The sequence below is a fragment of the Paracoccaceae bacterium Fryx2 genome (genome assembly GCA_032334235.1).
Lineage (GTDB): Bacteria > Pseudomonadota > Alphaproteobacteria > Rhodobacterales > Rhodobacteraceae > JAVSGI01.
In genome coordinates this window covers 113,219-170,761 of record JAVSGI010000008.1, presented here as the reverse complement: position 1 = coordinate 170,761, position 57,543 = coordinate 113,219, and the positions used below count along the sequence as shown (strand labels likewise).

The window sequence follows — 57,543 nt, the reverse complement described above, 5'->3', positions numbered from 1 at the left end:
TTGAGCTTTCGTCCGTTTACCGTCGCATCAACGAAGGTCGGCCCTGAGACTGGCGTTGTTCGGTTGAAGCCTTCCATGCCTTTGACGGGGGCCACCTGTGCGATGCCTTGGGTGCGGGCCCAAGCATAGACGGCTGCCGTTTCATACCCTGTGTCGATGGCCAGCTTCGCCAGGGGCATGACTGCGCCGTGTACATGAACCCATGTCTGGCTAAGAAGGGCCGTTAGCTTGTCCCAGCAGGCAGGATCATCTGGCCCGCCAGAGATCACGATGTGATCCACGAGCCAGCTTTCCAAACCACGGCCCCAGGCCCAGACATCAACCTCGATGCGGTCCTTCTGCACGTCCGCCCCAGCGGTCAGAAACAATCCCCGCGCTGGGATCTGCGCCACGAACGTCTCGCGCCGATCCGCGAGGCGCTGCCATTCCGGCGCATCGCCACTCTCGACCCATGTTTCGCCCAGCAGGGTGTTGCGCGCCGCGCGCAGCATTTCGTCCGAGCCTTGGGCCGCCAGCCAATCCCGCGCGATCTGCTGCCAGCTCTTCCAGCCCAAAGGCGAATAGAGCGCGGAGATATGGAAGCCGATGGAATGCGGGTCGGACGACACTGCCGTTGCGCGCCATTCGCCGCGCTCCAGCATCTGCGTCTTGTGGTGCTCGGCGATGGGCTTCTCACAACCCTCGCAATGATAGGCGGCGGTGTCGGGTCGCCCTTTGTCCCAGCGCAGGCGCTCAAACTGCAGCCATTGCATCGCCCCGCAACGTGGGCAGGGCACGAAGTAGCGCCGCTGGTCTGATGCCTCGTATTCCCGCTCGATCCGGCTGATGCCCCGGATTGTCGGGGTGGAAACCATGAACACCTTGCGCCGGTGCGAGAATGTCGTGGTCCGGGCTTCGGCCAGCGTGACCGGATCGCCTTCCTCATCGGCCGAGGCCGGATAAGCGTCGACCTCGTCGAGAAAGATATATCGCGCGGGCATTGAGCGCAGGCCGGTGGCAGAGTTCGCCCCGGTCAGCACCAGGATGCCACCTTGAAATTCCTTCGACAGCATCGAGTTTCCCGCATCGCGCGAGCGGGCCGGATTGACCAGCGCACGCAACACTGGACTTTCCGAGATCAAGGGGTCGAGCCGCCCGCGCGAGGTGCGCTTGGCCATCTCGACTGTCGGCAGCACCGCCAGCATCGGGCCCGGCGCGTGGTGGATCACGAAGCCGATCCAGTTGTTGCCAGCCTCCGTCGCGCCAACCTGCGCTGCTTTCATGAAGCTGATCCGTTGCGCCGGATGGCGGGGCGACAGGGCATCCATGATTTCGCGCAAATAGGGCGCCCGCGCGGTACGATACCGCCCCGGCTCGGCCGCGCCGCGCGACGACAGCCAGCGATGCGCATCCGCCCATTCCGATACCGTCAGGTCAGGATCCGGGCGCATGCCTTTGCGCCAGCTGCGCAAGATATCCTCGGCCCCATCAAACCCGAGGTCGAGGTCTGCGGTCAGGTCATCGCTATCCGAGGCTGACCCTGAGATCGGCGAGGGCTTCGAGGTGCTGTCTGACATGGGTTTCCAGCACCCTCTGCAGGATCGCGGCCTCGATTGTCACCGGTTTGGCCGTTTGTTTCTCCACCTCTGCCGCCACTTCGGCGGCCATTAATGCCGCCACCCTGCTGGGCCAGGTGACCCATGTGTCGCGTTCCTGACGCGCCAACCGGAACACCAGCGCTTCGGCGCGGGCCCGGTCCACCAGCGTGCCCTTCTTCTTCTGGATGCCAAGTTGCTTGTCCTGCGCCTGGTAGACGGTCAGCGCCGTACGGGCTTTCAGGTATGACGAGCTGTCGGCGGGGCCGCTGAAGCTGCTATCGCCGCCGCCGGTGCTGCGGCGCTGCTGATCAGGATCAGTCATATCGGCCCGGCGCACATCAGACGCGGCCGCGTTGATCGACCCGTCGCTGTAGACCACCAAGCGGCTGGCCTTGCGTGCCTTCTGGATCGCCCCGCGCGACAGGCCGGTATGAGCGGAATACTCGCGTTCGGACATACCTTCCATGGCGATTTAATTAACCTCAAGATATTGGAATTAAACGAAAATAACGATCTTATTCAGTTGATTACACTCCTCGATAGAGCGATTCATGGTGCAAGGCAAACGGGTGCATCGCACCCCTTAAATGAGGATAGGAGACCACCATGCGCGCACAGGAAAAGATGGGACACAGCTCGATGAGCGACGGATGGCGGGGCCACACCAGCCCCGCACAAGAGCGGGTGAACTGGGTGATGGAGGAAGTCATGTCGGGGCGGATGAGCCAGGCCGACGGGATGGTCGCGATGGCACGCGCCCACGAGATGATGCGCGAGGAAGCCCGCGCGCAGACGACCCACCCTCAGCACCGCTGGGAGGACTGATCATGGCCAAACGCAAAACCACCCCTACACCCGAAGACGTCCGCGAGGCCTTGATCCTTGGGATCGCCCGAAACCGGTTCTTCATTGAAACGCTGGAGACCCGGAACCGCGACCGCCTCGATTTCCACGATGTCGCGGTCTGGGCGATCCACGCGGCACTTGAAGACGCCTTTGAAGCCGGACGCCGCGCAGGCGCTGCTGCAAAACCCCAATCCTGAAAGGACAAGATCATGACCGCCACCACCACCATCCGCATCGACTACGTAACGCTGCCCGTACATTTCGACCGCTCGCGACCGAACGCCGTGGCCGAGGCCATCGAGGCCGCGCTGCGCGAGGATGGGATCACGGCTGAAGCCTCGGATGTGTTCTCGCACATCAAGATCGAGCTGCCGACCGCCCAGCTTGCCGCCGCCAGCGCGGTGCTGGCTGATCTTAAGCTGATCTGAGGGGAACGACCATGAGCACCCGCGCACAGATTGCAATTCAGATTGGTCCCGATGCATGGGCCCATGTTTATTGCCACTACGATGGCTATCCCCGCCACATGCTGCCCGCACTGGCGCGATGGACCCCCGAAGACATCCTCGCCGCCCGCGAGATCCGGCAGGTGCGCGCAGATCAGATCGAGGGGTTTGAGCACCCCCGAGACCCAATCCTGCTGTCGCGCCCGACCTGCCAGTTCTGCCACCTCTACATCTGGCAGGACGGCGCTTGGGCCGAGATCATCCCCGAGCTCTCGGAAAGGTCCCTGCCATGAATCTGCCTCCCAATTGCCTGCCCGAAGGCGAGACTCTCGTAGAACTAGCGCGCCGCGAGTGTGCCATCGGTTTTGAATTGCGCTTTTGCCGCAGCGTCGTTGTCTCGCCCGGTGACCGCGACACCATCACCTGCGACCCGCCCGAGGCGGAGTTTGCCACGCTTTACGCCCTGACCGATCTGGGCGAGGCCATCGCCATCCATGATGTGGAGCTCTCCAACGCAGGGGCGGACGAGGTGGCGGCCGTCGCCCGTGCGCTGTTTGTCGCCATGATCAACGCGCGGCGTGATCCACCCGATGCGGCACAGCGCCACGAGGCCGAACAGGCGGCGCTGACCGATCCCCACCAGATATCATAATTGCAAAGCAATGAAATTGCTTGGATTTAACTACGACAATCGCTGCACTAGAGCGATGGTTGTCACAGGAAAACGATGCAACTCACTGAAGGACGACCAAGCCATGACCATCCGCCGCGCCACCGACAATTCCAAAGCACTCGACGCCTTCATGACCACCAAGTTCCAGATCGACGCAATGCTGGAACGGCTGCAGGCCCTGAGCGACGACCATTTCAACACCCACCCCGACGAGATCAACTGGGGCGACGTTGGCACCCTGAACCACTACGCCAGCCTGCTGCGCCAGATTACCGACAGCGCCTTCAAGGAGGGCGAACATGCCGCTTGATCCCGTCCAACGCCAACAGATCGAACAGGACCCCGTCATGACGAAACTCACCGACACTCAGACCATCATCCTCAGCGCCGGGGCCCAGCGCCCCGACAACCTCGCCCTGCCGCTGCCCAAGGGGCTGCACGGTGCGGCAGCGAAGATGGCCGTCACCAAAATGATCGCACATGGCTGGCTGCAAGAGGTCGACGCCAACTTGCGGCGCGGCGAACCCCTCTGGCGCGAGACCGGCGATGGCCATGGCACCACGCTGGTGGTGACCGACGCGGGGCTCGAGGCCATCGGGATCGAACCGGTGGCCGTCAACTCGGTGACCGACCTGCGCAATGCCAAGCCGGTGCCGGACCCGCAGCCGACCGCAGCGGAGACGCCGAAACTGGTCAATATCCGCGCGGGGACCAAGCAGGCCCAGATCATCGCTCTGCTGCAGCGCCCCGGGGGTGCGGCGATCACCGAGATCGTGGCAGAGACTGGCTGGATGGCTCATTCGGTACGCGGCATGATCTCCGGTGCGCTGAAAAAGAAGCTGGGCCTTCCCATTGCCTCTGAAAAGGTCGATGGCAGAGGCACTGTGTACAAGCTGGACGCGGCCTGACGCCCTGCTTCACCCCACGGGTCACCCGCGCTGTGAACGAGAGCACCGGCGTTCGAACAGGCGGCGAAGAGTGTAGCTGCGAAGCAAGGAGATACCCAAGAAGATCGCGCCGATGGTGAGGTTCTCGCTCAAGCTCGGATGCAGCCCGAACCATGGGAACACCACGATCTGCGTCGCCACCGCCAGCCCGTAGCCCACAGCCACATTGGTAATGGCCTCGATCAGCGACATGCGGCGCGACTGGGTCATATTACCGGTTCCAGAATCTGAAATTTCTCTCGGATGACCTTGGCGGTCTCGGTCGCCTGCAATTTATTGAACACGCGCGCTGCAATGCGGCCCACATTCACGATGATGCAGGCGTTCTCGTTTGGCGGGATCAGCAGCTCCTCGTATTCGGTATGGCGCAGGAACTCACACGGGGCCTCAAAGGTGAGGTGGTCGTCACTCGGGCGGATCAGCCAAAGCACGCCGGCGCAATCATCCGGCGCGTCGATCCGACCCTGCAGAAACGGTGACAGGTGTTCTTGCACCAGCCCGAATGCGACAGACGGACCAAAGCCGAGCTTGCGCAGGTCCTGTGCCGCCGCAACCGCCACAACATCTCTCCAGCTATACCAGCGCGCCTTTCCGGGCTTTGGCGTGTCTTCCGGCCGAAAGTCGTTCCGGGATATGGCTTGGTTCAGGTCCGCGCGTGTGATCGGAATGATCCGTATGAGGTCGGCGTTTCGCCAGATTGGGACGTCGATAATCATTTCTGTCGTGTCTCCCTGCCAATGGTGGTCTCGTTGCGATTTTCCAGCTGTGCCTTTCGCCCCGTCGCCATCTCCCACCGCCGCACTGCGACGTCGCAATAAACCGGGTCCAGTTCCATCGCGAAGCAGCGCCGCCCAGCGCGTTCGGCGGCGACGATCTGGGTGCCGGAGCCGCAGAACGGTTCATAGATCAGGTCGCCCGGATCGCTGAACGCTGTCAGCACAGCCTCGACCAATGCCACGGGGAACACCGCTGGGTGCGATCCGGCAGGGCCCAGTCCACCCTTATGGCGCATAATGCGGAACACGCTATCAGGGATGCGGTGGCTCTGGATCGCGTTGCCGGTTCCGGTTTTGGCGTGGACGGTGCCGTCGACCCCGCGCAGCCCACCGCCGCCCAAGGTTTCGCCCGCGTGCTTCGATGGGACCGTCTTGTGGGGTTTGCGGGGTGCGCGGTTGAAGTGGAAAATGAACTCGTGCGACGGGGCCAGGCGGCCGTTCCAGTCGCCCGGCAAACCGGGGCCCTGATCCCAGACATACCAACCAAATCGCCGCCAGCCAGAGCCGCGCATCCATTCCACCCATCCTTCCCAATAGGGCTGCCATTCGCGGTCTCGGTGCACGAGGCCGAGGTTGACCAGCAGCTGCGCCTCAGCGGTGACCGGGGCGGCAGCAAACACGCCCTGCATCAGCGCATCCCAATCGCCGACCTTTTCCTTGGCCGCGCCGTAATCGCGCTGCTGGGCATAGGGCGGCGAGGTGAACATCAGCGTCGCTCGATCGCCCTGCATCAGCTGGGCCACGGCGGCAGAATCCGTTGCGTCGCCGCAGCAAAGCCGGTGTTTGCCTAGCGCCCAGATGTCGCCCGGCTTGGTGATCGGATCGGCGGGTGGCTCGGGGATGGCATCGGCGGCATCGTCTGAAATCACCGGGTGTTCGTCGGCGTCCGCCAGCAAAGCTTCCAGCTCATCCTCAGGGATGCCAATTAGCCCAAGGTCAAAGTCCTCTGCCAACAGCGCCTGCAATTCTTGCAGTAGCAGGGCCTCGTCCCAGCCGCCCAGCTCGGTTAACTTGTTGTCGGCGATCCGGTAAGCCCGGCGCTGCGCCTTGGTCAGATGGCCCAGAATGATGACCGGTGCCTCGGACAGGCCAAGATGGGCGGCGGCCAGGACACGGCCATGACCCGCGATCAACTCGCCGTCCTCGGCCACAAGGCAGGGCACAGTCCAGCCGAACTCGGCCATGCTGGCAGCGATCTTGGCGACCTGATCGGCATTGTGGGTCTTGGCGTTGCGGGCGTAAGGGTTCAGACGGGCGAGGGGCCAATGTTCAATCTGCCCGGGCAGCAGGGGCGCGTTCATGCCGCCAGCCTCTTCGCCTTCAGGTCGGCGAAGGTCTCGCCCGTCTCGACCAGTACAGCCTTGGCATCGGTGAACTGCTGCCAGCGCTCGATGGCGACATCGACGTAGACCGGGTTCAGCTCGATCCCGAAGCACACCCGCCCGGTGGTTTCCGCCGCGATCAGCGTGGTGCCGGATCCCATGAAGGGTTCATACACCGCCTGACCTGGGTTGGAATTGTTCAGCATCGGGCGGCGCATGCACTCGACCGGCTTCTGGGTGCTGTGGATGGTGGTAGCGTCTTGGTCCTTGTTGGCGATCTTCCATAGCGTGGTCTGCTTGCGGTCGCCAGCCCAGTGGCCCTTGCCGGTCTTCTTGACGGCATACCAGCAGGGTTCATGTTGCCAGTGGTAATCGCCACGGCTGAAAACGAGGCTCTCCTTGGCCCAGATGATCTGCGACCGAACGTTGAAGCCTACCGCCATGAGGCTCTCGGCCACCTCTGCCGCGTGCAGCGCACCGTGCCAGACATAGGCGACATCGCCGGGGAACAGCGCCCAAGCCTCGCGCCAGTCGGCCCGGTCGTCGTTCAGCACAAGGCCGGTGCGCTTGGTCTTCGCCGCGCCCGTCTGGTTGCGCCAGGAGGGATCGTATTCGACTCCATAGGGCGGGTCGGTCACCATCAGCAGGGGGCGAACATCACCGAGCAACCGCCCGACCACATCAGCGGAGGTGCTGTCGCCGCAGATCAACCGGTGTGATCCCAGCTGCCAGAGGTCACCCGCAACCGACACCGGCGTGACCGGCGGTTCGGGAATGTCGTCTTCGCCCTCAACCGGCCCGTCGCCGCCCAGCGCATCTGGATCCCGCAACAGCGCATCCAGATCTTCGTCGGTGATCCCGAGCAGCGACAGGTCGAAATCCTCGGCCAGCAGCCCCGCGATCTCGTCGCGCAGCATCGCCTCGTCCCATTCGCCCAGCTCGGTCAGTTTATTGTCGGCGATCCGGTAAGCCCGACGCTCGGCTTCGTCGAGATGGCTGAGCCGGATCACCGGTACGTCCTTCAACCCGAGCATCGCAGCCGCCAGCACCCGACCATGCCCGGCAATCAGCTCGCCGTCGTCGGCCACCATGCAGGGCACAGTCCAACCAAACTTTGCCATGCTGGCGGCGATCTTGGCGACCTGGTCGGTGCCGTGGATTTTGGCATTGCGGGCATAGGGGCGCAGCCGGTCGAGAGGCCAAGTCTCGATCTGGCTCGGTGCAAAGACCAGGTCCATGGGGCGGTTCTCATTTGGGGCAGGGCGGACGTACCAACGCGCGCGGGCAACATGGCCAGCGACAGGATCGGCATCCGCGATGTGGGGAAAACAAAAACGCCCGCGAGGTTTATCCTCCGGGCGTAATTTCTCAATGATTTATAGGTAGGTCAAGGGGGCTAGAAATGTCAAGTGAAAAAATGACGTGGATTCAATGACTTCTTACGGGGTGGCTTCCGCTGGCTGATGGAGTGGATGCCTCCCTCCCCTACGGCATCGTAATGTGCCAAGCTTTGGACGTTGAAACCAAGCAAATCGAAGGAGGCATCCGTGAAAGAAGTGACCATCATTGGCGTTGATCTTGCAAAGAACGTTTTCCAGCTTCATGGCGCTGCGGCCGATGGTTCGGTCGTGTTCCGCAAGAAGCTTACGCGGGTTCAGTTTCATAAGTTCATGTCGGGTCATCCCGCCTGCCTTGTGGCGATGGAGGCTTGCGGCAGTTCGCATTACTGGGCGCGTGAGGTGGCACAGATGGGCCATGACCCACGTCTGATCGCGCCCCGCTACGTCAAGCCCTTCGTCAAGCGGCACAAGAACGATACCGCCGATGCCGAGGCCATCGTCGAAGCGGCCCTGCGTCCAACCATGCGCTTTGTGGACCCCAAGACGCCAGATCAGCAGGGGGGGGCGGTTTTGTTTCGGACCCGCGCGCAGTTCATTCGTCAGCGCACCGAGGCCATAAACGCGCTGCGGGCGCATCTTTATGAATTCGGCTATATCGCGCCGATCGGGGTTCAGAATGTGAAGCAACTGGTCGAGATCGTAGACGCTGACAACAGCGACCTGCCCGCGCTGGTGCGCTTTTCCTGCCGCGAGTTGATTGAACAGATCTCGCGGCTGACCGAGCGGCTTGCGGTGCTGGACAAGGAAATCTCTCGTCTTTCAGGCGAGGTCGCCCGGCGTCTGCGGACTATGCCGGGCGTCGGGCCGATCACGGCGCTGGCCGTCGAAACCTTCGCGCCGGTCATGGAAAGCTTTCGCTGCGGGCGTGATTTCGCGGCATGGCTTGGTCTGGTGCCATTGCAACGATCAACGGGCGGCAAGCAGATCTTGGGCAAGACATCGAAAATGGGCCAGTGCGATATCCGGCGATTGCTTATTGTCGGCGCGATGGCGGTGGTGGGTTCATCGGTTCGAAGGGGCGCTCCCAAGGGATCATGGTTGGAGAAAATGCTGGCCCGCAAGCCACGCATGCTGGTCGCCATCGCCTTGGCCAACAAGATGGCGCGCGGTCTTTGGGCCATGTTGACGAAAAACGAGGAATACCGGGGGCCGGTGATGGTGGGGTGAAATTGAACCCTGCCGCAACCCGCCGCCCGGGAGTGTGAGGAAGGCAATGACCTGCATGGGCAAATGATCGATCAGATCGGGATCAGGAAAACCAGGGGAAGCCAAAGCGCCAACTTGAGCGCGTCTGAGCTGATTTGGACCTGATCCGCGTATCTCCATACCGGCCCGCGGCATGTGAAAAGCCGCACAGAGAGGCCTGACACATGACCGCACTCGATCACATGCCAAGAAGGTCAAAATTTTCCTTGCACAACGGGAGGCATCCACACATGGCTTCCGGCAGGGTGGCTTCCACAAAGTGGATTCCCTGGATTCCGAAAAGAATCCAGCACGCCAAGATCATGATTCCGCAAGCCTTTGATAATGAGTCGCTTTTTCCAAAATCGAGTGGCAGGTGGATTCCGCCTGGATTCCCCGGTGAAAGTGCCTGTCGCTAGCGAAATGGCGCGCTGCGCCCCCCCGCATACGAACGGGGCCGGGGAGGAACCATGCCAGGGGGGTGGGCGGAAACGAAAGCGCCCGAGAGGGTGACCTCCGGGCGCAAATCTTCGATGGTCAAGATATGAGTCAAGAGGAGCAGGGTTGTCAATGGGTTGCGCGGATGCGGAATGGCCCATGCAGTCAGACGATGAAACGCTCTTCGGCAGCCATGCGCGGCTCGGCATCTTCCCTTGCCCGCGCGCAGGTCTGCCACTAACGTCTCACTATTCAAATCTGCTGCGCTTTCAAGCGTTTCGGGGATGAGTTTTATGTTCAGTAGGGACTTGTGCCGATTCTCTTTTTTGGCGCGGTGAAGGGGAGAGCCGGATGACCACTTTGGAAGACATCAAGAACGGCGCTTCGGTCCGCGGCATTGTTCCCGGACAGCCGGTCGAAGTTGTTTCGGTGGAGTGGATCGGCGATCAAGCCATCAATCTTGTCTATCGGGTTCAAGGCGGTGGCGTGGCCGAAACCACGCTCTACCGCGATGACCAGGCAAGAATCGAGATCGATGCGCGAGGTCGGGCTTGGTCCTTTGATGCTGACGGTGACCTTCTGCGGCTGGTGACCGAAGCAAACCGCATAAAGCTCGCCCATTACTTCGATCCCTATCTGGCAATCCACACGAGCCTAGTTGATCCGTTGCCGCATCAGATTTCGGCCGTTTATGGCGAAATGCTCCCTCGCCAACCCCTGCGCTTTCTTTTGGCCGATGACCCCGGTGCGGGAAAGACGATCATGGCGGGCTTGCTGATCAAGGAATTAATCGCCCGCAGCGATCTTGAGCGGTGCCTTGTTGTCGCGCCGGGCAGCCTGGTCGAACAATGGCAGGACGAGCTCGGCGAAAAGTTCGGTCTGGAATTCGATATCCTTACCCGCGATATGATCGAGAACTCCCGCTCGGGAAATCCGTTCAACGATCGTAACCGCATGATCGCGCGGCTGGATGTATTGGCGCGCAACGATGATCTGCAAGAGAAGCTGGCTCAATCGACAGAATGGGACCTGATCATCTGCGACGAAGCGCACCGCATGTCGGCGACCTATTTCGGCGGCGAGGCCAAATACACCAAGCGGTACCGCCTCGGGCAGCGACTTGGCGAGGCCTGCCGCCATTTCCTATTGATGTCGGCCACCCCGCACAACGGCCATGAGCAGGATTTCCAGCTTTTCATGGCGTTGCTTGATGGCGATCGTTTCGAAGGCCGGTTCCGCGATGGCGTTCACTATGCCGATACTGCCGACATGATGCGCCGCCTGACAAAGGAAGAGCTGCTGCGGTTTGATGGTCGCCCGCTGTTCCCCGAACGTCGCGCCTACACCGTGAAATACGAGCTCTCGCCGGAAGAGGCGGCGCTCTATGCGGCAGTCACCGAATACGTTCGCAATGAGATGAACCGGGTTCAGCGTTTCGCTGCCGAAGATGGCAAGAAGCGCAACAACGTTGGCTTCGCGCTCCAGATCCTGCAACGCCGCCTCGCGTCGTCCCCTGCTGCGATCTATCAGTCCCTGAAACGCCGTCGCGAGCGGTTGGAGTCGGAGCTTGCCGAAGCGCGCATTTCGGCGCGCGGCAAGCGAGTAGGTTTTGACGCCCCTGACGTGTCTGAGGATCTGCTTCAGAACATCGAGGAGTTCGGCCAGGACGAGATCGACGATATCGAGGATCGGATTTCCACGACGGCCACCACAGCGGAAACTGTTGATCAGTTGGCGCTGGAGGTCGAAACGCTGCAAGGGCTGGAAAGGATGGCCCTTGGCGTTATGAGTTCGGGCCAGGACACCAAGTGGTCGCAACTGAACCGGATCCTTGACGACGAACTGATGGTCGATGCCCACGGCAATCGCCGCAAACTGATCATTTTCACTGAACCCAAAGACACCCTGTTCTATCTTCACGATCGTGTTCGGGCACGCCTGGGGCGCGCTGATGCCGTCGAAGTCATCCATGGCGGTGTCAGCCGCGAGGATCGGCGCAAGATTATTGAACGGTTCATGCAGGACCGCGACATGTTGGTGCTGATCGCCAACGATGCCGCGGGTGAGGGCGTGAACCTGCAGCGTGGCCACCTGATGGTGAACTATGACCTGCCGTGGAACCCGAACAAGATCGAACAACGGTTCGGGCGCATCCATAGGATTGGCCAAACCGAGGTGTGCCATCTTTGGAACCTGGTCGCCGCCGATACCCGCGAAGGCGAGGTCTATGGCCGCCTGCTGGAAAAGCTGGAGGTCGCCCGCGAAGCTCTCGGCGGTCGGGTGTATGACGTTTTGGGTGAACTGTTCGAAGGCACCGCTCTGAAGGATCTTCTTTTCGAAGCCATTCAGTACGGCGAGCAGCCTGAAGTCAAAGCACGGTTGTTCCAGGCCGTGGATGGTGCCGTCGATCAGCAGCACCTGCTGGACCTGCTTGCCCGCCGTGCTCTTACGAACGACACGATGCCCGCCGCCAAGGTGCAGGAAATCCGCTTGGACATGGAGCGTGCTGAGGCCCAGCGCCTGCAGCCTCACCATGTCCAGAGCTTCTTCATCGAGGCGTTCAAGCGGCTCGGTGGCCAGCTCAAGCCGCGGGAGGATGGCCGGTGGGAGGTCACCCACGTCCCGGTGAGCATCCGGGAGCGGGATCGTCAGATCGGAACCGGATCGCCGGTTCAGAAGAAATACGAACGCATCTGCTTTGAAAAGTCCAAGGTGAACCAGCAGCCGGTGGCCACCTTCGTTTGTCCGGGTCATCCGCTGTTGGAAGCCGTGATCAGCATCGTTCGCGAGCAATACGACCACCTGATGAAACAGGGCGCGGTCTTGGTCGATGAAACTGACCAAGGCCAGGACATCACCGCGATCTTCTTGCTGGAACACAGCGTCCAGGATGGCAGGCCCACCAGCATCGGCAAACCGCATGTCGTTTCCGAAAAGCTGCAGTTTGCGGCCATCGACAAGGCAGGCAACGCCACCAACGCGGGCATCGCGCCACACTTGAACCTGCGCCCCGCGACGCCTGACGAGAAAAATCTGGTGTCTGACAAACTGAACGAGGACTGGCTGCGCCACGATCTTGAAAAGGCGGCCGTGCGTTTTGCGACGGTCGAACTGGCGCAGACCCATGTGGCCGATGTGAAGGCGCGCCGCCTGCCCGAGATCAAGAAGGTAGAGCGGGAGGTGATGGCCCGCCTGAAAAAAGAGATCAACTATTGGGATAACCGCGCCGCTGAATTGCGTGAGGATGAAAAGGCTGGCAAAAAAACCCGCCTGAACTGGCAGAATGCCGAGCGTCGGGCCGAAGACCTGGCTGATCGGCTGAAGCGCCGGATGGAGCTGCTGGAGAAGGAAAAGTTCATCTCGGCTCAGCCGCCCCGCGTTCGTGGCGGCATGGTGGTCATCCCGCAAGGCTTGCTGAATGCCCGGATGTTGCCCAAGACATCCGCAGGCGTCAGTGCATTTGCCGAAGATCCGGAAGCGCGGCGCGAAAGCGAGTTGAAGGCGATGGAAGCGGTGATGGCGGTCGAACGCGCGCTGGGCAATCAGCCAAGCGATGTGTCGGCGCAGAAGGTCGGCTACGACATCGCCTCCTACGATCCGCGCACCCAGCACTTGCGCTTCATCGAGGTCAAGGGCCGGATCGACGGGGCCGACACGGTGATGCTGACCCGGCAGGAAATCATCACCTCGCTGCACGAGCCGCAGAAATACATTCTGGCCATTGTTCAGATCGAGGGTGGATTCGCCCGCGAACCCCGATATGTAAGGGGGGCGCTGTCAGATCACGAACCCTCGTTTGAACACACGGCGATCCAGTTCCACTTGAAGCGCCTGCTGGAGCGGGCAGAGGTGCCAGCATGAAAAATTGCTATGCAACTGACTCAGAACGTGTCTTCGCTGATCTTTGCAGAGCTAAAGGATACGGCGTGGAGAAGATTCCCGAAGAACCGGCATGTAAAACACCCGACTTCAAAATCGAAATCGACGGTGGCGTCATACTGGTTGAAGTTAAGCAGTTCGAAATCAATGAAGTGAGCCGAGCCATAGAAATTGAGCTTGACCAGACGGGAGTTCACGTTGGGGACGTCGATTTCAGCCATGATGGTGGTCTTGGCCGCAAACTGGGCCAACAAGCCGCCCAACTTCAAGACGCGTCGCAAAAGGGCTTCCCAACATTGGGTGTGATTTATTCCAATCGCGTTTTGGGCCAGACTGACTACCAGGTTAGGCACGTCCTTGAGAGCAGGACCGTCGCCATCGCTGCGCAGATAAGTGCCGTATTGTATGTACGGAACGAGGGTATTCGAGGAGAGACGCCGCCCTTTACGCTGTATTACAATCCGAACGCTACCGTTCCTTTCCCTGCAGGTCTGTTCTGAAAGGAACCACCATGACCCAACGCTATAAGAAGAAACTGATCGAAGTCGCCATTCCACTGGAAGCTATCAATGAGGCATCTATCAAGGAAAAAAGTAATCCCTTTCTCAAGGGGCATCCACGATCGCTACACCAATGGTGGGCGAGGCGCCCATTGCCAGCATGCCGGGCGGTTCTATTCACGCAGTTGGTGGATGATCCCTCTAGCCTGCCCGACCAGTTTCCAACAATGGAGTTGCAAGAAGCGGAGCGTAAGCGTCTGTTTGCCATCATCGAAGACCTGGTGAAATGGGAAAATTCGACCAACGAAGAGGTGCTTGAACGCGCGCGCGTTGAAATTCGGCGCAGCTGCGGTGGAGTGCTACCGCCGATCTATGATCCGTTTTCGGGTGGCGGCTCGATCCCCTTTGAGGCACAGAGGCTGGGTCTCCCCGCATATGGATCCGACCTCAACCCTGTGGCGGTGCTGATCGGCAAGGCGATGATAGAGATACCGCCGAAGTTCAATGATGGGGCTCCAATTCACCCCGGCATCAAAGAGAGGTCATTTTACCAAAATGCTGAAGGCCTGGCCGAAGATGTGAGATACTATGGTGCATGGATGCGCAAGAAGGCGGAAGAACGAATTGGGCATCTCTATCCACAAGTAAACCTATCGAAAGAATATGGCGGTGGTAAGTCTACTGCGCTAGCGTGGATTTGGGCGCGAACAGTACCAAGTCCAGATCCTGCCTTTTCTGATGTAGATGTGCCTTTGATTTCCACTTTTGTGCTTAGTTCGAAGAAGGGGCAAGAAGTTTGGATTGAGCCTAAGATAGACAAGCAAGCAAAGACGATCACTTATCATATTCGTCACGGGGCTACGAAGTCACAGCTCGAGCACGCCGCAATGGGTACCACCGCAGGGAAGCGGCAAGCCTTCCGCTGCATCATCTCGGACGCGGCCCTTACTTATGAATATATAAGGGATTTGGGTAAGTCTAAGAAGATCGGTAGGACTCTTATCGCTGTTGTGGCGGAGATAAAACGAGGGCGTGCTTATTTGGCGCCCTCTTCCGATCACTTTAAAGTGCAAGAATTAGAAGAGCCCAAATGGAGGCCGACGGCACGTCTTCCTGAAAATCCTCGTGACTTTAAGACTCCTAATTACGGCATGGACACCTTTGGCGATCTCTTTACGGAACGTCAATTAGCATCGTTGAATACGCTAAGCGATTTGATTCGCGAAGCAAGGGGTCAAATAGAGATTGATGCGGTAGCATCAGGGTTTTCTGCAGACTGCACCTTTCTAAGATCTGGGGGTAGTGGTGCAAGAGCTTATGCGGAAGCTGTCAGTGTGTATCTGGCTTTTGCTTTAGACAAATTGACTGATTATTGTAACTCCTTATGCAGTTGGAATTCAGTAAATCAGAATATCACACATTTATTTAATAAGCACGCAATACCTATGTTGTGGGATTACGCTGAAATAAACCCTTTCGGATCCATGATGGACTTTGAAAAGGTTTGCATCAGTTCTGTTTCGGGTTTAGCTACGGTTACCCGCGCAGAGGAAGGTAAGATATTTCATCTAGATGCAGTGGATGATTATCCAATCTCTGGACAAGTTGTAATTTCAACTGACCCTCCATACTACGATAACATCGGATATGCAGAATTATCTGACTTTTTTTATGTTTGGTTGCGAAGGAGCCTACAGGACGTTTATCCGTCTGAGTTTGGAAGCATAGTAACTCCAAAATCGACTGAGCTGGTTGCGACTCCCTACCGTCATGGTGGAAAAATAGCAGCAGAAGATTTCTTTCTGGAGGGCATGACACGCGCGCTTGCGGTCATGGCTATGAGGCAGCAGACTGATATCCCCGCGACTATCTATTATGCGTTCAAACAAAGTGAAATCAGCTCGGAAGGGATATCTTCAACTGGGTGGGCCACATTTCTTGGTGCGGTTATTAAGGCTGGATTTGCGATTGTTGGAACTTGGCCGATCCGTACTGAACGGTCCACAAGAATGATCGCCTCGGGCACGAATGCCCTCGCCAACTCGGTCGTCCTCGTCTGCCGCAAGAAGGAAGCCGCCGCCGAAACCATCACTCGCGCCGAGTTCATCCGCGCCCTGAAACGTGAATTGCCCCCGGCGATTGCCGAGCTTCAGGCCGCCAACATCGCCCCGGCCGACATGCCGCAATCGGCCATCGGCCCCGGCATGGGCGTGTTCTCTCGCTATAAGGCCGTGCTGGAATCCGACGACAGCCCGATGAGCGTGAAGGCCGCCTTGCAACTGATCAACCGCGAACTGGGCGAGTATCTTGACGGTATTTTGGGTGAATTTGATGCGGATACGGCTTTTGCCGTGAAATGGTTTGAGTTGAACGGTCTCAAGGCGGGAGATTTTGGGACCGCGAACAGTATCGCTCAGGCTAAAGGGATAGCCGTGGCAAGCGTCAAGCACGCCGGGATTGTGGAAAGCGCGGCGGGCAAAGTGCGCATCCTCAAGCGCAACGAGATGGATGCGGATTGGGAGCCCGCTGCTGATGGCCACCTGACCGTCTGGGAATGCTGCCAGCATCTGGTACGGCTGCACGAGGCGCACGGGATCGGCTATGAAACGGCGGTGATGCTGAAGAAGATCGGCCCCAAGGCCGAGGATGTGCGCGACCTTGCCTATGTGCTGTACAACATCTGCGAAAAGCGCGGCGAGGCGAAAGAGGGCACCGCCTACAACGCCCTGATCGCCGATTGGACCAACCTGACCCGCGAAGCCGCCGCAGCCCCGCTGTCGAAACGCAGCGGGCAGATGAGATTTGAAGTCTAGGGAGATTTGAGCATGGCCAAGAGCACGCGGCAGTCGGTTTTCGAAGGCATGGAGTTCATGCGTGAGGGCTTGCACGCCTATGTCATGCGCTCGCTTGAGGCCGGGCTGGGGGTTGGCTGGCCCAAGACGGTCATCGGTGTGTTTCCTACGTGGCGCGCAGAGAGCAATGGCAAGTTCACGCTCGACACCCAAAAGCTCTTGCAGGTCATGGAGAAGTTCTGGAACGATTGCTTCCGCAACACGCTGGAGCGGACGCACCGGTCAATCGTCAACGAACTGGTCGATGTGCGTAACAAGTTGGCCCATGACGGCAACTTCACCTATGACGACGCCGAACGCGCGCTGGACAGCATGCGGCGGCTGCTGGAGGCGGTGAGTTCCAGCGAGGCGGCGGACAAGATCGCCGCGATGCGTGACACCATCCTGCGGACCAAGTTCGCAGAGCTGCAGCGCAATGAAGAGCGCAAGAAGACGACACGGTCCGAGATCATGGTCGATACCGTGGCCGGGTTGCTACCGTGGCGCGAAGTAGTGGAACCGCACCAGGACGTGGCGACCGGCGAGTTCCAGCAGGCTGAGTTCGCCGCCGATCTGGCAAAGGTGCACAACGGCAGCGCGCCGTCGGAATACAGCAACCCGACCGAATTTTTCGCGCGCACCTATCTGACCGATGGTCTGAGCACCCTGTTGACCGGGGCGGCAAAGCGCTTGTCGGCTGCGGGCGGCGATCCGGTGGTGGAGTTGCAGACCAACTTTGGTGGTGGCAAGACCCACTCGATGCTGGCGCTCTATCACATGGCGGGCGGCACGCCGGTGCAAGACTTGCCGGGACTTGACCAGTTGTTTGAACGCGATGGCCTGACGGTGCCGGTCAAGATCAACCGCGCGGTTCTGGTCGGAACATCGCGCGGACCGCAGGATATCCTGACGGTTGGGGGTGGGCAGAAGATCCGCACGACCTGGGGCGAGATGGCTTGGCAGCTGGGTGGGGCCGAGGCCTTTGCGATGGTGGCAGAGAATGACGCGAGTGGGGTCGCGCCAGGGTCAAACCTGCTGGAATCGCTGTTTAGGAAATGCTCGCCCAGCCTGATCCTGATCGACGAATGGGTGGCATACCTGCGCCAGATCTACAGGGTCGAGGGGCTTGCCTCGGGATCGTTCGATTCCAACCTGTCTTTCGTTCAGTCGCTGACCGAGGCGGTCAAGGCCAGCCCGGGCACGTTGCTGGTGGCATCGCTGCCAGCGTCACAGATCGAGGTGGGTGGCGAAGGTGGCCAAGAGGCACTGGCGCGATTAAAGCAGACCTTCAGCCGGGTTGAGACCGGTTGGCGCCCGGCGTCGCAGGAGGAAAGCTACGAAATCGTGCGCCGCCGCCTGTTCAAGCAGATTCCCGGCGACAAATTCCATCACCGCGACAATACGCTGAAGCAGTTTGTGAAAATGTACCGTGAGAACTCGAATGAGTTTCCACAGGGCTGTGCGGACGAGGACTACCGGCGCAAGCTGGAAAAGGCCTATCCGATCCACCCCGAGCTGTTCGATCAGCTTTACACCAGTTGGGGGTCATTGGAAAAATTCCAGCGCACGCGTGGTGTGCTGCGGCTGATGGCGCAGGTGATCCACGAGTTGTGGATGAACAACGACCCGTCGGTGATGATCATGCCTGGCAGCGTGTCGATCAGCTCAGCTCGGGTCGAGCCAGAACTGCTGCACTATCTCGATGTCACATGGCAGTCGATCATCGCTGGTGATGTCGACGGTTCGAACTCGACGCCCTACAAAATCGACCAGTCAGCGCCGAACTTGAATCGGTATTCTGCCACGCGACGCGTTGCGCGCGCCATCTTCATGGGCACTGCGCCGACCTACCAGCAGGACAACAAGGGCCTTGATGACCGTCAGATCAATCTTGGTGTTGTTCAGCCCGGCGAGCGGCCCGCAATCTTTGGTGACGCTCTCCGCCGCCTCGCCAACAGCGCGCGCTACATGCATGGTGATCTTGGCCGCTATTGGTATTCCCTGTCGGCCAGCTTGAACCGCCTGGCGGCAGACCGGGCGGGTCAGGTCGAGGAACCGCTTGTCCTTTTGGAGATCGACAAGGTGCTGGCGACCTACATCAACGGCCTTGGCGACAGGGGCCATTTTGACACGGTGCAGGTTTCGCCCAGCAGCTCGGCCGATGTTCCGGATGAACCCGGTGGGGTCAGGGCGGTTATTCTTGGTGTCGCGCATCCGCACAACGGACGCGACACATCCGAGGCCATGACGGAAGCCAAGGATATCCTGCTGCAACGTGGGTCGACGCCGCGGGTGTATCGGAACATGCTGGTCTTCCTTGCGGCAGAAGGACGGCAACTCGACAATCTGAAAGAGGCCATGCGATCCGCCCTCGCTTGGTCAGGCATCGTGAAAGACACAGATCGGCTGAACCTGACGCAGCGTGACAGCGCGCTCGCGAAAGCGAAGGTTGTCGAAGCGAACGAAACGGTCAAAACCCGCCTGAAGGAAACGTGGTGCTATCTGCTCTATCCGATGCAGGAAAGCGCGCAGGCTGATGTCGAATGGATTGCGTCAAAGGTGCCAGCGCAGGATGGCCTTCTCTCGCGCGCCAGCAAGAAACTGGCTAGTGATGAGGGTCTGCTCCCTGAGCTAGGCCCAGCGCGGCTGGATCGCGAGTTGCAGAAGTACATCTGGAACGGCAAGGACCACTTGTCGCTGAAGGATCTGTGGGAATACCTGAACCGTTACATCTACTTGCCGAGGGTCAAGGACAAGAACGTGCTGGTCAAAGCTGTCCGTGCCTCGATCGGTGCGATGGTTCCCGGTCCCTTCGCCTATGCCGAGCGGTGGGACGAAAAGAACGAGCGATATATTGGCTTGGCAGTTCAGAACGCCGCCAATGCGCCAATCGTGATTGATTCAGACAGCGTCATCTTGAAGCCGGAGGTCGCTGAACATCATCTGCAGGTGTTGGCTTCCGCCGTGCAGCCCGTTGTACCGGCTGTTGTACCGCCGGTTCCAGAGGGCACCGGGTTGCGCCCTGGACCGGCAGTTGTTCAGCCGGAAAAGAATCCGACAAGGTTCATCGGCACCGTTATGATATCTGCTGATCGACCAGCACACGAAATGCGTCAGATCGTCGAGGCAATTGTCGAACAGCTGACCACATTGCCGGGCAGCGAGGTCACCTTGCGGCTGGAGATTGATGCCGAGGTTCCTTCAGGCCTCGACAGAAGTAAGGTGAGGACCTTGTTGGAAAATGCCAACACGCTGGGATTTATCGACAAAGTTATCAAGTGATGTACGGCGCGGCGGTCACTTGCCGCCGCGTTCCTGCCACGGCCGCACCTTCGGCATCGCCGCCGTCACCTCCACCTCCCGCAGCATGCCGCCTACCACCAGCCCATCCCGCACCCAGTCCAGCGCCAGCCACCAGTCCTCATAGCCGCGCCGGGCGGAGGCAATCTGCTCCGGATACGGCCGCCAGGTGACCGGGCAGGCCAGCACCTCCACGGTCCGCCACTTGCCCCGGGTCCTAACCCGTTCGATGCCAACGATGATGGTGCTGGATCGTTCGCCATGCTGATTTTGCTTGGTCTCCAGAGGCACGCAGCGCGGCACCACGCCGGGCATCCAGTCCGGGGTCATTCCGGCGCGGGCAAATTCGGCGACGCTGATCGCCATACGGATGCCGCCGAGACTGTCAGGAATCCCCGCAACAGTGGCTGCGACGACCTCGGCATCCGCGTGGGTGTAGCTGTCCATCTTGTGATGGCCGCCATCGACTTTGCAGCCCAGCGCTGCTTGCTGAAGGAGGACGTATTCAAGGCCGAAGCCGAAACCTTCCTCGACCACATCCTTCGGCGGGGGCAGTTCCAGTTGAGCCTGTTCCACCCGGAACGCCCATTCCAGCATCGCCTGCACGCCCAGCGCGCGTTTTGTCCTGGTACCACGAGCATGCCCGATCCGCCCCTGCATGCTCATGGCTGCAATCCTTCAAAGAGCGTCATCTGCGCTGGACCTTCCGGCCCATCCGCCGGGCGCCAAATCCAGGGGCCCGAGGCCGTGGGCAGCCGCGAGAGCGCGCCACGCATGTGCCGCTGCCAGTGGATGAACTCCGTTTCCGAGCAGGCGCAGAGCGCGTGCCCGATGGGCCAGCCCATCAGCCATCCGACGAAGAGCGGGTTCAGCCGCCGCCGTGCCCGGGCTTTCAGGATCCGCCGCGATACGACCCGCCCATGCGAGGCAATCATCGAAGCCCACAGCGGGCGCGAGATCGGGGCGTGTGGCGAGGGCCGCTGCCCATCCGGCGCGGTCGCCAGGACCGGGCGGGTGAAGCCCTGTTCCGCCCGGTAATGCAGGATGTCCATCCGGCTCTTGCCATCGGCGCGGATGATGCTGGCTTCGCTCGATCCCTTCCAGTTCTGTGCGGCTGGTGTCGGCCACTGGATTGCTTGTGCGCTCAGCTTCGGCTCGCCCCGGCTGTTGATCTTGCCGCGCAGCCTGTCCATCTGGTCGTCCGCCACCGGCGTTTGCCATTGTGCCGCCTGCGCTGGCAGGGGTGGTGTTCCGCCCGAGCCATAGCTCTGCCCCGGCCCACCCTTCGCGCCATCCGTGGCCTTCGGCGTCGACCAGTTGGTGATGCCCAGCGCCAGTGCTTCTGCCTTGCGGGTGAAGTCGCTGTTCCCGGCCGGGTTGTAGCGATCGGTGCCGGGGTGCAGACTCATCGGTGTGGGCCAGGATGAAGATCCGGAGCCGCTGGTGCGGCGCGCCGACTTCTGCCGCCGAGAAGAGGCCTGCCGTAGGCGTGTAGCCCAGTCCCCAAAGCTCTCGCAGTACGGCTTCAAGGCCGAGCTTGACATGGCCTGAGACGTTTTCGAGGAAAACCCATTCGGGTCGGCACTCTCCGATGACGCGGGCGACCTCGGGCCACAGGTGGCGGGGATCGTCGGCACCGCCGCGCTTTCCGGCTGCGCTGAAGGGCTGACAGGGATATCCAGCCAGCACCGTGTCAAAGGCACCGTGGAAGATGCTGGCATTGAAGCTACGCAGGTCATCCCAGATCGGTGCCGGGGCGAAATACCCTGCGCGCTGGGCCGCGATGAGCACAGACCTTGGCCAGTCCTCCCACTCGACGAAGGCGCGGGTGTGATAGCCTGGCTCTGCGAGCATGAGGCCCATATCCAAGCCTCCGCCGCCTGCGCAGAGGGACAATCCGTGCCGGGGACGTGACACCATGCCATTCACCGCACCCCCCGCATCCGGAGACGTTCCGGCGTGACGAGGCCCCGCCAGAGCATGGCATCGCGCATGGTGTTGCTGATGGCGCTGACCGGCAGAAAACCGTCGGCGTTCACGAGGTTGGCGTAGAACGCGGGCAGGTCGATGATCGGCTTTACCGCTGGCGCTGGATCGGATCTGCGCTTGCGACGCTTGCGCCCGGCATCCTCGGTCTTGCGCTGGGCTGCACGCTGCATGGCGCGGTCCAGCGCCTTTGGGCCATCGGGAGGCTCGGGATGATCCTTGCGTGTGCCCTTCGCCGCCGCCACGATCTCTGCTTCGGTCAGCCCCAACTCGGTGCGCCAGCGCTGGACGTGCAGCCGAGGCGGCCCACCTTGCCACCAGCCGGGCAGCGCGGCGGGGTCGAGGCCCAGCGCCAAGATCACTTCTGCGAAAAACCGATCAAAATCGGAATCTCGCGCTTGCGCGTCCTCCTCCTCCTCCTTTACAGGTTTACTTAAAGGTTCTCTTACAAGGTTAGTCTCCGGATTCCGGAGATGGCTTTGGGCAAAATCCGGAGATGGCTTTGCCGAAAATCCGGAGATGGCTCCATGTCCGGAATCCGGAGATGGGTCGCAGCCTTGTTCTTCCTCCGTTCCCCCAAAGCCGTCTCCGGTTTCCGGAGTTGGCTCTTGTGGGAAGCCGTCCTCGAACCCCAGGATGTAGCGTGTGGCCAAGCGCTTGTGGGTGCGCGGATCTTCGGCGCGCACCCGGTGGATCAGCCGCAGTTCCTGCAGCTTGGCGAGGTGGTCGTTCAGCGCCGAGATCGACATTTCCGCATCGTCGGCCAGCCGTGCCTGCGTCGGGAAGCAGCCGAAATCCGGATTGTGCCGATCGCAGAGAAACCAGAGCACGATCTTGGTGGCAGGTTTCAACCCGCGTTGCTGGATGGCCCAGACGGTTGCCTTGTGGCTCATGGCGCGACCCGCCGCGCTGGGCGGACCCGGCTGGTGAAGCCGTTGTCCGCCAGCGCGCCCAGCGCGTCATCGACCGAGCGCACCTGCGCCCAGCCAAAGCCCTGCGCGCAGACCGTGTCGCGAAACACCTCCTGCGATTTGCGCAACCGCCCCGTCTCGCTTTTGACCTCAAGGAACAGCACGCGGCCGCCGGAAATCACGATCAGGTCGGCGAAGCCCGCATGGACGCCCATGCCGACCAGGATCGACTGGCGGATTTGGCCGCGCCGATCCCCGGCGGCGATTTCGTTGGCGGCGTGGTGAACGATGGCATCGCGGGGCAGAGCGAACCGCAGAGCCAGCACGATGGCGCGCTGGGCATCGGCCTCAGGGGTGCTGCGCCGGTTCATGCCGCACCGCCGTTCGGGAAGGCCGCGGCAGCGATGACATGCAATGGGTGCCGATCGATCAGGCGCAACACCTCAATGGCATCAGCGCATTCATCGGCATCGTCGGTTTGCCCGGCTACCACGCGGGCTGCCAGGATAACCAACGATTCAGGGTGTTGCGAGAGATCGTCAAGAATGCCGCGCGCTTCGGCCAGGCGGGCTTGCATCCAGTCACCGGTGGCGGGCTGCGCAACAAGCGGGTGAGATCGTGGCTGGTTCATTTCCGTCCTCGCCGTGTCCGGGCCGGGCGGCTTTGTTCCTGCGCACTGATCCAGTCCTGGACTGAGGTGCGGCGATAGAGGACCTTCCGCCCGATCCGGGTGCAGGGCGGCCCAAGTTGCCGTGCCTCCCAGCGCGCCAAGGTGTCGCTTGCGAGCCCAAGTTCACCAGCCAGTTGCTCGCGGCTGATCCAGTCGGCCAGAAGGTTTAGAGGCTGTTCCTGCAAGGCAGGGGCAGTCTTTTGCATTTCGATCTCCCATCGAGATCCCGGCGAAGGCCGGGGACGGGCAGAGGAAAGCAGACACACAGGACCGGAACCTAGGCGGAGACCGGAATTGAAGCGCCGGATTCAATTCCGGTCCTTGTTTCATTGAGATTTAGGCATGACCTCCGGAATGCGGAATGGGACAGCCGCCCATCTCCATTCCGCCGTTTCCGGTGCTGATGGCCAGAAATTTCCGCCCGGCAGGGGTGGTGGTCGATGCGGGTCAGGTTTGGACCGCATCAATCGGACAAAGGCATGCGCAAAGCGTCTGCGCCCATGATTCGGTGCAGGATCACCCTGCGTCGCAGCCGTCAGGGCAGTGCCGGATAATCACGACACCGGTGAACATCGATCATCGTGCATAGTTCGGGCAGCGGCCACATTGGCCAAGCGCGTGATGTCAAGAGTTTACCAGAAAAATAATTTGTTCATGTTTTACCCTCAGTCCAAAATTCACGGGGATGGCTAGTTCTAATGCTGCCGAAGGGCGAGTAGCGTCACTATTATCAGCTCAAGGCGATTCTTTCAGTCAGGGTTTCAAGGCACTGGGGCACGTGGCACCCGGTTCTTGAGGCATGACCGAAGACGACACCTTGAGGCGTCTTTTGGACTGAATGCTTGAGGACAAGTGACTGTTTAGGAACGCATTCCCGCAATACCCGGCGCTGACAAGGGTGTTGCCAATTATTGAGAGGACGCACATCCCATGACCCTGCCACCAAGAGCCTTCTTTTCCCTGAACGAATTTTGCGACCGCCTGGACTGTTCCCATGCCGATGTTGCCGCGTGGTCGATTGTAGGCCTATTCTCTATTTTCACCGGCATCTCCCCGGTGCTCTGCAGCCTGCAGCCCGTGGCAGGGATCGTCGCGGTCAACGCCGCCGATATGATGAAGATGTTCCGCCGCCATGGGCATTGCGACGAGGAATGCCGGGTGATCCGCATTCGGCCGGAGGGCAGTATCGAATGGCTTCACATCACTGATCCAGCGGGGGGCGTCGTCATCAAACTGGCTGACTTGCTGCTGATGGCCGACGACGTGCGGAAGTTCGATGATGACCCCGACCGGCGCCTTCGCCCGGCACCCCCTTCAGGTGCTGCGTCGCGCTACGACTGGGACGGGGCAATCATCATGCTGTTTTGCAGGTTCAACGACCGTGGAATACCCGCGACGCAGGTGGAACTGATCACTGAGGTGCAGGACTGGTTTGCGCAGAACTCGCCCACGGGCGAGATTCCGGAGGAGAGCACCACTCGCAAAAAGATCGCGCCGATCTGGCGGGCGCTGCGGGAAACCGCTTGAACTGTGAAGGGCGCGGATCAGTGTGGGGCGGGTTGTCCCGCCTCACGCTGTTTTTTTCTCTTGGTCGGCGTCATGCACCAGTTGCGGGCGGGGCCGGAAAATGTTGGCAACGGCATTCACCCCGTCGCGCAGCGGGGAATCCATCAGGTGGGCATAGCGCTGGGTCGTCTGCATTTGCGTGTGGCCCAGCAGCTTGCCGATCATCTCAAGCGAGGCCCCGCCGCTGACCAACAGCGATGCAAAGGTGTGCCGCAGATCGTGGATCCGCACCTCTGGCAGTTCGGCCTCCTTCTGGATCGCCGCCCAGAACCGGCGGATTTCCTTCACCGGCTGGCCGGGCGTGTCGCCGGGAAACAGCCAAGGGTTGCCACGCGGCACCAGCAGCCCGCGTTGCCGCACGATGGCCCCGACGTCGCCCGAAATGGGAATGCGGTGGATCTTGCGCTGCTTGGTGGTTGCGGCGGGTTTCGACCAGCTGCCAAGGTCCAGATTGAACTGTTCAAACCGCGCCTGGCGTACCTCCCCCGACCGCGCGCCGGTCAGCATGCAGAGCCGGATGATCCCGGCCGCGCGCTGGTCCTTCGCCGCATCCAGCGCCTTGGCCAGTCGGGCGATCTCCTCCGGCGACAGGAACCGCTCGCGCTCATTCTCTATCCGGCGGCGAAACGCAGCGGCAGGATTGTCATCGCGCCAGCCCCAGCCGATGGCCAGCGTGAACATCTTGCGCAGCACCTCACCGACCCGGTTGGCGCGCACCGGCGTGGGCTTAACCCCCTGCAGCTTTCGCGCCCGGTTGTTGGGCTTGGCCTTGGAAGGTCGGGCGCGGCCAGCGGCGATCTTGGTCAGCAGCTTTTCCACGTCATATTTGGTGATCTCGGTCACCAGCTTCCTGGCCCAATCGGGTGCCACCAGCTTGTTCATGATGGTGTGTTGGTCGGAGGCGTTCAGCGGGGCCAGGTGCGGCGTGTGTTCAGCCAGATAGCGGGTAATCATGTCGCTGACCCTCGGCGCCTCACGCGCCGATTCCTTCTGGCTGAGAGGATCGATCCCCTCGTCGATGTCGCGCCGCAACTCCTTGGCACGTTCGCGGGCGGCGACCGTGTTCCATTCCGGCCAGCGCCCGATGGTCATCCGCCGCTGCCGCCCGCCAACCCGGTAGTCGAGCGTGAAGGCCCGGTTGCCGGAGGGGTAGATGGTGATAGAGAACCCGCGCACATCAGTGTCGAAAATCTGGTAGTCCCGCCCCAAGTTGGCGGCCTCGCGGACGTTTTTCTCGTTCAGTTTCAGCCTGTTGACCATGGATCGCACTCCTTCGCTCATCCGACACAGGCGTAGATTCGCGCCCATATCAAGCTAAGCATGGCGGCAGGGGCGGAATGCAGGCGGAGAGCGGAATTGGGGAGGGGAGGGGCGTTCCGGTTATAGCAAACCTTGTCTTGAAGGTGGAACGTTAAGACTCTGCGAGGGGCCCCGTGAATGTGGCATGTGAGCTTGAACCCGAAGTTTTCGTCCATCCCAGGCCAGTTAAATTTCATTGTGCCCATTGAAGGTTTCGTGTAGGTCATTACGTATTGCGTAACGAAAATGGGTTAATGGCTTGGACATCGACTTCAAGAACACCAAACTCGCGAAGCTGATGAACTCTGAAACGGCTCTCAAGCGGGAGTTTGGTGACCGCGTGGCGAAGACCATCCAGATGCGGCTGCAACTTCTAAAGAACGCGCCTAGCTTGGCAGACGTGCCTACAACTCCGCCGCCCCGGCGGCATCAACTGTCTCAGAACAGGGATGAGCAGTTTGCGGTGGACCTTGTCCAACCCTACCGTCTTATCTTTGAGGTAAACCAAGATCCGATCCCGCGCAAAGAAGACAACGGAGTAGACGTGACCAAGGTGACAGCGGTCAAGGTCCTCGAAGTGGCCGACTATCACTGACGGAGAGATGAAATGGCAATGGCAATAAATACTTACAATCCAGACTATGCAGTGCCGCCGGGCTGGCTGTTGGAGGAGCACCTTGAGGTGAGTGGGATTTCGCATGCGGAATTTGCTCGTCGATGCGGCAGATCAGCCAAGATGATCAGCGAAATCATCGCGGGGAAGGCTCCGGTTGAGCCTGAGACAGCACTTCAGTTCGAGAAAGTGCTGGGTGTTTCGGCGCGCATTTGGCTTGGCATCGAAACCGATTATCAGCTTCACATGGCGCGAAAGGCTGAAGATGAAGAAGCTGCGTGCCAGCAGGATTGGCTGAAGGCATTCCCTCTGAAAGAGCTTGTTTCGCGAGGGTGTTTCAAAAAGCCAGCATCGTCAGCAGACGCCGTCTCGAAGGTGCTGTCCTTTTTCCGGGTGGGGACGGTTGATGCTTGGCTGGTTAAATATGCCTCTGCGAACGTGGCTTACCGGCATTCGCCAACTTTCAAGAGCAGTGATGCATGCCTTGCGACCTGGCTGCGGATGGGGGGGGTGACAGCCGATCAGCAGGAGTGCGCAGATTACAACGAAGCGAAGTTCAAGAGCGCTGTTCATGAAGTTCGTGGGTTGACGCGCGAGCCTGTAGGCGAGGCGCTGACCCGGACGAAGCAGCTTTGCAATGAGGCAGGTGTTGTCCTGGCGCTGGTCAAGCCTTTGCCCAAGACCGCATTGAGCGGCGCTGCTTGGTGGCACTCTCCTCGCAAAGCTGTTGTACAGTTGAGCGCGCGGCACAAGACAGATGACCATCTTTGGTTCAGCTTTTTCCACGAGGCGGCGCACATCATCTTGCACAGCAAGAAGGATGTGTTCGTCGACGCTACCAACGGTGATGGGGAAAAACTGGAAACGCAGGCCAACGAATGGGCCTCGAATGCACTGGTGCCAAGTGCAGCATGGCGACAATTCATTGTGACACAGCCGCGAAGTGAAGCTTCGGTTCGAGCATTTGCCAACGAGCAAGGCATCGCCCCGGGTATCGTTGTTGGAATGCTGCAACACGAGCGCGTTGTGCACTGGTCACATCTCAACAATTTGAAGGTACGTCTGAAATGGGTGGACGCGTAGAACGTCAAGTTGTGAAATGGCGTTGAGTTCGGCGAAGGCAAGGATTTTTGGGCCTTTCCGGTTGGCCGTTCCCGACTAGGATCGATTAAAAGCGATCATGCTCGCCCCCTTTCACCTCAACGCCACCTCAACCCACGTATGCAGTTTTGCGCCGTTGCAACCCGCTGCAATTCTTCGAAATCCGTCGATTGCCGCCGAACGACGACCACAAGGTTTTTCGATTTCAAAGGCTTGTCGGCTAAGCTACTGAATTGAAAGGATTAGTGAAAGTCCGGGCCCATAGGCTCATAACCTGAAGGTCACAGGTTCAAATCCTGTCCCCGCAACCAAATTACTTTTAGATATCAATGCCCTACGCCCCGACTCACCGCGGGGCTTTTGTATGACCAAATCCCAGGTCAACAATAGGTCAACAAAACGAGGCAAGTTGCGACAGCGGGCAAGTGCAACCGATGATCCATCAGTCATCGGGACCACCAAAAAGCGAAGCGAGATCGATAGCCTCGGGAACGCGCCGTGCAATAAACAACCCGGTGATCCTCGCAGAAGGAAAGCGACGCCTCAAAACGTTGGACATGGCGCGAAATCGGCAGCCCGTCACGAGCAGGTCATCGACTATGCCGATCCACTGTGGCGCGTTTATCGTAAGCGCCTCATCGACTGCGTACACCTTTGCGTGTTTCGCTTGATGGTGGGCATCGATTTCACGGGATCATGGGCAGTCATTTCGCGTGAAGCTGGGCACTGATTTCGCGGGATCGCGGGCAGGTCTGGTCGGCAAATTGAGGATAGTTGCGCCTTCAGGAATGAAGGGGTGGCTTGATGCCGACAGGACGATTGAACATGCGCCGGATACGAGATGTTTTGCGATTGAAGCTTGGGCAAGGCCTGAGCGAGCGGTCCATTGCCGCTTCCCTCGGTCTGAGCAAGGGGAGCGTCGGAAGCTACACCCAACGGGCGCGTCATGCCGGGCTCACGTGGCCCTTGCCGGAGGGGATCGATGACGACAGCCTTGAACTTCTTTTGTTTCCAGCCCCGCCCACGGTGCCGGACGCGGAGCGGCTTGTGCCCGACTGGGCGGAGATTGACCGCGAGTTGCGCCGCCCTGGGGTGACGCGGATGCTGCTCTGGGAAGAATACCGTGCCGCGCACCCCGGGGGTTTTGCCTATACTTGGTTTTGCACGCATTACGAGGCTTGGAAGGGTCGGGTGCGCCCGACGATGCGCCAGACACATGTGGGCGGCGAGAAGGTGTTCGTCGACTTTGCCGGCGACACCATCGACGTGATCGACCCCACGACCGGCGAAGCGCGGGCCATGAAGCTGTTCGTGGCGGCAATGGGGGCATCGAATCACACCTATGCCGAGGCGGTGGCATCGGAGGGGTTGGAAGATTGGATCCTCGCGCATATCCGGATGTTCGCCTTTCTGGGCGGCGTGCCAAAGGCGGTGGTTCCGGACAATCTGAAGTCCGCCGTGATCAAGGCAGACCGGTTTGATCCGGGGCTGAACCGGACCTATGCCGAGATGGCGGCGCATTATGGCACCGCCGTTCTGCCCGCCCGGCCGCGCAAACCCCGGGACAAGGCGAAGGTGGAAGTGGCTGTCCAAGTGGCACAACGCTGGATTCTGGCGCGGCTGCGGAACCACCGGTTCTTCTCATTGGCCGAGTTGAACGTGGCGATCCGGCGGCTGCTGGACGAGTTGAACATGCGCGTGATGCGCGGCTATGGCGCCAGCCGCGCCGATCTGTTTGCCACTTTGGATCGGCCCAATCTTCAGCCCCTACCGCCCGAACCTTATGTCTTCGCCCGCTGGAAGCGCGCCCGCGTGGCACCCGACTATCACGTTGAGGTCGACAGCTCATGGTATTCCGTGCCCTTCGCGCTGATCAAACAAGAGGTCGATGTTCGCACAAGCGGCCAGACGGTCGAGATATTCCATCGTGGTCAGAGGGTTGCGAGCCACGTGCGCACCCCGGGGCGGCGCAGCCATGTCACCGTGGCCGACCATATGCCATCGGCCCATCGTCGCTTTGCCGAATGGACCCCGGCCAGAATGCTGGCGCAGGCAACCAAGACCGGCCCCGCCGTCGCCGCCTTTTGCGAGATGGTGATGGCTGACCGCCCCCATCCTGAACAGGGGTTCCGCACCTGCCTGGGTGTGCTGGCCTTGGTCAAAACCTATGGGCCGGAGCGCGTTGATGCGGCCTGCCAGCGGGGTGTGACCATCCGGGCCCGCACCGTCACCTCCATTCGTTCGATCCTCAAGACCGGCCTCGATCGCGCCTTCCTGGAAGGCTCCGAAGAGGTCGCCCCCCTCCAGCACGCCAACATTCGTGGCGGCAGCTATTACCATTGAGAAAGGACTAAAATGCTGACCCATCCCACCCACGACCGACTGTTGGCGCTCGGCCTGACCGGCATTGCATCGGCGCTCGAAGAACAACGCAGGTCAACCGCCTTCGACGCCCTCTCGTTCGAAGAGCGTCTCGGCCTGCTGGTCGACCGCGAGGCTGCAGAGCGCGACACCAAGAAACTGGCCTCCCGGCTCAAGTTTGCGGCTCTGCGCCAAGATGCCAGCGTCGAGGATCTGGACCTGCGCAGCCCACGTGGTCTTGACCGCAGTGTCATGGCGCATCTTGCCGATGGCGGCTGGATCGCCCGGCACGAGAACCTGCTGATAACCGGGCCGACCGGTTTGGGCAAAAGCTGGATCGCCTGCGCCCTTGGCCACAAGGCGTGCCGGGATGGGCGGCCCGTCCTCTATCAACGTGCGCCGCGCATGTTCGAGGCCCTTGCTCTGGCCCGTGGCGATGGCCGCCATGAACGCATCCTCAAAACCATCGCCCGCATGGATGTGCTGATCATTGACGATTGGGGCCTCGCCGTCCTCACCGCCCCGGAGCGCCGTGACCTGCTGGAAATCCTCGAAGACCGCCACGGCCGCGCTTCCACCATCGTCACAAGCCAACTCCCCGTTGACCAGTGGCACGAAGCCATCGGCGACCCAACGCTCGCAGATGCCATCCTCGACCGCCTCGTTCACAACGCACACCGCCTCACCCTCTCAGGTGAAAGCCTGCGCAGGCGCTCCGCCGTCACAAAAAAGCTTGACCAAATCGTTCAAGCCTGACTCCATGAAAGCGTCGGCCAGCCTGCCCACGATCCCGTGAAATGACTGCCCAGAATGGCGCGAAACGCGTGCCCACGATCGCGCGAAATCAGCGCCCATTCTCCGCGAAATCCGCACACCTTTTCCCATTCGACGGGTGGGGGCCGGTTGGCGCTCTCGTGGGCAGCTGGCATGGGCATCGTTTGAACAACAAGCTCCCGAACATCCGGGACCAAGCCTGCCGGTGCACGCAAGGCGCGCAGCATGTCCATCATCCTGTCATCGTATTCGGCATCAGTTTTGAGCTTTGAGGGCGGAACCGGAACGAGGGTGATCGCTCCGAAAGCCTCCCCAATGTTCGCCGAGAAAGCGTTGGCAACCGCATTGATCTCGCGGACTTTGAATTTCCAGCTTGGCGTGCCCCTGTACTTAACGGGTCGCTTGAAATTGGTCATCACCCCATTAGTGGCGCTGTGGGAAAACCCTTTACGAGCTGAATAGTCACCAAAAAACAGACATTCATCCCCTGACTCGAGATGGTGATGATCGCCGCGCGTAAGCTCGTCGATCTTAGTGAGTCGTGACGGGAACGAGGTGTCGCCGGATGTCGTCATAATCGGTGACACGGATTGCCCCGCGCTCCTCGAATGTGTGGGGCCACTTAAGGTCCAGTCTGCGGAAATTGTTCTCCAAAATGAAAACCTTCCGCCCTTGTTTCAGTGCATGGCGCGCTTGGATGAGAGTTCCGGAGGTTTCGCCTGCCTCGACAATTATTGTCGCGTCGGTGAGCGCCGACATCGTAATGTTGCGCTCCGGAAAGAAGAAATTATTCAATGTTGGGTTCTTCTGGTTGCTGTAGCGCTTGACCGGCACTTGACTAATCAGCAGATGATTATCCGCGATTTCGCGCTGCAATTTCGCATTCACCGCTGGATATGCCTTCGACAGAGGTGTTCCGAGAACAGCGATCGTCCGACCCCCGTCTTCAATTGCAGCCGTATGCGCCGCCGTATCCACACCTGCGGCCAGGCCCGACACAATAGTGAAATCGTCTTCGAGCAATGATCGGACAAGCTTGCGGGTCCGAGCCAAACCCTCCGGTGAGGGCTTGCGGGTACCGACGACCGCGACGGACCTTGGTGAGTTCACCAGATCCCACCAGCCCTGAAAATACAAAAGTTCTATCGGGTGATCGGCGATCCGCAGGCGCTCTGGGTAGTCTCCCGCACCATGAACGCGAACGCCATAGCTCTTGACCCCCGCCTCCTTCAGTTTGGCATGCACATCGTTTGCATAAGATGATGCGCGCGAATGTGCGACAAAATCTGATGGAAGGGCGCCCGCCTGCCTAGAAAAAAGGTCTGCAATCGTTTTGAAGCTCGCGCTCTGCTCGTCCCAAAGGGACTCATACGCGCCAAGCTCCAAAAAGGGCGAGACCGCACGTTCAGCAAAATCTTGAGACAGCAGCTGTAGTTGCAAGATCGTTCCTCCCTCTGTCACTTTTTGATCGCCCGGTTTGGAACAAATACAGAACAAACGGGCCTTTTACAAGTTTGAACACGCCACGCGTCCGTTGGCAACATCCCGCGAGATGCCGTCCTCGAGCCTAGAATGCGGTTTGCACATCGGCACCGGCTCCAAGTTGAGGTATCGAAGCTCGGTTCTGATGGAAACGGTCCAGTGATTGTTCTGTTCCCATCGGCCCAAATCATCGAATGTGCGCTGAGACGAGGCGGCCATCGCCGCCTTAGTCCCGGTTCAACTGAAGACGGTGTTTTCGAGCGCTTAGCGCGAGCGCTTTTCGGCGACGGACCATACTGCCGAGCCGATGGTCAGCAGCGCGCCGATCAGTGGCTCGACCTCGGAGGCTTGGACGTAGCCTTTGGCAACGAGCGCAGTGCCCGCAACGGTCAGAACTTGGCGGATCAGCGCAAGAAGTGCAGGTTTCAGCATGGTGTTCTCCAGTTCAGATTTCATTGGTTGTTGCGAGGAATTCGCCCGGCTTCATGGTCGGCAAGCGCTGCAAGCGGGGCGGGTAGGTCGTGGGCTAGCGCGCGCCGAGAAGGCGGGACTTGACGATCCGCGCGATGGGAACGGCGTCGGATTGGTTGCCGCCCAGCACGTAGAAATACTTGTCGTCCTGGCCGATCGCAAAACCGAAATGGCCGCCTGAGCCACGTTCGAAGATCAGCACAGCGCCGATAATTGGCCGCACCTCGCGGCCAAAGAGCAACCAATTCCGGGCCCAGTAGGGGTTGGTGCCCAGCGCGCCCAGCAGAGGCTCATCGGGTAATTGCCAATGAGCTTACCGACAATGACCTCTTCACCGGTGCAGGTGTGATCGCTGGCGCAATCGTAGGTGGCAACATCGCGTCTCGCTCAAGCACCTACGAATCGCAAGCCTGGACTGTGCGCCTGAACAATGGCGGCATCGTCACAGTTATCCAACAGTCCGACTCCTTACGTGTCGGCATGCGGGTTAAAGTCGTTCAGGGTGGGGACGGTGTTTACCTACAGCGTATACGCTAAGGTGCATCTAATTGCTGTAGGTCGAACCGCCCGCCGACGGGATCCTTGTGCCCAAGTGGGGCATCGCCCGCAGTCTGATCTGCATCAAGGCAGGGAGGATTGGCCTGGCCTATACGGCAAGTTGCGCCAAAGTCTGGACGCTGGGCAGTCGGTCGTACCCGGCACGTTGGGAATTGGAATGCGGAATGGGTAGTCAAGTTGTACCGCCTAAACCGTCGGGATCATCTGACAGGTCAAGGCTTTTGTGGCCGCTGGTCATCATGGCGGCTGGCTTCCTGTATTTCTTCTTGCAGCTGCCGCCCGAAGCGACAGCGCCGACGGAAGTGTCCTATAGCGAAATCAAGACATTGATCCGCAATGGTGAGGTGGGCGCGGTCGTTCTTGAGGATGCGGCCATCGTCGCCACGCTGCGCCCCCAGACAACGGAAAACAGCAAGCGGGTGCGGGCCATAACCCCTCAGCAGCCCGATCCGGCGCTCTTGCCGCTCTTGGAAAACAAGGGCGTCATCATAACGGCTGAGGCGCCCCGGGTGCCGTCAGTGCTGATCTCGCTCCTGCCGTGGATCTTGATCCTTGCATTCTACTTTTGGCTGAGCAGGCGGATGACTGGCGGCGGCATCAGCGGCGGCCTGCCCGGAGGGATCGGGGATTTTCTGGGCGGACGGTCGGCCAAACCCACGAAGCCCACCCGCAAGGTAACCTTTGCCGATGTGGCAGGCCAGGACGAGGCCAAGCGCGAGGTGTCGGAACTTGTCGAATTCCTGCGCGATCCAGACCGATTTTCTAAGGTCGGCGCCACGGTGCCGCATGGTGTGCTGCTGATGGGGCCGCCCGGCACAGGCAAGACGTTGCTCGCCCGCGCGCTGGCGGGCGAGGCGGACGTGCCGTTTTTTCCACCTCGGGGTCCGAGTTCATCGAAGTGTTCGTCGGCGTCGGCGCGGGCCGGGTACGCAAGATGTTCGAAGAAGCCCGCAAGCAATCGCCATCCATCATCTTCATCGACGAATTGGATAGCATCGGTCGCACGCGTGGCACCGGCCTTGGCGGCGGCCATGACGAGCGTGAACAAACGCTGAACCAGATCCTGGCGGAGCTTGACGGCTTCAGCCCGCGCGAGGCGGTGGTGGTGTTGGCCGCCACCAACCGCCCCGATGTGCTGGACCCTGCCCTGCTGCGCCCCGGTCGCTTCGACAGGCATGTAACGCTGGAATTGCCGGACAAGACCGCGCGGCGGGCGATCTTGGATGTGCATGTCAAAGATCTGCCGCTGCGCCATGATGTCGATCTGGATCAGGTGGCCGCGGGCACACCAGGCTTTTCCGGGGCCGATTTGAAGAACCTCTTGAACGAGGCGGCTATCACGGCTGCCAGACGGTCAGCGGCGGACATCACCCCCGCCGATCTGGATGAGGCGCGCGACAAGGTGATGATGGGCACCGTGCGCACGCTGGCGATCCAGCCGGACGAAAAGCACCGGCTGGCAGTGCATGAGGCCGGGCATACCGCCGCCACCTTCTACAATCCCGAGGCTGATTCGATCTACAAGGTCACCATCATTCCGCGCGGGCGCAGTCTGGGCAGCACCCATATGCTGCCCGAACATGACCGCCACACCCTGCCCGAGCCCTATCTTCGGGTGCAGCTGACCACGCTTCTGGCCGGGCGGGCTGCGGAAAAGCTGTTGCTCGGGTCGGTCAGTTCCGGGGCTGATGATGATATCCGCCGCGCCACGGTGCTGGCGCGATCGATGGTGGCGCGCTGGGGCATGGACCCTGACATTGGCCCGGTCGATTTGCGCGACAGCGAGGATCACCCATTCCTTGGCCAGCAGATCGCCCAGCCGCGCAGCTTTTCGGACCAGACGGCAGCGCGCGTGGATCAGGCGGTTATCACCTTGCTGCATGCGGCCGAAACGGAGGCACTGCAGATCATCGATGCGCACCGCGACCAGATCACGCAACTCGTCACCCGGCTGGAGGCCGAAGAGACCCTTGATCTGGAGGCCATCCGCGCCTGTCTTGCGCCCGGAACCAAGATCACGCCCTTCGTCAAACGTCGGAAGTCACAGCACTCTCTGGAAGAGAAGCCCCAATGACCCGTGTCCCGAATACGCAGAAGACCGTTGCGTTGCGGGCCCGCCACTTTCCGCTCAAGGTTTCTGCCGCCCCACAGGACCACCCGCACCAGAACATCGATCACGAGGCCCGCAGTGTAAGTCGCCCAACTGAGCGGGGGGTGTTTGCACCCCTGTCTTCATAGAGGCTTGGATCAACCGGGTGCAAGCACATGGCAGGCTAGCCCGGTCGTCAGCGGGGACCATGCGGAACATTGCCACGGATCGTATGTGCGACCTGCGCCCGGCGAACTCCGAGCGCATCCGTTTTCTGACCCGTGACACGGTCGACGTTATCTCACCATCGAATGTCCGTCCCACCCCTCCTCCTGCGGCATCTCGGAGGGCGTCGTATCGGGCGCCTCGTCGGGCGGCATGCTTGGGATTTCGGGTGAAGATGGTTCAGGCAATTCGGGGGCTTCGGGCGGCATCTCCACTGGTGAGGCGGGCGGTTCTTCAGTCGGCACTTGGCGCGGCGGCACCGCTGACATGCGACGCGTGGGTTGGATCAGCGCCAAGGGTGCGCATGTGCGCACGGATGGTGCCCGGCCGATCTGGAACGGTAAACTCCTGCCCGGCTTGAAAAAGCTCATCTCCACAGTCCTCCAATGCGTTTCATTCATCAACCGCATCCCACACCTTAGTCCTCAACGGGTGGAAATATGATTTCATAGAAGACTACCATGGGTCTTGCTGGATGCAGCATTTCATTTTCTTCGCGAGGCGCCGCACCATCAGTTCACCGTCGATTCTCTGAGATCTCTGGTGGAAATGGCGGAAAGGGGGGAACGCTGGGTAATGCATGGACACGAGTCCGACGCCTCCATTAGCTCACGCGGCGTTCTCAAGACCGAGGCCAATCCGTGGTTGAAATCTAGCAACGCCACCATAAACCGGGGCCTTCGCTGGCCATCCCCGGCACACCGCACGCGCAGCGCCAAAAAGTCCACCAAGTGCTTGGCGCCCCCTGATCCAGATCAATGCAACAGACTGCGCCAAGTGATCTCTTGTTCAGCACGGGCGCAGGGCCACTGCAGTCCGTGAGTGCTTCATAAAAGGGGGTATGCGATGAACTGGGATCAGATCGAAGGCAAGTGGAAGCAGCTGCAAGGCAAGGTTCTTGAGCAGTGGGGCAAGCTGTGTAGCGCGTCAACCAGCATGTCCGTGACCGTCAACCACGTTGGCCGGTTTTAGGCCGCTGGGTTGGCGTATCTGGAATTGTTTTTCGCTCAGCCTTCTCCTTTGTCCTTGTTGTCGGCGATGGTTGTCGTTGGCGGTCTGCTCAGCGCCTCTTTGTTGGAGGCGGCCGCGCGCTGGCGGAAGCTTTCGGCATTCATCTCCAGGATCGCTGCGTGATGAACCAGCCGGTCGATGGCGGCGACAGTCATTGCCTTGTCGGGGAAGATCTGGTCCCAGCCGCTAAAGGGTTGGTTAGCGGCGATCGCGATGCTGCGGTATTCGTAGCGCCGGGCGATCAGCTCGAAGAGCACGCCTGTCTCGGCCTGATCCTTGTGGGCGTAGGTGATGTCGTCGAGGATGATCAGGTCGAACTTGTCGAGCTTGGCGAGCGCGGCTTCGAGCACCAGATCGCGGCGGGCGGCCTGAAGTCGCTGCACCAGATCGCTGGTGCGGGTATAGAACACGCGGTGTCCCCGCTCGATCAGGGCATGGCCTATCGCGCAGAGAATGTGCGTTTTGCCCGTGCCGGAATTGCCGATGGCGATCAGGTTGCCGCCACCCTCCAGCCAGTCGCCGACCGCCAAGGCCTCGATCCGGGCGCGCGGCAGGGTTGGCAGCGCCTTGAAGTCGAAGGTCGCCAGCGTCTTGCCAGCCGGTAGCTGTGCCTCGTTCATGTGGCGCTGAATGCGGCGCATGTCGCGCTCGGCCAGTTCGTATTCCGCGAGGACAGCCAGAAAGCGGGCAGCGGGCCAGCCTTCGGTGTCGGCACGGGTGGCGATGTCGGCCCAAAGCTTGTGGAAGCTGGGCAGGCGCAGCGCGGTCAGCATGCCTGGCAGCGTGTGGATGTCGATCTCGCGGGAGGTCATGCGCAGGCTCCCAGAAGGGCATCGAAGCTGTCGAGCGAGGGATGGGCGACGGCAACATCTCTCGGCAGCGCCGTTTGCCGCGGGTTCAGGCAGGATGCCAGAGGTCCGGGATCGGGCACCCGGCCCGCGTCCAATTCTGCTGCCAGCAGATGTGCCAGTTCCGCCTCGCAGGCCCGGTCGTGGGCGATGAACAGCAGGTCGACCATGCGGCGGCAGGCGTCGCGGCGGGGCAGATCGCGCTGCAGCACCTTCCAGGCCTCAGCGTATTCGGTTCGCGGGAACAGGCTGTCGCGGTAGATCGAACTCCACAGGGCTTGCGGTTTGCGCCGCAGCGCATGGATGACGTGATGGTAGTTGATGACATGCACGCGATGGCCATCGCCGCGACCTCGCGCCCTTGTATGGCTGACGACCAGGGTGCTGCCGAGAAAGGCCTCAAGGCGATCGTCGTAAAGGTGGACCCGCAAGCGCTGCCCGATCAGCTGCGACGGGGCGCTGTAGAAGATGCTCTTGACCAGAAAGCCGCTGGTGCGGGTGACCGGAACCACGGTCTCTGTAAAGTCGGTGGTGCGCCGGCGCGGCAGGGGCTTCAGATGCGCCCGTTCCACCTGCGTGGCCGCCGCCCGCTGCCGGTTGCGCCGTGCCACCAGAATGTCGATGAAGCGGCGGTAGTCCTCAATGCTGGCGAAGTCGCGGCTGCCGCGCAGGATCAGCGCCTGTTCGATGGCCTTCTTCAGGTGCCGGTTCTGGGATTCCACCGCGCCGTTCTCATGAGCTTCCCCGCGGTTGTTGCGACTGGCCTCCATGCCGTAATGGCCGACGAAGGCATTGTAGCGCGTGGTGATATCCTGGCGCTGGTCAGCCGTCAGGTTGCGGAAAGCGGCCGAGAGGCTGTCGGTGCGATGCTCCTGTGGTGCCCCGCCGAGCGACCAGAGCGCCTGCTGCAGGTTCTCGGCCAGGGCCGTGAAGCTCTCCCCGCCCAGGACCACCCCGACATGCTCCCACCGGCTGTAGACCATGACGAAGTGGTAGAGCAGATGCGGGAATAGCTGGCCCGCGATCGTCACCTCCAGCTCCTCGGCATGAGTGAAGTCGGACTGGGCCATGCGGCCCGGCTCCGGCGTCTGGCGGAAGATGATGTCGCGCTCGGGCCCGTTCAACGCCCGCCACTGCCGCACCCGCCGTTCCAGGGTGCGCCGGATCCGGTCATCGGGGAAGGCCAGCGGATGCAGGCCCTGAAGGTGGCGCAGCAGGGTGACGGCCTGCAAGGCGCTGTCCCTCTCCAGCAAGGGAAGGATGTCGCCCTCCCAAAAGCCTTCGAGGGGATCGGCCACCGTGCGCCCGTGAACGATCTTGCGGTTCGAGGGCAGCGTCGGATTGGCATCGAACCGTCGGGCCGTGCGCTCACTGAACCCGGCGCGGGCGGCCGACGTGCGCTGACTGTGCTTCTGGAGGTCGGACATGTATAATCTCAATTGCTGGTCGTTGATGGGTTTGTAGGCCAACCCGGATCCTCCGTTTGACGGCAGAGGAACCCGGCTTACCAACCCGCAGCGACCAGCACCTTCCCCGAAATCAATCAGGCCGGTGCGGCTGCCCTCCAGACGGGCATGCCCGTCTTCCGTTCAGCCCCACCGGCCAAGGTGGTTGTCGGCACCGGCCAAGATGGTTGTCGCTGAACAAAGCTGACCCACGATGATCTGGATCAGATCGCGGGGAAGCGGGACCAGCTTGTCGGCAAGATCCAGGAAAAATATGGCCTGGCCAAAGAAGCCGCAGAGCGTCAGGTCGATGACTGGACAAAGCATTCCTGACAACGCGCTTTCAGTTTCCCGGCGCTGTGCCGTTGCCTGCTGCCGTCATCGGATCGGGGACGGCTCAGTTCTCGTCTGACGGCTGCTGTCTTGGAGCCCCGCTTGGTAATTTCACTGAAGCCATCGTGCCTCTGGCACTAACCGCATGGAGTTCTCGATGAACAATCTGATCTGGCTCGTCGGCGCCGTCGTGATCATCCTTTTCATATTGGGCTTCCTTGGCCTGAGGTAATAGCGCGGGTGCCTTGGCGTTTCTACGCCTCGCGCTCTGCGGGCAGTCGAATTTGACTGATCTTCCACCCCGAATAGTGGGTTTTCGGGGTTCGCGTGTTGGTTTGCGCTTGCCGACTTGCGGCCCCATACATTTTCAACACTTGAAAGGAGACAGCGGATGAACTGGTGCCAGATTGAAAGCAAATGGGCTGAGATGACGCGGCGAGTTCAGCCCCAACGGGGCTCTGTTGCACAAATCCCGTGAGGGATTCATCTTGTGAATCCAGCGTGGTAGCTGGACGGCATGAGCAGACCCATACCCCCCGCCTACAAGACCAGGAACTGGCCCGCCTATAACGAAGTGCGTGTTTCGCTTGATGGTGGGCATCGATTTCACGGGATCATGGGCAGTCATTTCGCGTGAAGCTGGGCACTGATTTCGCGGGATCGCGGGCAGGTCTGGTCGGCAAATTGAGGATAGTTGCGCCTTCAGGAATGAAGGGGTGGCTTGATGCCGACAGGACGATTGAACATGCGCCGGATACGAGATGTTTTGCGATTGAAGCTTGGGCAAGGCCTGAGCGAGCGGTCCATTGCCGCTTCCCTCGGTCTGAGCAAGGGGAGCGTCGGAAGCTACACCCAACGGGCGCGTCATGCCGGGCTCACGTGGCCCTTGCCGGAGGGGATCGATGACGACAGCCTTGAACTTCTTTTGTTTCCAGCCCCGCCCACGGTGCCGGACGCGGAGCGGCTTGTGCCCGACTGGGCGGAGATTGACCGCGAGTTGCGCCGCCCTGGGGTGACGCGGATGCTGCTCTGGGAAGAATACCGTGCCGCGCACCCCGGGGGTTTTGCCTATACTTGGTTTTGCACGCATTACGAGGCTTGGAAGGGTCGGGTGCGCCCGACGATGCGCCAGACACATGTGGGCGGCGAGAAGGTGTTCGTTGACTTTGCCGGCGACACCATCGACGTGATCGACCCCACGACCGGCGAAGCGCGGGCCATGAAGCTGTTCGTGGCGGCAATGGGGGCATCGAATCACACCTATGCCGAGGCGGTGGCATCGGAGGGGTTGGAAGATTGGATCCTCGCGCATATCCGGATGTTCGCCTTTCTGGGCGGCGTGCCAAAGGCGGTGGTTCCGGACAATCTGAAGTCCGCCGTGATCAAGGCAGACCGGTTTGATCCGGGGCTGAACCGGACCTATGCCGAGATGGCGGCGCATTATGGCACCGCCGTTCTGCCCGCCCGGCCGCGCAAACCCCGGGACAAGGCGAAGGTGGAAGTGGCTGTCCAAGTGGCACAACGCTGGATTCTGGCGCGGCTGCGGAACCACCGGTTCTTCTCATTGGCCGAGTTGAACGTGGCGATCCGGCGGCTGCTGGACGAGTTGAACATGCGCGTGATGCGCGGCTATGGCGCCAGCCGCGCCGATCTGTTTGCCACTTTGGATCGGCCCAATCTTCAGCCCCTACCGCCCGAACCTTATGTCTTCGCCCGCTGGAAGCGCGCCCGCGTGGCACCCGACTATCACGTTGAGGTCGACAGCTCATGGTATTCCGTGCCCTTCGCGCTGATCAAACAAGAGGTCGATGTTCGCACAAGCGGCCAGACGGTCGAGATATTCCATCGTGGTCAGAGGGTTGCGAGCCACGTGCGCACCCCGGGGCGGCGCAGCCATGTCACCGTGGCCGACCATATGCCATCGGCCCATCGTCGCTTTGCCGAATGGACCCCGGCCAGAATGCTGGCGCAGGCAACCAAGACCGGCCCCGCCGTCGCCGCCTTTTGCGAGATGGTGATGGCTGACCGCCCCCATCCTGAACAGGGGTTCCGCACCTGCCTGGGTGTGCTGGCCTTGGTCAAAACCTATGGGCCGGAGCGCGTTGATGCGGCCTGCCAGCGGGGTGTGACCATCCGGGCCCGCACCGTCACCTCCATTCGTTCGATCCTCAAGACCGGCCTCGATCGCGCCTTCCTGGAAGGCTCCGAAGAGGTCGCCCCCCTCCAGCACGCCAACATTCGTGGCGGCAGCTATTACCATTGAGAAAGGACTAAAATGCTGACCCATCCCACCCACGACCGACTGTTGGCGCTCGGCCTGACCGGCATTGCATCGGCGCTCGAAGAACAACGCAGGTCAACCGCCTTCGACGCCCTCTCGTTCGAAGAGCGTCTCGGCCTGCTGGTCGACCGCGAGGCTGCAGAGCGCGACACCAAGAAACTGGCCTCCCGGCTCAAGTTTGCGGCTCTGCGCCAAGATGCCAGCGTCGAGGATCTGGACCTGCGCAGCCCACGTGGTCTTGACCGCAGTGTCATGGCGCATCTTGCCGATGGCGGCTGGATCGCCCGGCACGAGAACCTGCTGATAACCGGGCCGACCGGTTTGGGCAAAAGCTGGATCGCCTGCGCCCTTGGCCACAAGGCGTGCCGGGATGGGCGGCCCGTCCTCTATCAACGTGCGCCGCGCATGTTCGAGGCCCTTGCTCTGGCCCGTGGCGATGGCCGCCATGAACGCATCCTCAAAACCATCGCCCGCATGGATGTGCTGATCATTGACGATTGGGGCCTCGCCGTCCTCACCGCCCCGGAGCGCCGTGACCTGCTGGAAATCCTCGAAGACCGCCACGGCCGCGCTTCCACCATCGTCACAAGCCAACTCCCCGTTGACCAGTGGCACGAAGCCATCGGCGACCCAACGCTCGCAGATGCCATCCTCGACCGCCTCGTTCACAACGCACACCGCCTCACCCTCTCAGGTGAAAGCCTGCGCAGGCGCTCCGCCGTCACAAAAAAGCTTGACCAAATCGTTCAAGCCTGACTCCATGAAAGCGTCGGCCAGCCTGCCCACGATCCCGTGAAATGACTGCCCAGAATGGCGCGAAACGCGTGCCCACGATCGCGCGAAATCAGCGCCCATTCTCCGCGAAATCCGCAAACGAAGCGCTGAAGCGCCGCGGCTCGCTGACGATCTGGTTTGATACCGCCATGATCTGGGAGGCTGCGCCGACAGGTAAGCGCGGCCGACAGCCTGACTATAGCGATGCCGCGATCCAGACCTGCCTGACCATCAAGGTGTTGTTTGGCATGGCGCTCAGACAGACGACTGGCTTCGTCGAAAGCCTGCTGGGGCTCATCGATTTGGATTGGGCTGTGCCCAATTTCAGCACGCTGAGCCGTCGCCAGAAGACCCTGAAGGTCAACATCCCCCACCGCGGCTCGCAAGGCCCGCTGCATCTTCTGATCGATAGCACCGGGATCAAGGTTGAAGGCGAAGGTGAATGGAATGCGCGCAAGCACGGCGGCACCAAACGTCGGGTCTGGCGCAAGATTCACATCGGGATAGACGAGAAAACACTGGAAATCCGCGCAGCCGAGTTCACCACCAGCGATGTCGGTGACGCGCCGATGCTGCCCGAACTGCTCGACCAGATCCCGCCCGATCAGGAGATCGCCAGCGTCACCGCTGATGGCGCCTTCGACACACGCAAGTGTCACGACGCCATCGCCGCCCGCGGTGCGGCCGCCATCATTCCGCCCCGCAAGAACGCCAAGCCATGGAAGCCCGACACCCCCGGGGCAATCGCCCGCAACGAAGCCCTACGCGCGTCGAAACGCTTCGGCCGAACCATCTGGCGACGATGGAGCGGTTATCACCGCCGAAGCCGCGTCGAGACGAAGATGCACTGCGTCAAATTGCTGGGTCAGCGCCTCATGGCGCGGGACTTTGACCGTCAGGTCGCCGAGTTTCAGGTCCGTGTAGCCGTGCTGAACGGCTTCACGGCGCTCGGTATACCCGTCACTGAAGCCGTGGGATGAGTCTGTCCAGGGAAAGGGGAGATCTGTCTGTCACCCGATTTGTGCAACAGAGCCCTCTGACCCACGACCTGTTTCTGGTTCACGGCGAGGCGGCGGCGATCGACGCCTTGGCCGCGAGGCTGGAGGGTGTCGTCGATCCGTCCCACATCCAGCGCCCGGTCCTTGACGAAAGCTTTGAGTTGACGGCGCAGGGGTTGCGCCGGTTGTCCATTTCCACACCGCCCCGGTTGGCAGCGGAAAAGGTCGCGCGGCTGGATTGGCACAACGATCTGTCGGACTTGTTCCTCAGCATCAACGAATCCGTGGGTGCTGCGACCGACGAACGGTCCCGCGACGTTCTGATCCGCCGCCTGCGCCGGGCGTTGGCCGGGGACGAGGAAAAGCCGCGGGCCGGTGAGGATCGCATGCGCCACAGGCGGTAACGCCTGCCCGCGTGCTGCGGACGAAAGCCGCTCTCAGTTCGGCGAATCCTGCGACCCTGAGGCGCGGGCCAAAGGCTGTGCGGAGGGCTTGGTGCGGAAGAACCAAGCCTTCGCCAGTTCTGTAGCAACAAGATATCCGATCAGGATCAGCACGATTCCTGCCAACTGACCACCCGTCAGCGGCACAAAGCCAAAGACGGCGCTCAGGCCACCAAGGTAGGGGATGGCGAAGGTCACCACCAGAACAGTCAGGGTTGACCAGAGCAGCAAGCGGCTGGGTCGGCTGCGGAATGCGGGTCTATGTGTTCGGAGAACCAGCACGACCACAAGCTCAGTCAGGAGCGAGATCACGAACCATGAAGTCTGGAACGTCGCCTCATCGGCGTGAAACACCCACAGCAGCAGCCCAAAGGTGATCAGATCGAAGACTGAACTGATCAGCCCGAAGACGATCATGAATTTCCGGATTTCCTTGATGTTCCAACGTTGTGGCTGCGTCAATCGCTCTGGGTCCACCGAGTCGCTGGAGATTGCAATCGACGGCAAATCCGAAAGAAAGTTGTTCAGCAGGATCTGCTTGGCCGCCAGCGGCAGGAACGGCAACAACGGTGTCGCCAGTGCCATACTAATCATGTTGCCAAAGTTCGCACTGGTGGTGATCGAGATGTATTTCAGCGTGTTGGCAAAGGTGCGCCGCCCGTCCTCGACGCCCGCGTGCAGCACATCAAGATCGCGGGTCAGCAAGATAATGTCTGCGCTTTCGCGGGCGACGTCCACCGCTTCGGCCACCGAGATTCCGACATCGGCGGCATGCAGGGCGGGCGCGTCGTTGATGCCGTCGCCCAGATAGCCCACTGAATGGCCCACACGTTGCAGGGCGCGCACGACGCGCTCTTTTTGCTGCGGGTCAATCTCGACGAAGAGGTCGGTCCGCGGCGCCAGATGCCACAGCGCCTCGTCCCGCATCGCGGCAATCTCTTCGCCGGTCAGCATCGCCTTTGCGTTCAACCCAACGGCCTGCGCGACATGTGCTGTGACATAGCGGTTGTCGCCGCTGATCACCTTGATCGCGATGCCCAAGCGCGCCAGATCGGCGATGGCCTTGGCCGCATCGGGTTTTGGCGGGTCGAGAAACACCAGAAAGCCGCGAAAGGTCATGTTGGCTTCGTCGTCGCGGTCATAATCGGCCTTTGCGGTGAAGCTGCGGGTCGCAAGGGCAAGCACGCGCAGGCCATCCGCACTTTTGGCTTGGAACGTCGCCTCCAACGCCGCGCGCCGCGCCGCGTCCATTGGCATGTCGGTGCCGCCGACTTCCACCGCAGTGCAGGTCGCGAGCACCTCGGCAAAGGCGCCCTTGGTGACCATGAGATGCTGCTCGACACCGTCTGGGGCCACGACGATGGTCAACCTGCGGCGCACAAAATCATACGGGATTTCGTCGATCTTGGCATATCCTGCGGTGGATAGCCCAGCCGTCTGGCCCGCTTCGAAGATCGCCGCATCCAGCGGGTTCTCGATGCCCGTCTCAAACGCCGCATTCAGATAGGCCAATTGCCGCAGTGCATCCGAAGCCACATTCGCGCCGTCCAGAACCTCGCGCAGCACGATCTTGCCCTCGGTCAAGGTGCCGGTCTAGTCGGTGCAAAGGATGTTCATGCTGCCAAGGTTTTCGATGGCATCCAGACGCCGCACGATGACGCCGCGCTTGCTCATCGCGCGGGCCCCGGCAGAAAGGGTCACACTGATGATGGCGGGCAAGAGTTCGGGTGAAAGGCCAACCGCCAAAGCCACGGCGAACAGCATGGATTCGACAACCGGCCGGTGCAGCAGCAGGTTTACCGTCAGCACAAAGATGACGATCACCACCATCACCCGGATCAGCAGATAGCCGAACTGGCGCACACCGCGGGCGAAATCGGTCTCTGGCTGACGTGCGCGCAGGCGGGCGGCAATGGCCCCAAACTCGGTCTTCCGGCCCGTGTTGACGGCGAGCACCCTTGCCGAGCCGCTTCGCACAGACGCACCCATGAAAACGGTGTTGGTGCGCCCGGTCAAGGCTGCGTCGGCGGGCACCCGTCCTGCCCGTTTCTCAACTGGAAAGGACTCGCCGGTCATGCTCGCTTCGCTGACAAGGAAATCCTGCGCCTCGATCACCCGACCATCCACCGGAATCAGATTGCCCGCGGACAGCAAGATCAGATCACCCGGCACGATCTGGGCGACAGGCACCAACTGTTCCATCCCATCGCGGAGTACGCGCGCCGTCAGCGCAAGGCGTTTTTTCAATTCCTCAACTGCAGTGGAGGCCCGATATTCCTGGAAAAAGCTCAACAGCGCACTGCCAACCACGATGGCAAGAATGATTCCGGCATCTACCCATTGCTGCAGCGCAAGTGAAATGGCGGCGGCAAAGGCCAGGATCAGGACAAGCGGGCTTTCGAACTGCCGCAGCAAAAGGCGCAGCGCACTCAAGCGCGCGGCCTCCTCAACGCTGTTGGGGCCGACCGTGGCCAGAATCCTGGTCGCCACGTCAGCCCCCAGACCGACCGGGCCTGATCCGAGCGACTTCATCAAGGCACCCTGATCTGCGCTCCAATACGGAAGATCCCCTTTGGCCGAATTCATCCATGCCGCCGATCTTCCAGCCAGGCTTGCACCCCAAATACGGCCACGCACTGCCAGCGTGGTGGCTGGGACCTATCAATCTCTGAATGACGGTGAAGGCGCAGCATGATTTCTCCGATCTTTGTCGCAATGCGTTACCTTTGAACAGCAACATAGAACAATTCTCGGACCGCAGACTATCCGAGATCAAGAGCCTGCGTGCGCGGCGGCGCATGAGATGAAACAACGGCTAGAGGCTGCCGGTTTGACTGCTTTTCTCAAGTCCTCTGGCGGCAAGGTGCGGATTTCGCGGAGAATGGGCGCTGATTTCGCGCGATCGTGGGCACGCGTTTCGCGCCATTCTGGGCAGTCATTTCACGGGATCGTGGGCAGGCTGGCCGACGCTTTCATGGAGTCAGGCTTGAACGATTTGGTCAAGCTTTTTTGTGACGGCGGAGCGCCTGCGCAGGCTTTCACCTGAGAGGGTGAGGCGGTGTGCGTTGTGAACGAGGCGGTCGAGGATGGCATCTGCGAGCGTTGGGTCGCCGATGGCTTCGTGCCACTGGTCAACGGGGAGTTGGCTTGTGACGATGGTGGAAGCGCGGCCGTGGCGGTCTTCGAGGATTTCCAGCAGGTCACGGCGCTCCGGGGCGGTGAGGACGGCGAGGCCCCAATCGTCAATGATCAGCACATCCATGCGGGCGATGGTTTTGAGGATGCGTTCATGGCGGCCATCGCCACGGGCCAGAGCAAGGGCCTCGAACATGCGCGGCGCACGTTGATAGAGGACGGGCCGCCCATCCCGGCACGCCTTGTGGCCAAGGGCGCAGGCGATCCAGCTTTTGCCCAAACCGGTCGGCCCGGTTATCAGCAGGTTCTCGTGCCGGGCGATCCAGCCGCCATCGGCAAGATGCGCCATGACACTGCGGTCAAGACCACGTGGGCTGCGCAGGTCCAGATCCTCGACGCTGGCATCTTGGCGCAGAGCCGCAAACTTGAGCCGGGAGGCCAGTTTCTTGGTGTCGCGCTCTGCAGCCTCGCGGTCGACCAGCAGGCCGAGACGCTCTTCGAACGAGAGGGCGTCGAAGGCGGTTGACCTGCGTTGTTCTTCGAGCGCCGATGCAATGCCGGTCAGGCCGAGCGCCAACAGTCGGTCGTGGGTGGGATGGGTCAGCATTTTAGTCCTTTCTCAATGGTAATAGCTGCCGCCACGAATGTTGGCGTGCTGGAGGGGGGCGACCTCTTCGGAGCCTTCCAGGAAGGCGCGATCGAGGCCGGTCTTGAGGATCGAACGAATGGAGGTGACGGTGCGGGCCCGGATGGTCACACCCCGCTGGCAGGCCGCATCAACGCGCTCCGGCCCATAGGTTTTGACCAAGGCCAGCACACCCAGGCAGGTGCGGAACCCCTGTTCAGGATGGGGGCGGTCAGCCATCACCATCTCGCAAAAGGCGGCGACGGCGGGGCCGGTCTTGGTTGCCTGCGCCAGCATTCTGGCCGGGGTCCATTCGGCAAAGCGACGATGGGCCGATGGCATATGGTCGGCCACGGTGACATGGCTGCGCCGCCCCGGGGTGCGCACGTGGCTCGCAACCCTCTGACCACGATGGAATATCTCGACCGTCTGGCCGCTTGTGCGAACATCGACCTCTTGTTTGATCAGCGCGAAGGGCACGGAATACCATGAGCTGTCGACCTCAACGTGATAGTCGGGTGCCACGCGGGCGCGCTTCCAGCGGGCGAAGACATAAGGTTCGGGCGGTAGGGGCTGAAGATTGGGCCGATCCAAAGTGGCAAACAGATCGGCGCGGCTGGCGCCATAGCCGCGCATCACGCGCATGTTCAACTCGTCCAGCAGCCGCCGGATCGCCACGTTCAACTCGGCCAATGAGAAGAACCGGTGGTTCCGCAGCCGCGCCAGAATCCAGCGTTGTGCCACTTGGACAGCCACTTCCACCTTCGCCTTGTCCCGGGGTTTGCGCGGCCGGGCGGGCAGAACGGCGGTGCCATAATGCGCCGCCATCTCGGCATAGGTCCGGTTCAGCCCCGGATCAAACCGGTCTGCCTTGATCACGGCGGACTTCAGATTGTCCGGAACCACCGCCTTTGGCACGCCGCCCAGAAAGGCGAACATCCGGATATGCGCGAGGATCCAATCTTCCAACCCCTCCGATGCCACCGCCTCGGCATAGGTGTGATTCGATGCCCCCATTGCCGCCACGAACAGCTTCATGGCCCGCGCTTCGCCGGTCGTGGGGTCGATCACGTCGATGGTGTCGCCGGCAAAGTCGACGAACACCTTCTCGCCGCCCACATGTGTCTGGCGCATCGTCGGGCGCACCCGACCCTTCCAAGCCTCGTAATGCGTGCAAAACCAAGTATAGGCAAAACCCCCGGGGTGCGCGGCACGGTATTCTTCCCAGAGCAGCATCCGCGTCACCCCAGGGCGGCGCAACTCGCGGTCAATCTCCGCCCAGTCGGGCACAAGCCGCTCCGCGTCCGGCACCGTGGGCGGGGCTGGAAACAAAAGAAGTTCAAGGCTGTCGTCATCGATCCCCTCCGGCAAGGGCCACGTGAGCCCGGCATGACGCGCCCGTTGGGTGTAGCTTCCGACGCTCCCCTTGCTCAGACCGAGGGAAGCGGCAATGGACCGCTCGCTCAGGCCTTGCCCAAGCTTCAATCGCAAAACATCTCGTATCCGGCGCATGTTCAATCGTCCTGTCGGCATCAAGCCACCCCTTCATTCCTGAAGGCGCAACTATCCTCAATTTGCCGACCAGACCTGCCCGCGATCCCGCGAAATCAGTGCCCAGCTTCACGCGAAATGACTGCCCATGATCCCGTGAAATCGATGCCCACCATCAAGCGAAACACGCAAGCAAGGGGCTGCATGTGGTGGCGCCGCTGACACCAAAATCCACCTAGTCGAGTGTTAAGGTTTTCACCAAAGCGACGGCGGTGGCGATGGCTGCCGACACCCCCGAAAGTTATGTCGCCACTGTCGTCAAGGCACGGCGAAAGGGAAAGATTCTGATCGATTATCTGCACAATCAGTGCAGTGCGACTGCTGTGGCGCCCTATTCATCGCGTGTCCGGCCCGGTGCGGTGGTATCGGGACCCTTGTTGTGGGACGGACTTAGCCCCGATATCAGACCTGGCCATTTCACAATATTGAACATGTTGGACCGCCTGAGCGCTACAGACCCTTGGCAGGATTTCCACGCGGCCGCTGTGCCGTTGATGACCAAGGCTTAATCGCCCTTCTCGGATGCGATGCTTTTCTTTAATGCGTCCAGAATGCTGACGAGATTGCCCGCTGCGGGTTTTGCCGTCTTCGCATTGACCGGGCGCTTTCGACCCTTCTTTTACGCGGATATAATCTTCAACAACCGGTGCTGAACCTCGTCCTGAACCATTTTGGCATCCCTTGGCTTGGTTCGCTCGTCGCTCAACTGGCACACAGGCGCCATAAAGATGGCGGCGGATTTGTCGTCGGAAATGCCGTCGAAATACTTAGCGGGATCGCGAACCTCGTCCCCTTAGCGCAAAGACCACACGACGATTCCTGCACCACGCGGCTCCAGCATGACCGCGCGCTCGCGCTGCGCCAGCACGAGCCGCGAAATGCCGACAGTTTTGGTGGCCGCCATCGCCTCGCGAATTACTGCAAACGCCTCTGCCCCAACGCTATCGCCGGGCAGCAAGAAATGCGCCTTGTCGCGCCAGATCCAACCGATGCGATCACGGTCAACGAATGTTTGGATATCTATAGTGCGTGTACTGTCCAGTGCGACCGAGTCCAGGTCCTCATCCTCGAGCAGGACATAGTCACCCTCGCCCCGGGCAAAGCCACGCGCCTCATCATCTTTCTTGACTACGTTTCCCGTTACCGAATCTACATAGCGGCTGACCACGCGGTGTCCGGTCTCGCGGTTCAGTGTGTGAAATTTCAGCTTCTCGCCGTCTGTCGTCGCAGGCGTCATTGTCACCGCACAGGTGACGAGCGACAGTTTGAGATAACCCTTCCAGTATACCTGTGTGGCCATGGCACCCTCCGATCACAAAAGGAAACGTCAGAAAAGCTCCTTCGTTCCCAAATGTCTGTGCCAGTCGAGCCTGCATTCAGAAGGCGGTGTCCTGGTCGCCCTGCGGGACACCGGGCAAACCCGGAATTGATCAGTCAGGGCGAAACCAAATGAGCTTTGAAGCGTTTATAGTCAGAAGCAGGCAGCATGCTTGTCAATCAGACGAGACGAGATGAGGAACACGGCGGTTTTTCTGATTTCCCGCTGTGGCCAACGCAATGGCAGTCGAGCCTCTTAATCGCCAGCATCCTGCCTGCTTCGCCCCCTCAAATTCTGATGACAGGACTGTGCTTAAACTCAGCTGGGACGTTATGGTGTGAACCGTTGCTATTTCTGTCGCGGGTCGGTCAGGTCCGCACCTGCTTCGATCATGGTCCCGCTCCGCATGGCTACGACGGCCTGCGCCAGAATGCGGGCGGCATTGCGCACTTCCTCCTGAACATGGGTATCAAGGTCGAGCGCCGCGTGGCTGGTCGCGTAGGGTTCCCAATAGCCGATGTAACGGTCGATCTCGGCGCTGGCCCCGGCAGGCACCAGCTTCATGAATTTCAGCCAATCCGACAGCGACCGCCGCACGTTTTCCACGCCCGCCACATCGCCGTGGACAACGACCGAAAAGGCGCGGCCCGCCAGATGGCGCGGATAATCCCAGCCCGCAAGTTCGATCGCCTTCGCCAACTCTGCGTCCTTGCCATCGGTCAGGGTCGGGTCCGGGTTGCCACCGTCGGCGCAGACCAGCCGGTCCATCATTAGCTTGACCGGTGAAGTGACCTGATACCAGTTCACCGGCGTTACGATCATCACACCGTGTGCTGCCACCCAAAGCGGATAGATGTCGTTCATCCAGTCCTGCGTCTGGCCAAGCGCGTGGTTGGGGTAACATGAACAGGGCCAGTGGCACAAAGGCGCTGCGGTCGAAAAGCAGGCTTTGCAGGGGTGGATCTTGCGGCCGTATTCCGAGGCAAGGCGCGAAAGATCGAGGATATCGACCGCCAGTGAGAACTCCTTTTCGATCACGGTTTTTGCCAGCTCGATCAGGCGGAAGCTTTTCGACATCTCGCCGGGACAAGTGTGTTCACTACGGGACGAGCCGTTGATCAGCAGGATGCGTGGCGTTCCGTCCTTGGCGTCATGCTGAACCTGTGCAGCATCAATGGCGTTTCGTGCAGCGTTCCAATCGACAGAGAGATCGTAGTCGGGGTTTTTGAACCCGACCCCGGCCTTTTCGGTGATCGGGGCCTTGCGCGACCCATGGTAGGCGTCCCAGGCAATATCGGCGATCTTGTCGATCTCGGCCTGAAGGGCATCAAACGCAGGGTCGGTGAACTGTTCGCCATAACGCCGCTTGAAATCATGCTTCGAAAGCTGTGTGCCTGGCATGCCTTTGCGGGGCGTAAGATCCTTGGCTGAGGCAGGAGATTTGACCATGGTTCAATTCCTTTTCCTTGTGCTTTAGCCGACAATATTGACCTTCGAGCTCACGGATTTGCGCCCAGAACCGCGGAACCATTCGGCACCACCCGCCACACCTTATTGCCAACATCGTCGGCAACCAGCAGGGCACCCGTTGCGTCGATGACGACGCCCACCGGCCTTCCCATCGCTTTGCCTTCGGTGTTCACAAACCCGGTCAGGATATCTTGCGGATCACCTGACGGCTCGCCGTCGGTAAAAGGGACAAAGATCACTTTGTAACCCGACGGCGGCTCTCGGTTCCACGACCCATGCTGTCCGACAAACGCACCGTTATGATAGCTTTCCGGAAACAAGGAACCCGTGTTGAAGGTGAGGCCCAGCGAGCCGGTATGCGCACCGAGGGCGTAGTTCGGGACGAGCGCACTTTGCACCAGATCGGGACGCGGGGGCGTAGCGCGCACGTCTACGTGCTGACCATAGTAACTATAGGGCCAACCGTAAAACCCGCCGTCCTGCACCGAGGTCATGTAGTCGGGCACCAAATCACTGCCGATCTCGTCGCGTTCATTAACCGCAACCCACAAGGCACCACTGTCGGGCTGCCAGGCCAACCCGTTGGGATTGCGCAGGCCGGACGCGAACACCCGCGTCTGCCGTGTGGCGAGGTCGATTTCCAACACCGTGGCACGATTTTCTTCGACCTCAATCCCGTTTTCGGCGACGTTGCTGTTCGATCCGACCGTTGCATAAAGTTTGGTTCCATCGGCGCTGGCGATCACATCCTTGGTCCAATGGTGGTTGATTGGCCCTGCTGGCAGGTGGGCGATCAATTCGCCTTCGGCGGTGATGGAGATTTCACCAGTCTGGTACGGAAACGCCACGATCGCATCCGTATTCGCGACATACAGCGTGTTGCCGACCAAGGTCATGCCAAACGGAGAATTGAGCCGTTTAAGAAAGGTTTCCCGCACCTCGGCCACGCCATCGCCGTCAGCGTCGCGGACAAGCGTGATCTGGTTCGCACTGGGCACCCCGGCGCCCGCGCGCGACATGACCAGCCCCATCACCCAGCCTTTGAGGCTGAAGGATGCATCTGGCTTCGGTGGCGCGTTGCTTTCGGCTACCAAGACGTCGCCGTTAGGCAAAACGTAAAGCCAGCGTGGATGGTCAAATCCACCGGCATATTCGTTTACGCGCAGGCCCTCTGTGGCCACCGGGATCGCATCCAATGGCCAACCGATCGCCGGTGCGATGTTCACCGTCGGGATCAGGCGGGGATCGGGCGCTGGCAGCTCTGGCTTCGGGCCGTAACCTGCCGTGACGGCAGTCGTTGCCTGTTCGCGGGACGCAACGAACACAACGGCTGGGATCAAAACGGCAAGCGCGGGGATGACCAGCAAGATTTTCTTCATGGGTCTGCCTTGCGGTTGAATGAGGCGGCTGATGTGACGGAAAATGCGGGCGCTTGATTTTCAAGCGCCCGCCGCCGCAAAGGACCTTAGCAGTGGCCCCGAGATGCGATCAGTGATGGTGCTCTGGCAGCGCCTTGACCTGATCCTTGGTCCAAGTCGTTGTTGCATGCACGCTGCCGTCTTCATCGCGCATAAAGTGCAAGTCGCTCGTGGTCATCGACACGGGCTTGGCACCTATGCCAAGAAAGCCACCAACATCAACGATTACGGACGTCGCAGCACCCATCCCGTGGACATGCGAAACGGTGCCGATCTTTGCGTCGTGTGCGCCGTAAACAACGGCATCAATCAGGTTGGCTTCGTTCAGTTCAGCTGCGTCGAGCGCTACGTGGTTTGAATGGTCCATCTGGTAAATCTCCTGTTTTGCGGATCTGAGCAGGCTGGCTCTCGGTATCAACGCGTGGCTTTGGGTAGGGTTCCGCAATCAGCAAGGCCGCTGCCGTATTGGCCAGTGACAAGCCGCGATCAGCACCTTTCCGCCGACCTCGCCGATTTGAACACCCCCAATTCACGACGGCGCATGTCCGAACTGGCGAGCGATAGTGGCGAGGAGATCTCTGCTCAGTTGAGGCCCTGAGCTCGGTACACGTCAGACATCATCCCGGTCATCGTGGCCAAAAACGGCCGATTGCCATCACTCAATGGAACTGCGGCCGATAACCTGCGTTCTATGAGTTCTTGCTGTCGACATCTGTCTTGCTTTCAGGACGATGCTAAAATGGCAAATACACTTTTCTGATGATTGTCACCGGGCGCTCAGCCCATAGGTGGTGCGGCGGAAGTGCCGCCTGTCGAAAGCGCTGCAACGGGCACGGTCGAAGTGACGCTCGACACGGAAGCCAAGACGGTGGCTTGGGTCGTCACGACCGAAGGCTTGACCGGTGATGCGACCGCCTCGCACATTCACGGCCCCGCGGCGGCGACGGAATCCGCTGGTCCGGTCATCGACACCATGGCCACGATGGAAGGCAGCGCACCGATCACGGACGGACAGATCACAGATCTGACCGGCGGCATGTATTACTACAATGTCCACACCGAGAAGTTCCCTGACGGTGAAATCCGCGGTCAGTTGATGACCACCAAGTAAGAACGACATCATCCCTTAGCAGGCCGCTGAAATAGTCGCTGGCCCGGAACGGTGTCCTTCAGGGGCTGTCGAAATGGTGCCGGGCAAGGCGGGTTTGTGGCCGTTGCGGGCCGGGATTCGCCTTCACTCGCTGGCTCATGCTGCCAGCAACCGAGGCAGCCGGGCAAGATTGCAGGCCGCCATCGTAAGGGTGAACTGGGCACCCACCCGTTTGACGCCCCGCAGCATTGCCTGCGCCATGGGTCCGACCGTCTTGGCCCATCCGAACGGCTCTTCGATCTTCTTGCGGCGTTTTTGCGAGATTGCGTATCCTGAATGCCGGGTGGTGCGACCATCGATAGCCGAGTGCCGGACTTTTTGCGCCACATGGGGCGTGACGCAGGCCTGTCGCAGATCGTTGACGAAGTCGGCGCAGTCGTAGCCCTTGTCAGCGCCGACCGTCAGCCGCCGCGTCGAGCCTGGCGAATGGCGGTGGATCATGGCAAGGGCGGCGCGACGCTCTGCGTGACCATCCATTGCCCGGCAGGCGCATGCGCAGCATGCTGCCGAGAGGGGGCCTGCGTCATCTCGGTCTGGACGATCAGCCCGTTGCCTTGCGGCGGGTTCCTCGGACCGGTGGCGGAACCCGCCTCATCCATGAGGGTATGGCCGATGAAACAAAGGTTTGCGCCAGTGCCCGGCGACTTCTTGTAGAGCCGCGCCTCAGGATCGGTGACCGAGGCATGGGTTGCGTTCGACCGCTTCTGGCCGCGGAAGTCGACTTCGGTATTGCGATCTCTGGGCTTTTCGGTGGTCATCGGGGCGGTCTCCGGGCTGGGTTGGGCGGGGGCTTCGGCATCGGCGGCAGGCGGCAGGCGGCGGATCATCCGGCCTATCGCCTCCGAGAGGGGCGGCCTCCGGCTTGGGCTGAAAACTCTTCATGGATGGTGAGCCATGGTGTCGCCATCGGTTCGAGACCCATGGCGAACGCCTTGACCAGCGTGCCGTCGACCGAGAAGTGCTCATCCGACAAGAGCGGCGCCACCTCGCGGTGGGCGAGGATCGCCGCCAGGACTTTGCGGGCCATGTCGGTGGTCAGCAGCCGGTCGCGGTTCTTCGTGAAAACCGTCGGCCTTCGGCCCGGCGCTTCGCGCGTTCAGGGCTGAAATCTGTCCACTGGACAGATTTCCGGGCGCCCTTCACCCCACACCGCGTCATCAATGCCCAGCCCAACGAACCAACGGAACATCAAGTTATACTGCATCTGTTCCATCAACTGCCGTTCGGATCGCACCGAAAACAGGATCTGGATCAGGCTGGCGCGCAGCAGGCGCTCGGGCGGGATCGACGGCCGCCCATCGGCAGAATAAAGCACGTCAAAGTCGCCATCGAGGCTGGCAAGCGCATCGTTGACGATCTGCCGGATCTTGCGCAACGGATGCCGAGACGGAATGCGCTCCTCAAGATCGACATAGCTGAAAAGCGAACCGCTCGTCTCGTCCGTGCCCCGCATCGTATTTCCCCGTCAAACCACTTGGAAAGGGAGTCACGTTCTGTATCCGGCGTCCAGGGTTGGGTTTTTCAGCATCCTGTTAGTCCCCATTGCGCCGGTCTGGTTAAACAGACCGGCGCACCTGCTTGCGATGCGTCCGTTCCTCGTGGCTGTATCAGGGGACATTTGACCGATGACTAATTTCGAACGTGGTCGACGCGGTTTGTAAAAAACGTTCGGATTGGTTGAACAAATCGGTGCGGTGTCGACACGGCGCACCGCTCGGTACGCCGCGCTTTTGTGATGTCAGGCGAGGGAGACTTTGGCCACGTTGCCCGCATAATCTTCCTTCGGATCGGACCCGAACAGAACCTTGAGCCCGGCGAGCAGGCTCGATCCGTCCAGCCAGATTTCGGCATCCTTCGGATCAAAGCGCATCAAACACAGATCGGGGTCGTCCTTGCCGCCTTCGTACCAAGCCGCGATGAAGCCGTTCCAGAGCCTGTCTATCACGGCGCGGTCGTTGGATATGACCATCCGACCGCTGACCGAAGCCCAGACGTCGTGCCCTTTGGCAACGAAGTTGAAGTAAGACGGCTGTTCGGTCGTCAGCGCCTTTGCCAGCGTGCTGTCCTTTGAGGTAAAAAACCAGATCGGCCCCTGATCTGCGTCAGCATCGATCTGTGCGGTCATCGGGCGTGGGGTGACGTCGTGCACTCCGGAGACGCCGAGCATCACGGTCATATCTGATCGCAGCGCTTTCCAGAACTTGTCTTCAATGTCTTGGGTATCGGGCATAAGAATCTCCTTTGAGGATGCACGAACGTAACGCCGCAATCCCAGGGGAAGTTCCATCGAGCCCGACCACGCAGAGGTCACTCTTGTCGCCAATGGCGCAAGATTCAATGGCTCATTGAACCGGCGGACCTTCGAGTTTCTCAGCGTCGCGGATGGGCAGGACAACGCATGGGTTGCACCAGCCGTTTGACCTGATGTTTTGTTGCTTCCGGTGCGGCGCGCGCTGGAGCTGCGGTAAAATCCGACAATTTGAAGCCCGTCAGCGAATGCCCTGATCGCCGCTTGAA

Annotated in this window: 53 protein-coding genes and 3 pseudogenes (1 of these 56 running past the window's edge); 27 read left to right on the top strand and 29 right to left on the bottom strand. The window is 60.7% G+C overall.

Annotated features, from left to right (window positions below; all coding sequences use genetic code 11):
- Positions 1–1,556 carry the 5' portion of a phage terminase large subunit family protein gene (locus RNZ50_26830; GenBank protein ID MDT8858573.1) on the bottom strand. It extends 472 nt beyond the left edge of the window, so only the first 1,556 of its 2,028 coding nucleotides appear in the window; its start codon is at positions 1,554–1,556; its stop codon lies off the left edge, out of view.
- Entirely contained in the window at positions 1,504–2,043 is a 540-nt protein-coding gene (locus RNZ50_26825) for a hypothetical protein (GenBank protein ID MDT8858572.1), read from the bottom strand. The genes RNZ50_26830 and RNZ50_26825 overlap by 53 nt, the downstream gene beginning before the upstream one ends.
- A gap of 140 nt (positions 2,044–2,183) precedes the next feature.
- Between RNZ50_26825 and RNZ50_26820 the strand changes: the two genes are divergently transcribed.
- The 7 genes from RNZ50_26820 (at position 2,184) to RNZ50_26790 (ending at position 4,450) form a co-directional block, all read left to right on the top strand.
- A complete protein-coding gene (locus RNZ50_26820) occupies positions 2,184–2,402 on the top strand; it encodes a hypothetical protein (protein MDT8858571.1) in 219 nt (72 codons plus the stop codon).
- Positions 2,403–2,404: 2 nt separating this feature from the next.
- On the top strand, positions 2,405–2,620 hold the full coding sequence (locus RNZ50_26815) for a hypothetical protein (protein MDT8858570.1): 216 nt from the start codon (positions 2,405–2,407) through the stop codon (positions 2,618–2,620).
- A 12-nt stretch (positions 2,621–2,632) separates the two neighbouring features.
- Positions 2,633–2,851, top strand: coding sequence for a hypothetical protein (locus tag RNZ50_26810; GenBank protein MDT8858569.1), 219 nt, complete (start codon positions 2,633–2,635; stop codon positions 2,849–2,851).
- A gap of 11 nt (positions 2,852–2,862) precedes the next feature.
- A complete protein-coding gene (locus RNZ50_26805; protein MDT8858568.1) occupies positions 2,863–3,162 on the top strand; it encodes a hypothetical protein in 300 nt (99 codons plus the stop codon).
- The gene (locus RNZ50_26800) at positions 3,159–3,521 is read left to right on the top strand and encodes a hypothetical protein (protein ID MDT8858567.1); all 363 of its coding nucleotides are present in this window, start codon (positions 3,159–3,161) and stop codon (positions 3,519–3,521) included. Before RNZ50_26805 ends, RNZ50_26800 begins: the two co-directional genes overlap by 4 nt.
- A 103-nt stretch (positions 3,522–3,624) precedes the next feature.
- Positions 3,625–3,852 (top strand): hypothetical protein, encoded by a 228-nt coding sequence (locus RNZ50_26795; GenBank protein MDT8858566.1) that lies wholly within the window; start codon positions 3,625–3,627, stop codon positions 3,850–3,852.
- Positions 3,853–3,889: 37 nt separating this feature from the next.
- On the top strand, positions 3,890–4,450 hold the full coding sequence (locus RNZ50_26790) for a DUF3489 domain-containing protein (GenBank protein ID MDT8858565.1): 561 nt from the start codon (positions 3,890–3,892) through the stop codon (positions 4,448–4,450).
- Positions 4,451–4,471: 21 nt separating this feature from the next.
- Here RNZ50_26790 and RNZ50_26785 read toward each other — a convergent pair whose 3' ends face one another.
- From RNZ50_26785 to RNZ50_26770, 4 genes are read right to left on the bottom strand one after another with little or no spacing between them, the layout of a single operon-like run.
- Positions 4,472–4,699, bottom strand: a complete 228-nt coding sequence (locus RNZ50_26785; GenBank protein MDT8858564.1) for a hypothetical protein — start codon at positions 4,697–4,699, stop codon at positions 4,472–4,474.
- Complete coding sequence (locus tag RNZ50_26780; protein MDT8858563.1) at positions 4,696–5,205, bottom strand: hypothetical protein; 510 nt, start codon at positions 5,203–5,205, stop codon at positions 4,696–4,698. Before RNZ50_26780 ends, RNZ50_26785 begins: the two co-directional genes overlap by 4 nt.
- A complete protein-coding gene (locus RNZ50_26775) occupies positions 5,202–6,566 on the bottom strand; it encodes a site-specific DNA-methyltransferase (GenBank protein MDT8858562.1) in 1,365 nt (454 codons plus the stop codon). The genes RNZ50_26780 and RNZ50_26775 overlap by 4 nt, the downstream gene beginning before the upstream one ends.
- The gene (locus tag RNZ50_26770) at positions 6,563–7,825 is read right to left on the bottom strand and encodes a site-specific DNA-methyltransferase (GenBank protein ID MDT8858561.1); all 1,263 of its coding nucleotides are present in this window, start codon (positions 7,823–7,825) and stop codon (positions 6,563–6,565) included. The genes RNZ50_26775 and RNZ50_26770 overlap by 4 nt, the downstream gene beginning before the upstream one ends.
- Before the next feature lie 309 nt (positions 7,826–8,134).
- Between RNZ50_26770 and RNZ50_26765 the strand changes: the two genes are divergently transcribed.
- The 5 genes from RNZ50_26765 to RNZ50_26745 all read left to right on the top strand — a co-directional run bounded on the left by RNZ50_26765 (position 8,135) and on the right by RNZ50_26745 (position 20,102).
- The gene (locus tag RNZ50_26765; GenBank protein ID MDT8858560.1) at positions 8,135–9,154 is read left to right on the top strand and encodes an IS110 family transposase; all 1,020 of its coding nucleotides are present in this window, start codon (positions 8,135–8,137) and stop codon (positions 9,152–9,154) included.
- 807 nt (positions 9,155–9,961) lie between these two features.
- Positions 9,962–13,471, top strand: coding sequence for a helicase-related protein (locus tag RNZ50_26760; GenBank protein MDT8858559.1), 3,510 nt, complete (start codon positions 9,962–9,964; stop codon positions 13,469–13,471).
- A gap of 65 nt (positions 13,472–13,536) precedes the next feature.
- Positions 13,537–13,989, top strand: a complete 453-nt coding sequence (locus tag RNZ50_26755) for a hypothetical protein (protein ID MDT8858558.1) — start codon at positions 13,537–13,539, stop codon at positions 13,987–13,989.
- Between the two features lie 11 nt (positions 13,990–14,000).
- Complete coding sequence (locus RNZ50_26750; GenBank protein ID MDT8858557.1) at positions 14,001–16,802, top strand: DUF1156 domain-containing protein; 2,802 nt, start codon at positions 14,001–14,003, stop codon at positions 16,800–16,802.
- A gap of 12 nt (positions 16,803–16,814) precedes the next feature.
- Positions 16,815–20,102, top strand: coding sequence for a DUF499 domain-containing protein (locus RNZ50_26745; protein ID MDT8858556.1), 3,288 nt, complete (start codon positions 16,815–16,817; stop codon positions 20,100–20,102).
- 15 nt (positions 20,103–20,117) lie between these two features.
- On the opposite strand, the gene RNZ50_26740 is transcribed toward RNZ50_26745, so the two are convergent.
- From RNZ50_26740 to RNZ50_26715, 6 genes are all read right to left on the bottom strand, one after another.
- Positions 20,118–20,786: a hypothetical protein gene (locus RNZ50_26740; GenBank protein MDT8858555.1), complete on the bottom strand. Its 669-nt coding sequence runs from the start codon at positions 20,784–20,786 to the stop codon at positions 20,118–20,120.
- On the bottom strand, positions 20,783–21,529 hold the full coding sequence (locus RNZ50_26735; GenBank protein MDT8858554.1) for a DNA methyltransferase: 747 nt from the start codon (positions 21,527–21,529) through the stop codon (positions 20,783–20,785). Before RNZ50_26735 ends, RNZ50_26740 begins: the two co-directional genes overlap by 4 nt.
- A gap of 516 nt (positions 21,530–22,045) precedes the next feature.
- Complete coding sequence (locus RNZ50_26730; protein ID MDT8858553.1) at positions 22,046–22,999, bottom strand: helix-turn-helix domain-containing protein; 954 nt, start codon at positions 22,997–22,999, stop codon at positions 22,046–22,048.
- On the bottom strand, positions 22,996–23,388 hold the full coding sequence (locus RNZ50_26725; GenBank protein ID MDT8858552.1) for a VRR-NUC domain-containing protein: 393 nt from the start codon (positions 23,386–23,388) through the stop codon (positions 22,996–22,998). Before RNZ50_26725 ends, RNZ50_26730 begins: the two co-directional genes overlap by 4 nt.
- Positions 23,385–23,648 (bottom strand): hypothetical protein, encoded by a 264-nt coding sequence (locus RNZ50_26720; protein ID MDT8858551.1) that lies wholly within the window; start codon positions 23,646–23,648, stop codon positions 23,385–23,387. The genes RNZ50_26725 and RNZ50_26720 overlap by 4 nt, the downstream gene beginning before the upstream one ends.
- Complete coding sequence (locus RNZ50_26715; GenBank protein ID MDT8858550.1) at positions 23,645–23,893, bottom strand: DNA-binding protein; 249 nt, start codon at positions 23,891–23,893, stop codon at positions 23,645–23,647. The genes RNZ50_26720 and RNZ50_26715 overlap by 4 nt, the downstream gene beginning before the upstream one ends.
- Before the next feature lie 724 nt (positions 23,894–24,617).
- Between RNZ50_26715 and RNZ50_26710 the strand changes: the two genes are divergently transcribed.
- A complete protein-coding gene (locus RNZ50_26710; protein ID MDT8858549.1) occupies positions 24,618–25,214 on the top strand; it encodes a hypothetical protein in 597 nt (198 codons plus the stop codon).
- 42 nt (positions 25,215–25,256) lie between these two features.
- On the opposite strand, the gene RNZ50_26705 is transcribed toward RNZ50_26710, so the two are convergent.
- Positions 25,257–26,513: a site-specific integrase gene (locus RNZ50_26705; GenBank protein MDT8858548.1), complete on the bottom strand. Its 1,257-nt coding sequence runs from the start codon at positions 26,511–26,513 to the stop codon at positions 25,257–25,259.
- 298 nt (positions 26,514–26,811) lie between these two features.
- Between RNZ50_26705 and RNZ50_26700 the strand changes: the two genes are divergently transcribed.
- The 5 genes from RNZ50_26700 to istB (RNZ50_26680) all read left to right on the top strand — a co-directional run bounded on the left by RNZ50_26700 (position 26,812) and on the right by istB (RNZ50_26680) (position 31,383).
- Positions 26,812–27,147, top strand: a complete 336-nt coding sequence (locus RNZ50_26700) for a hypothetical protein (protein ID MDT8858547.1) — start codon at positions 26,812–26,814, stop codon at positions 27,145–27,147.
- Positions 27,148–27,159: 12 nt separating this feature from the next.
- Positions 27,160–28,248: a HigA family addiction module antitoxin gene (locus tag RNZ50_26695; protein MDT8858546.1), complete on the top strand. Its 1,089-nt coding sequence runs from the start codon at positions 27,160–27,162 to the stop codon at positions 28,246–28,248.
- Positions 28,249–28,630: 382 nt separating this feature from the next.
- Entirely contained in the window at positions 28,631–28,996 is a 366-nt protein-coding gene (locus tag RNZ50_26690; protein MDT8858545.1) for a hypothetical protein, read from the top strand.
- Between the two features lie 74 nt (positions 28,997–29,070).
- A complete protein-coding gene (gene istA, locus RNZ50_26685; protein MDT8858544.1) occupies positions 29,071–30,609 on the top strand; it encodes an IS21 family transposase in 1,539 nt (512 codons plus the stop codon).
- 12 nt (positions 30,610–30,621) lie between these two features.
- Positions 30,622–31,383 (top strand): IS21-like element helper ATPase IstB, encoded by a 762-nt coding sequence (istB, locus tag RNZ50_26680; protein MDT8858543.1) that lies wholly within the window; start codon positions 30,622–30,624, stop codon positions 31,381–31,383.
- Here the strand turns inward: istB (RNZ50_26680) and RNZ50_26675 are convergent.
- From RNZ50_26675 to RNZ50_26660, 4 genes are all read right to left on the bottom strand, one after another.
- Entirely contained in the window at positions 31,374–31,817 is a 444-nt protein-coding gene (locus tag RNZ50_26675) for a hypothetical protein (GenBank protein ID MDT8858542.1), read from the bottom strand. The genes istB (RNZ50_26680) and RNZ50_26675 overlap by 10 nt on opposite strands.
- Positions 31,818–31,932: 115 nt before the next feature.
- Positions 31,933–32,841 carry a DNA-processing protein DprA gene (locus tag RNZ50_26670; GenBank protein ID MDT8858541.1) on the bottom strand — a complete coding sequence of 303 codons (909 nt, stop codon included), beginning with the start codon at positions 32,839–32,841 and terminating at the stop codon, positions 31,933–31,935.
- A 306-nt stretch (positions 32,842–33,147) separates the two neighbouring features.
- Positions 33,148–33,315, bottom strand: coding sequence for a hypothetical protein (locus tag RNZ50_26665; GenBank protein ID MDT8858540.1), 168 nt, complete (start codon positions 33,313–33,315; stop codon positions 33,148–33,150).
- A gap of 94 nt (positions 33,316–33,409) precedes the next feature.
- Complete coding sequence (locus RNZ50_26660; protein ID MDT8858539.1) at positions 33,410–33,595, bottom strand: hypothetical protein; 186 nt, start codon at positions 33,593–33,595, stop codon at positions 33,410–33,412.
- Between the two features lie 481 nt (positions 33,596–34,076).
- Between RNZ50_26660 and RNZ50_26655 the strand changes: the two are divergent.
- The 3 genes and pseudogenes from RNZ50_26655 to RNZ50_26645 all read left to right on the top strand — a co-directional run bounded on the left by RNZ50_26655 (position 34,077) and on the right by RNZ50_26645 (position 37,198).
- Positions 34,077–34,844 (top strand): annotated as a pseudogene (locus RNZ50_26655) (AAA family ATPase).
- Entirely contained in the window at positions 34,811–35,986 is a 1,176-nt protein-coding gene (locus tag RNZ50_26650; GenBank protein MDT8858538.1) for an AAA family ATPase, read from the top strand. The pseudogene RNZ50_26655 and the gene RNZ50_26650 overlap by 34 nt, the downstream one beginning before the upstream one ends.
- A 1,086-nt stretch (positions 35,987–37,072) precedes the next feature.
- The gene (locus RNZ50_26645; GenBank protein ID MDT8858537.1) at positions 37,073–37,198 is read left to right on the top strand and encodes a hypothetical protein; all 126 of its coding nucleotides are present in this window, start codon (positions 37,073–37,075) and stop codon (positions 37,196–37,198) included.
- Positions 37,199–37,233: 35 nt separating this feature from the next.
- On the opposite strand, the gene istB (RNZ50_26640) is transcribed toward RNZ50_26645, so the two are convergent.
- Entirely contained in the window at positions 37,234–38,049 is an 816-nt protein-coding gene (gene istB / locus RNZ50_26640; GenBank protein MDT8858536.1) for an IS21-like element helper ATPase IstB, read from the bottom strand.
- Entirely contained in the window at positions 38,046–39,554 is a 1,509-nt protein-coding gene (istA, locus tag RNZ50_26635; GenBank protein MDT8858535.1) for an IS21 family transposase, read from the bottom strand. Before istA (RNZ50_26635) ends, istB (RNZ50_26640) begins: the two co-directional genes overlap by 4 nt.
- Before the next feature lie 177 nt (positions 39,555–39,731).
- Here istA (RNZ50_26635) and RNZ50_26630 point away from each other — a divergent pair.
- The 5 genes and pseudogenes from RNZ50_26630 (at position 39,732) to RNZ50_26610 (ending at position 44,320) form a co-directional block, all read left to right on the top strand.
- Positions 39,732–39,863 (top strand): annotated as a pseudogene (locus tag RNZ50_26630) (CsbD family protein).
- Between the two features lie 724 nt (positions 39,864–40,587).
- Positions 40,588–42,126 (top strand): IS21 family transposase, encoded by a 1,539-nt coding sequence (gene istA, locus RNZ50_26625; protein ID MDT8858534.1) that lies wholly within the window; start codon positions 40,588–40,590, stop codon positions 42,124–42,126.
- A gap of 12 nt (positions 42,127–42,138) precedes the next feature.
- Positions 42,139–42,900, top strand: coding sequence for an IS21-like element helper ATPase IstB (istB, locus tag RNZ50_26620; protein ID MDT8858533.1), 762 nt, complete (start codon positions 42,139–42,141; stop codon positions 42,898–42,900).
- 41 nt (positions 42,901–42,941) lie between these two features.
- Positions 42,942–43,898, top strand: coding sequence for an IS5 family transposase (locus RNZ50_26615; protein ID MDT8858532.1), 957 nt, complete (start codon positions 42,942–42,944; stop codon positions 43,896–43,898).
- Positions 43,899–43,939: 41 nt separating this feature from the next.
- Positions 43,940–44,320, top strand: coding sequence for a hypothetical protein (locus tag RNZ50_26610; GenBank protein ID MDT8858531.1), 381 nt, complete (start codon positions 43,940–43,942; stop codon positions 44,318–44,320).
- 33 nt (positions 44,321–44,353) lie between these two features.
- Here RNZ50_26610 and RNZ50_26605 read toward each other — a convergent pair whose 3' ends face one another.
- The 8 genes from RNZ50_26605 to RNZ50_26570 all read right to left on the bottom strand — a co-directional run bounded on the left by RNZ50_26605 (position 44,354) and on the right by RNZ50_26570 (position 54,243).
- On the bottom strand, positions 44,354–45,943 hold the full coding sequence (locus RNZ50_26605; protein ID MDT8858530.1) for an HAD-IC family P-type ATPase: 1,590 nt from the start codon (positions 45,941–45,943) through the stop codon (positions 44,354–44,356).
- A gap of 9 nt (positions 45,944–45,952) precedes the next feature.
- Positions 45,953–46,945: a cation-transporting P-type ATPase gene (locus tag RNZ50_26600; protein MDT8858529.1), complete on the bottom strand. Its 993-nt coding sequence runs from the start codon at positions 46,943–46,945 to the stop codon at positions 45,953–45,955.
- A 394-nt stretch (positions 46,946–47,339) separates the two neighbouring features.
- On the bottom strand, positions 47,340–48,101 hold the full coding sequence (gene istB / locus RNZ50_26595) for an IS21-like element helper ATPase IstB (GenBank protein MDT8858528.1): 762 nt from the start codon (positions 48,099–48,101) through the stop codon (positions 47,340–47,342).
- Positions 48,102–48,113: 12 nt separating this feature from the next.
- Positions 48,114–49,652: an IS21 family transposase gene (gene istA / locus RNZ50_26590; protein ID MDT8858527.1), complete on the bottom strand. Its 1,539-nt coding sequence runs from the start codon at positions 49,650–49,652 to the stop codon at positions 48,114–48,116.
- Positions 49,653–50,463: 811 nt separating this feature from the next.
- A complete protein-coding gene (locus tag RNZ50_26585) occupies positions 50,464–50,970 on the bottom strand; it encodes a Ku protein (GenBank protein ID MDT8858526.1) in 507 nt (168 codons plus the stop codon).
- Between the two features lie 366 nt (positions 50,971–51,336).
- The gene (locus tag RNZ50_26580; protein ID MDT8858525.1) at positions 51,337–52,437 is read right to left on the bottom strand and encodes a flavodoxin family protein; all 1,101 of its coding nucleotides are present in this window, start codon (positions 52,435–52,437) and stop codon (positions 51,337–51,339) included.
- 50 nt (positions 52,438–52,487) lie between these two features.
- Positions 52,488–53,837 carry a sorbosone dehydrogenase family protein gene (locus RNZ50_26575; GenBank protein MDT8858524.1) on the bottom strand — a complete coding sequence of 450 codons (1,350 nt, stop codon included), beginning with the start codon at positions 53,835–53,837 and terminating at the stop codon, positions 52,488–52,490.
- Positions 53,838–53,946: 109 nt separating this feature from the next.
- Positions 53,947–54,243: a PRC-barrel domain-containing protein gene (locus tag RNZ50_26570; protein ID MDT8858523.1), complete on the bottom strand. Its 297-nt coding sequence runs from the start codon at positions 54,241–54,243 to the stop codon at positions 53,947–53,949.
- 396 nt (positions 54,244–54,639) lie between these two features.
- Between RNZ50_26570 and RNZ50_26565 the strand changes: the two genes are divergently transcribed.
- On the top strand, positions 54,640–54,987 hold the full coding sequence (locus RNZ50_26565) for a CHRD domain-containing protein (protein MDT8858522.1): 348 nt from the start codon (positions 54,640–54,642) through the stop codon (positions 54,985–54,987).
- A gap of 135 nt (positions 54,988–55,122) precedes the next feature.
- Here RNZ50_26565 and RNZ50_26560 read toward each other — a convergent pair.
- Positions 55,123–56,479: pseudogene (locus RNZ50_26560) on the bottom strand (IS5 family transposase).
- 285 nt (positions 56,480–56,764) lie between these two features.
- Positions 56,765–57,256: a pyridoxamine 5'-phosphate oxidase family protein gene (locus RNZ50_26555; GenBank protein ID MDT8858521.1), complete on the bottom strand. Its 492-nt coding sequence runs from the start codon at positions 57,254–57,256 to the stop codon at positions 56,765–56,767.
- Positions 57,257–57,543 lie beyond the last annotated feature (287 nt).

Excerpts from the sequence above, each read along its gene's own strand:
- RNZ50_26825 (MDT8858572.1), bottom strand. The coding sequence starts at position 2,043 with ATGGAAGGTATGTCCGAACGCGAGTATTCCGCTCATACCGGCCTGTCG.
- RNZ50_26820 (MDT8858571.1), top strand. The coding sequence starts at position 2,184 with ATGCGCGCACAGGAAAAGATGGGACACAGCTCGATGAGCGACGGATGG.
- RNZ50_26815 (MDT8858570.1), top strand. The coding sequence starts at position 2,405 with ATGGCCAAACGCAAAACCACCCCTACACCCGAAGACGTCCGCGAGGCC.
- RNZ50_26810 (MDT8858569.1), top strand. The coding sequence starts at position 2,633 with ATGACCGCCACCACCACCATCCGCATCGACTACGTAACGCTGCCCGTA.
- RNZ50_26805 (MDT8858568.1), top strand. The coding sequence starts at position 2,863 with ATGAGCACCCGCGCACAGATTGCAATTCAGATTGGTCCCGATGCATGG.
- RNZ50_26800 (MDT8858567.1), top strand. The coding sequence starts at position 3,159 with ATGAATCTGCCTCCCAATTGCCTGCCCGAAGGCGAGACTCTCGTAGAA.
- RNZ50_26795 (MDT8858566.1), top strand. The coding sequence starts at position 3,625 with ATGACCATCCGCCGCGCCACCGACAATTCCAAAGCACTCGACGCCTTC.
- RNZ50_26790 (MDT8858565.1), top strand. The coding sequence starts at position 3,890 with ATGACGAAACTCACCGACACTCAGACCATCATCCTCAGCGCCGGGGCC.
- RNZ50_26785 (MDT8858564.1), bottom strand. The coding sequence starts at position 4,699 with ATGACCCAGTCGCGCCGCATGTCGCTGATCGAGGCCATTACCAATGTG.
- RNZ50_26780 (MDT8858563.1), bottom strand. The coding sequence starts at position 5,205 with ATGATTATCGACGTCCCAATCTGGCGAAACGCCGACCTCATACGGATC.
- RNZ50_26775 (MDT8858562.1), bottom strand. The coding sequence starts at position 6,566 with ATGAACGCGCCCCTGCTGCCCGGGCAGATTGAACATTGGCCCCTCGCC.
- RNZ50_26770 (MDT8858561.1), bottom strand. The coding sequence starts at position 7,825 with ATGGACCTGGTCTTTGCACCGAGCCAGATCGAGACTTGGCCTCTCGAC.
- RNZ50_26760 (MDT8858559.1), top strand. The coding sequence starts at position 9,962 with ATGACCACTTTGGAAGACATCAAGAACGGCGCTTCGGTCCGCGGCATT.
- RNZ50_26750 (MDT8858557.1), top strand. The coding sequence starts at position 14,001 with ATGACCCAACGCTATAAGAAGAAACTGATCGAAGTCGCCATTCCACTG.
- RNZ50_26745 (MDT8858556.1), top strand. The coding sequence starts at position 16,815 with ATGGCCAAGAGCACGCGGCAGTCGGTTTTCGAAGGCATGGAGTTCATG.
- RNZ50_26740 (MDT8858555.1), bottom strand. The coding sequence starts at position 20,786 with ATGAGCATGCAGGGGCGGATCGGGCATGCTCGTGGTACCAGGACAAAA.
- RNZ50_26735 (MDT8858554.1), bottom strand. The coding sequence starts at position 21,529 with ATGAGTCTGCACCCCGGCACCGATCGCTACAACCCGGCCGGGAACAGC.
- RNZ50_26730 (MDT8858553.1), bottom strand. The coding sequence starts at position 22,999 with ATGAGCCACAAGGCAACCGTCTGGGCCATCCAGCAACGCGGGTTGAAA.
- RNZ50_26725 (MDT8858552.1), bottom strand. The coding sequence starts at position 23,388 with ATGAACCGGCGCAGCACCCCTGAGGCCGATGCCCAGCGCGCCATCGTG.
- RNZ50_26720 (MDT8858551.1), bottom strand. The coding sequence starts at position 23,648 with ATGAACCAGCCACGATCTCACCCGCTTGTTGCGCAGCCCGCCACCGGT.
- RNZ50_26715 (MDT8858550.1), bottom strand. The coding sequence starts at position 23,893 with ATGCAAAAGACTGCCCCTGCCTTGCAGGAACAGCCTCTAAACCTTCTG.
- RNZ50_26710 (MDT8858549.1), top strand. The coding sequence starts at position 24,618 with ATGACCCTGCCACCAAGAGCCTTCTTTTCCCTGAACGAATTTTGCGAC.
- RNZ50_26705 (MDT8858548.1), bottom strand. The coding sequence starts at position 26,513 with ATGGTCAACAGGCTGAAACTGAACGAGAAAAACGTCCGCGAGGCCGCC.
- RNZ50_26695 (MDT8858546.1), top strand. The coding sequence starts at position 27,160 with ATGGCAATGGCAATAAATACTTACAATCCAGACTATGCAGTGCCGCCG.
- RNZ50_26690 (MDT8858545.1), top strand. The coding sequence starts at position 28,631 with ATGACCAAATCCCAGGTCAACAATAGGTCAACAAAACGAGGCAAGTTG.
- istA (MDT8858544.1), top strand. The coding sequence starts at position 29,071 with ATGCCGACAGGACGATTGAACATGCGCCGGATACGAGATGTTTTGCGA.
- istB (MDT8858543.1), top strand. The coding sequence starts at position 30,622 with ATGCTGACCCATCCCACCCACGACCGACTGTTGGCGCTCGGCCTGACC.
- RNZ50_26675 (MDT8858542.1), bottom strand. The coding sequence starts at position 31,817 with ATGACCAATTTCAAGCGACCCGTTAAGTACAGGGGCACGCCAAGCTGG.
- RNZ50_26665 (MDT8858540.1), bottom strand. The coding sequence starts at position 33,315 with ATGCTGAAACCTGCACTTCTTGCGCTGATCCGCCAAGTTCTGACCGTT.
- RNZ50_26645 (MDT8858537.1), top strand. The coding sequence starts at position 37,073 with ATGAACTGGGATCAGATCGAAGGCAAGTGGAAGCAGCTGCAAGGCAAG.
- istB (MDT8858536.1), bottom strand. The coding sequence starts at position 38,049 with ATGACCTCCCGCGAGATCGACATCCACACGCTGCCAGGCATGCTGACC.
- istA (MDT8858534.1), top strand. The coding sequence starts at position 40,588 with ATGCCGACAGGACGATTGAACATGCGCCGGATACGAGATGTTTTGCGA.
- istB (MDT8858533.1), top strand. The coding sequence starts at position 42,139 with ATGCTGACCCATCCCACCCACGACCGACTGTTGGCGCTCGGCCTGACC.
- RNZ50_26615 (MDT8858532.1), top strand. The coding sequence starts at position 42,942 with ATGACTGCCCAGAATGGCGCGAAACGCGTGCCCACGATCGCGCGAAAT.
- RNZ50_26600 (MDT8858529.1), bottom strand. The coding sequence starts at position 46,945 with ATGAATTCGGCCAAAGGGGATCTTCCGTATTGGAGCGCAGATCAGGGT.
- istB (MDT8858528.1), bottom strand. The coding sequence starts at position 48,101 with ATGCTGACCCATCCCACCCACGACCGACTGTTGGCGCTCGGCCTGACC.
- istA (MDT8858527.1), bottom strand. The coding sequence starts at position 49,652 with ATGCCGACAGGACGATTGAACATGCGCCGGATACGAGATGTTTTGCGA.
- RNZ50_26585 (MDT8858526.1), bottom strand. The coding sequence starts at position 50,970 with ATGGCCACACAGGTATACTGGAAGGGTTATCTCAAACTGTCGCTCGTC.
- RNZ50_26580 (MDT8858525.1), bottom strand. The coding sequence starts at position 52,437 with ATGGTCAAATCTCCTGCCTCAGCCAAGGATCTTACGCCCCGCAAAGGC.
- RNZ50_26575 (MDT8858524.1), bottom strand. The coding sequence starts at position 53,837 with ATGAAGAAAATCTTGCTGGTCATCCCCGCGCTTGCCGTTTTGATCCCA.
- RNZ50_26570 (MDT8858523.1), bottom strand. The coding sequence starts at position 54,243 with ATGGACCATTCAAACCACGTAGCGCTCGACGCAGCTGAACTGAACGAA.
- RNZ50_26555 (MDT8858521.1), bottom strand. The coding sequence starts at position 57,256 with ATGCCCGATACCCAAGACATTGAAGACAAGTTCTGGAAAGCGCTGCGA.